General features: G+C 69.6%; 49 protein-coding genes and 2 pseudogenes (2 of these 51 cut by a window edge). 24 read left to right on the top strand and 27 right to left on the bottom strand.

The window, feature by feature from the left end:
* From chrA to ACIOSR_RS10880, 4 genes are all read left to right on the top strand, one after another.
* A protein-coding gene (chrA, locus tag ACIOSR_RS10895) for a chromate efflux transporter (protein WP_402752607.1) crosses the window boundary here: on the top strand, positions 1–215 show its end. 1054 nt of this gene lie to the left of the window's left edge; the window shows 215 of its 1269 coding nt (coding positions 1055–1269); its start codon lies off the left edge, out of view; it ends in the stop codon at positions 213–215.
* A gap of 131 nt (positions 216–346) precedes the next feature.
* Positions 347–1444 (top strand): nuclease-related domain-containing protein, encoded by a 1098-nt coding sequence (locus ACIOSR_RS10890; protein ID WP_402752606.1) that lies wholly within the window; start codon positions 347–349, stop codon positions 1442–1444.
* A 172-nt stretch (positions 1445–1616) separates the two neighbouring features.
* The gene (locus tag ACIOSR_RS10885; RefSeq protein ID WP_402752605.1) at positions 1617–2921 is read left to right on the top strand and encodes a PP2C family protein-serine/threonine phosphatase; all 1305 of its coding nucleotides are present in this window, start codon (positions 1617–1619) and stop codon (positions 2919–2921) included.
* A 26-nt stretch (positions 2922–2947) separates the two neighbouring features.
* The gene (locus ACIOSR_RS10880) at positions 2948–3493 is read left to right on the top strand and encodes a cysteine hydrolase family protein (RefSeq protein ID WP_402752604.1); all 546 of its coding nucleotides are present in this window, start codon (positions 2948–2950) and stop codon (positions 3491–3493) included.
* Positions 3494–3776: 283 nt separating this feature from the next.
* Here the strand turns inward: ACIOSR_RS10880 and ACIOSR_RS10875 are convergent, their stop codons facing one another.
* A complete protein-coding gene (locus ACIOSR_RS10875; RefSeq protein ID WP_043597691.1) occupies positions 3777–4157 on the bottom strand; it encodes a hypothetical protein in 381 nt (126 codons plus the stop codon).
* Between the two features lie 404 nt (positions 4158–4561).
* On the opposite strand from ACIOSR_RS10875, the gene ACIOSR_RS10870 reads away from it, so the two are divergent.
* From ACIOSR_RS10870 to ACIOSR_RS10850, 5 genes are all read left to right on the top strand, one after another.
* Complete coding sequence (locus ACIOSR_RS10870) at positions 4562–5497, top strand: NmrA family NAD(P)-binding protein (protein WP_402752603.1); 936 nt, start codon at positions 4562–4564, stop codon at positions 5495–5497.
* Positions 5498–5861: 364 nt separating this feature from the next.
* The gene (locus ACIOSR_RS10865) at positions 5862–6833 is read left to right on the top strand and encodes a helix-turn-helix domain-containing protein (RefSeq protein WP_402752602.1); all 972 of its coding nucleotides are present in this window, start codon (positions 5862–5864) and stop codon (positions 6831–6833) included.
* Positions 6834–7000: 167 nt separating this feature from the next.
* Positions 7001–7819, top strand: a complete 819-nt coding sequence (locus tag ACIOSR_RS10860; RefSeq protein ID WP_402752601.1) for a DUF4184 family protein — start codon at positions 7001–7003, stop codon at positions 7817–7819.
* 105 nt (positions 7820–7924) lie between these two features.
* A complete protein-coding gene (locus ACIOSR_RS10855) occupies positions 7925–8410 on the top strand; it encodes a tetratricopeptide repeat protein (protein ID WP_402752600.1) in 486 nt (161 codons plus the stop codon).
* Between the two features lie 102 nt (positions 8411–8512).
* Positions 8513–9268: a GntR family transcriptional regulator gene (locus ACIOSR_RS10850; protein ID WP_277959022.1), complete on the top strand. Its 756-nt coding sequence runs from the start codon at positions 8513–8515 to the stop codon at positions 9266–9268.
* Positions 9269–9330: 62 nt separating this feature from the next.
* On the opposite strand, the gene ACIOSR_RS10845 is transcribed toward ACIOSR_RS10850, so the two are convergent.
* The 10 genes from ACIOSR_RS10845 to ACIOSR_RS10800 form a co-directional block, all read right to left on the bottom strand.
* Entirely contained in the window at positions 9331–9750 is a 420-nt protein-coding gene (locus ACIOSR_RS10845; RefSeq protein WP_402752599.1) for a tautomerase family protein, read from the bottom strand.
* Positions 9751–9827: 77 nt separating this feature from the next.
* Positions 9828–10706 (bottom strand): sugar phosphate isomerase/epimerase family protein, encoded by an 879-nt coding sequence (locus ACIOSR_RS10840; RefSeq protein ID WP_402752687.1) that lies wholly within the window; start codon positions 10704–10706, stop codon positions 9828–9830.
* Positions 10707–10712: 6 nt separating this feature from the next.
* Entirely contained in the window at positions 10713–11765 is a 1053-nt protein-coding gene (locus ACIOSR_RS10835; RefSeq protein WP_371740426.1) for a Gfo/Idh/MocA family protein, read from the bottom strand.
* Between the two features lie 40 nt (positions 11766–11805).
* Positions 11806–12762 carry a sugar phosphate isomerase/epimerase gene (locus ACIOSR_RS10830; RefSeq protein ID WP_123571056.1) on the bottom strand — a complete coding sequence of 319 codons (957 nt, stop codon included), beginning with the start codon at positions 12760–12762 and terminating at the stop codon, positions 11806–11808.
* A 44-nt stretch (positions 12763–12806) separates the two neighbouring features.
* Positions 12807–14705 carry a 3D-(3,5/4)-trihydroxycyclohexane-1,2-dione acylhydrolase (decyclizing) gene (gene iolD / locus ACIOSR_RS10825; RefSeq protein WP_402752598.1) on the bottom strand — a complete coding sequence of 633 codons (1899 nt, stop codon included), beginning with the start codon at positions 14703–14705 and terminating at the stop codon, positions 12807–12809.
* Entirely contained in the window at positions 14702–15628 is a 927-nt protein-coding gene (gene iolB, locus ACIOSR_RS10820) for a 5-deoxy-glucuronate isomerase (RefSeq protein ID WP_402752597.1), read from the bottom strand. Before iolB ends, iolD begins: the two co-directional genes overlap by 4 nt.
* Before the next feature lie 74 nt (positions 15629–15702).
* Positions 15703–17235 (bottom strand): CoA-acylating methylmalonate-semialdehyde dehydrogenase, encoded by a 1533-nt coding sequence (locus ACIOSR_RS10815; protein WP_402752596.1) that lies wholly within the window; start codon positions 17233–17235, stop codon positions 15703–15705.
* Positions 17232–18155 carry a deoxyribose-phosphate aldolase gene (locus tag ACIOSR_RS10810; protein WP_402752595.1) on the bottom strand — a complete coding sequence of 308 codons (924 nt, stop codon included), beginning with the start codon at positions 18153–18155 and terminating at the stop codon, positions 17232–17234. Before ACIOSR_RS10810 ends, ACIOSR_RS10815 begins: the two co-directional genes overlap by 4 nt.
* The gene (iolC, locus tag ACIOSR_RS10805) at positions 18148–19122 is read right to left on the bottom strand and encodes a 5-dehydro-2-deoxygluconokinase (protein ID WP_123571060.1); all 975 of its coding nucleotides are present in this window, start codon (positions 19120–19122) and stop codon (positions 18148–18150) included. Before iolC ends, ACIOSR_RS10810 begins: the two co-directional genes overlap by 8 nt.
* Positions 19123–19162: 40 nt before the next feature.
* Positions 19163–20611, bottom strand: a complete 1449-nt coding sequence (locus tag ACIOSR_RS10800) for a sugar porter family MFS transporter (RefSeq protein ID WP_402752594.1) — start codon at positions 20609–20611, stop codon at positions 19163–19165.
* 168 nt (positions 20612–20779) lie between these two features.
* Here ACIOSR_RS10800 and ACIOSR_RS10795 point away from each other — a divergent pair, with 168 nt between their 5' ends.
* Positions 20780–21433, top strand: coding sequence for a hypothetical protein (locus ACIOSR_RS10795; RefSeq protein WP_402752593.1), 654 nt, complete (start codon positions 20780–20782; stop codon positions 21431–21433).
* 52 nt (positions 21434–21485) lie between these two features.
* Here ACIOSR_RS10795 and ACIOSR_RS10790 read toward each other — a convergent pair whose 3' ends face one another.
* Positions 21486–22010 (bottom strand): hypothetical protein, encoded by a 525-nt coding sequence (locus ACIOSR_RS10790; protein WP_056044288.1) that lies wholly within the window; start codon positions 22008–22010, stop codon positions 21486–21488.
* Between the two features lie 306 nt (positions 22011–22316).
* On the opposite strand from ACIOSR_RS10790, the pseudogene ACIOSR_RS10785 reads away from it, so the two are divergent.
* Positions 22317–22532: pseudogene (locus ACIOSR_RS10785) on the top strand (aquaporin); the annotation flags it as partial.
* 141 nt (positions 22533–22673) lie between these two features.
* On the opposite strand, the gene ACIOSR_RS10780 reads toward ACIOSR_RS10785, so the two are convergent.
* Positions 22674–23411, bottom strand: a complete 738-nt coding sequence (locus tag ACIOSR_RS10780; protein ID WP_267659096.1) for a FadR/GntR family transcriptional regulator — start codon at positions 23409–23411, stop codon at positions 22674–22676.
* A gap of 206 nt (positions 23412–23617) precedes the next feature.
* Between ACIOSR_RS10780 and ACIOSR_RS10775 the strand changes: the two genes are divergently transcribed.
* The 7 genes from ACIOSR_RS10775 to ACIOSR_RS10745 all read left to right on the top strand — a co-directional run bounded on the left by ACIOSR_RS10775 (position 23618) and on the right by ACIOSR_RS10745 (position 30467).
* Complete coding sequence (locus ACIOSR_RS10775; protein WP_056044281.1) at positions 23618–25012, top strand: MFS transporter; 1395 nt, start codon at positions 23618–23620, stop codon at positions 25010–25012.
* Positions 25013–25133: 121 nt separating this feature from the next.
* Positions 25134–26870 carry a dihydroxyacetone kinase family protein gene (locus tag ACIOSR_RS10770; protein ID WP_192125197.1) on the top strand — a complete coding sequence of 579 codons (1737 nt, stop codon included), beginning with the start codon at positions 25134–25136 and terminating at the stop codon, positions 26868–26870.
* 35 nt (positions 26871–26905) lie between these two features.
* Positions 26906–27394 (top strand): ribose-5-phosphate isomerase, encoded by a 489-nt coding sequence (locus ACIOSR_RS10765; RefSeq protein WP_056260280.1) that lies wholly within the window; start codon positions 26906–26908, stop codon positions 27392–27394.
* Complete coding sequence (locus ACIOSR_RS10760) at positions 27391–28278, top strand: triose-phosphate isomerase family protein (protein ID WP_342211869.1); 888 nt, start codon at positions 27391–27393, stop codon at positions 28276–28278. Before ACIOSR_RS10765 ends, ACIOSR_RS10760 begins: the two co-directional genes overlap by 4 nt.
* Complete coding sequence (locus tag ACIOSR_RS10755) at positions 28275–29084, top strand: sugar phosphate isomerase/epimerase family protein (RefSeq protein ID WP_342211868.1); 810 nt, start codon at positions 28275–28277, stop codon at positions 29082–29084. Before ACIOSR_RS10760 ends, ACIOSR_RS10755 begins: the two co-directional genes overlap by 4 nt.
* Entirely contained in the window at positions 29077–29997 is a 921-nt protein-coding gene (locus ACIOSR_RS10750) for a phosphogluconate dehydrogenase C-terminal domain-containing protein (protein WP_082060228.1), read from the top strand. The genes ACIOSR_RS10755 and ACIOSR_RS10750 overlap by 8 nt, the downstream gene beginning before the upstream one ends.
* 158 nt (positions 29998–30155) lie before the next feature.
* Entirely contained in the window at positions 30156–30467 is a 312-nt protein-coding gene (locus ACIOSR_RS10745; protein WP_159825557.1) for a Dabb family protein, read from the top strand.
* Positions 30468–30509: 42 nt separating this feature from the next.
* On the opposite strand, the gene ACIOSR_RS10740 is transcribed toward ACIOSR_RS10745, so the two are convergent.
* The 5 genes and pseudogenes from ACIOSR_RS10740 to ACIOSR_RS10720 all read right to left on the bottom strand — a co-directional run bounded on the left by ACIOSR_RS10740 (position 30510) and on the right by ACIOSR_RS10720 (position 33791).
* Complete coding sequence (locus tag ACIOSR_RS10740; protein ID WP_402752689.1) at positions 30510–31352, bottom strand: hypothetical protein; 843 nt, start codon at positions 31350–31352, stop codon at positions 30510–30512.
* A 63-nt stretch (positions 31353–31415) separates the two neighbouring features.
* A pseudogene (locus ACIOSR_RS10735) lies at positions 31416–31562 on the bottom strand (DUF4236 domain-containing protein); the annotation flags it as partial.
* 4 nt (positions 31563–31566) lie between these two features.
* Positions 31567–32460 carry an exonuclease domain-containing protein gene (locus tag ACIOSR_RS10730; RefSeq protein ID WP_192125192.1) on the bottom strand — a complete coding sequence of 298 codons (894 nt, stop codon included), beginning with the start codon at positions 32458–32460 and terminating at the stop codon, positions 31567–31569.
* A 166-nt stretch (positions 32461–32626) separates the two neighbouring features.
* Complete coding sequence (locus ACIOSR_RS10725) at positions 32627–33451, bottom strand: M23 family metallopeptidase (RefSeq protein ID WP_192125190.1); 825 nt, start codon at positions 33449–33451, stop codon at positions 32627–32629.
* Positions 33452–33521: 70 nt separating this feature from the next.
* On the bottom strand, positions 33522–33791 hold the full coding sequence (locus ACIOSR_RS10720; protein ID WP_192125188.1) for a hypothetical protein: 270 nt from the start codon (positions 33789–33791) through the stop codon (positions 33522–33524).
* Positions 33792–33939: 148 nt separating this feature from the next.
* On the opposite strand from ACIOSR_RS10720, the gene ACIOSR_RS10715 reads away from it, so the two are divergent.
* Both ACIOSR_RS10715 and ACIOSR_RS10710 read left to right on the top strand, forming a co-directional pair.
* Complete coding sequence (locus tag ACIOSR_RS10715; protein ID WP_402752592.1) at positions 33940–34371, top strand: hypothetical protein; 432 nt, start codon at positions 33940–33942, stop codon at positions 34369–34371.
* A 161-nt stretch (positions 34372–34532) separates the two neighbouring features.
* A complete protein-coding gene (locus tag ACIOSR_RS10710) occupies positions 34533–41294 on the top strand; it encodes a hypothetical protein (RefSeq protein ID WP_402752591.1) in 6762 nt (2253 codons plus the stop codon).
* Between the two features lie 76 nt (positions 41295–41370).
* Here the strand turns inward: ACIOSR_RS10710 and ACIOSR_RS10705 are convergent, their stop codons facing one another.
* Both ACIOSR_RS10705 and ACIOSR_RS10700 read right to left on the bottom strand, forming a co-directional pair.
* Positions 41371–42129: a zinc-binding dehydrogenase gene (locus ACIOSR_RS10705; RefSeq protein WP_402752590.1), complete on the bottom strand. Its 759-nt coding sequence runs from the start codon at positions 42127–42129 to the stop codon at positions 41371–41373.
* Positions 42130–42460: 331 nt separating this feature from the next.
* The gene (locus tag ACIOSR_RS10700) at positions 42461–44146 is read right to left on the bottom strand and encodes a hypothetical protein (protein ID WP_402752589.1); all 1686 of its coding nucleotides are present in this window, start codon (positions 44144–44146) and stop codon (positions 42461–42463) included.
* Between the two features lie 414 nt (positions 44147–44560).
* Here ACIOSR_RS10700 and ACIOSR_RS10695 point away from each other — a divergent pair, with 414 nt between their 5' ends.
* The 4 genes from ACIOSR_RS10695 (at position 44561) to ACIOSR_RS10680 (ending at position 49609) form a co-directional block, all read left to right on the top strand.
* Complete coding sequence (locus tag ACIOSR_RS10695; protein ID WP_402752588.1) at positions 44561–45808, top strand: hypothetical protein; 1248 nt, start codon at positions 44561–44563, stop codon at positions 45806–45808.
* 308 nt (positions 45809–46116) lie between these two features.
* Positions 46117–47235, top strand: a complete 1119-nt coding sequence (locus ACIOSR_RS10690) for a DUF4041 domain-containing protein (protein ID WP_402752587.1) — start codon at positions 46117–46119, stop codon at positions 47233–47235.
* Between the two features lie 151 nt (positions 47236–47386).
* Positions 47387–48547 carry a CBS domain-containing protein gene (locus tag ACIOSR_RS10685; protein ID WP_402752586.1) on the top strand — a complete coding sequence of 387 codons (1161 nt, stop codon included), beginning with the start codon at positions 47387–47389 and terminating at the stop codon, positions 48545–48547.
* 354 nt (positions 48548–48901) lie between these two features.
* Entirely contained in the window at positions 48902–49609 is a 708-nt protein-coding gene (locus tag ACIOSR_RS10680; RefSeq protein WP_402752585.1) for a hypothetical protein, read from the top strand.
* Between the two features lie 475 nt (positions 49610–50084).
* Here the strand turns inward: ACIOSR_RS10680 and ACIOSR_RS10675 are convergent, their stop codons facing one another.
* The 7 genes from ACIOSR_RS10675 to ACIOSR_RS10645 all read right to left on the bottom strand — a co-directional run.
* Positions 50085–51686, bottom strand: a complete 1602-nt coding sequence (locus ACIOSR_RS10675) for an ATP-binding protein (protein ID WP_402752584.1) — start codon at positions 51684–51686, stop codon at positions 50085–50087.
* 62 nt (positions 51687–51748) lie between these two features.
* Positions 51749–53137, bottom strand: a complete 1389-nt coding sequence (gene dnaB / locus ACIOSR_RS10670) for a replicative DNA helicase (RefSeq protein ID WP_043595340.1) — start codon at positions 53135–53137, stop codon at positions 51749–51751.
* 630 nt (positions 53138–53767) lie between these two features.
* The gene (gene rbsD / locus ACIOSR_RS10665; protein ID WP_056227974.1) at positions 53768–54151 is read right to left on the bottom strand and encodes a D-ribose pyranase; all 384 of its coding nucleotides are present in this window, start codon (positions 54149–54151) and stop codon (positions 53768–53770) included.
* Positions 54148–55227 carry a ribokinase gene (locus tag ACIOSR_RS10660; protein WP_402752583.1) on the bottom strand — a complete coding sequence of 360 codons (1080 nt, stop codon included), beginning with the start codon at positions 55225–55227 and terminating at the stop codon, positions 54148–54150. Before ACIOSR_RS10660 ends, rbsD begins: the two co-directional genes overlap by 4 nt.
* Entirely contained in the window at positions 55224–56183 is a 960-nt protein-coding gene (locus tag ACIOSR_RS10655; RefSeq protein WP_402752582.1) for a substrate-binding domain-containing protein, read from the bottom strand. Before ACIOSR_RS10655 ends, ACIOSR_RS10660 begins: the two co-directional genes overlap by 4 nt.
* A 34-nt stretch (positions 56184–56217) precedes the next feature.
* Positions 56218–57189, bottom strand: coding sequence for an ABC transporter permease (locus tag ACIOSR_RS10650; RefSeq protein ID WP_402752581.1), 972 nt, complete (start codon positions 57187–57189; stop codon positions 56218–56220).
* Between the two features lie 31 nt (positions 57190–57220).
* On the bottom strand, positions 57221–57548 hold the 3' portion of the coding sequence (locus ACIOSR_RS10645) for a sugar ABC transporter ATP-binding protein (protein ID WP_402752580.1). The gene runs 1190 nt beyond the window's last position; only the last 328 of its 1518 coding nucleotides appear in the window; its start codon lies off the right edge, out of view; its stop codon occupies positions 57221–57223.

Genomic DNA, 57548 nt, shown 5'->3' with positions numbered 1-57548 from the left:
TCCGGGCCCTGATGCGCGGGGCCAACGCGGCGGTCGTGGGCCTCCTGGTCGCCGCCCTCTACGACCCCGTCGTCACGACCGCGATCACCGGGGTGGCGCCGTTCTGCCTGGCGCTCGTCTGCTTCGTGCTGCTGGTGGTGTGGCGGACCCCGCCGTGGGCCGTCGTCGCGGTGGCGGCGGCCGGCGGACTGCTGCTCGGGGCCCTGCCCGCCTGACCCCCCGACCGGGCGGGACCCTGCCCGCCTGACCCCCCGACCGGGCGGGACCCTGCCCGCCTGACCCCCCGACCGGGCGGGACCCGGCGAGGCACCCTCGCGCCGCCCGCACCCCGTGTTCTGCTGGAGGCATGCCGTTCGACCAGAGCCTCGTCCCGTGGATCATCGCCGCCGTTCTGCTCGTCGCCCTGATCGTCGTCGCCGTCGTGCTGCGGGCGCGGGCGAAGCGGGCCCTGGCCGCCGCGAAGGCGGCCGCCGACGAGCAGGCCCGGGCCGCCCGCGAGCAGCACGAGGCCCTCGCCGCGGCCCACGACGACGCCCTGGCCCAGGCCGCCGCCGACCACGCCCGCGAGCGCGACGCCCTGGGCGCCGAGCGTCAGGCCGCCCTCACCGAGGCGAAGCAGGCCCGCGACCTCGTGGCGTCCGGCCTCAAGTGGGAGGCCACCTCGCGCGACGACATCGCCGACGCCTGCCGCCAGCTGGGCGTGGACGCGGTGTTGCTGACCAACGTGGTCTTCGTTCCCGTGGCGACCGGCGCCTCCTCGCGGTTCGTCGCGCAGGTCGACCACGTCCTGCTCGCCGAGACCGGCGTGATGGTGATCGAGAACAAGGGCTGGAACGGCATCGTCTTCGACGGCCTGACCCCGAGCAGCGTGTTCCCGGCCTTCGCGGGCCTGTTCGACGAGAGCACCATGACGCCGCCGTTCGCGCTGCAGGTCGTCAAGGACTCGCCCACCGTGCTGACCGTGCGCACCCACCTCGGCCGCGAGGCCCCCGCGTCGCAGGTGCGGCGCCAGGCGCAGCGGCTGTCCGACCGGGTGCAGGCCGAGACCGGCGTCCGGCTCTGGTTCGACACCTGCGTCTTCTACTCGCACCGCGACGCGACGGTCTTCGCGACCGAGCGCGACGCCACCGACGGAGGCGCCGCCACGGCGATCGTGTCACACCGGTCCCAGCTGGCAGGCGTCGTCCGCGAACTGACCTCGCGTCCGACGAAGAAGCTGTCCCGGGCCCGGGTCGACGACCTCGCCCGGCTGTTCGCGTCGTACGGCGCCGACGTGCTGCGCTTCGGCGCCCACGCCCAGGAGGCGCGAGTCGCGTCGGCGCCGGAGGCCACGGCCCCCGAGGCGGCGGCCCCGGACCCCGAGTCGGAGGGCGCGGCCACCACCGCCGCCGCCACCGCCACCGCCACCGCCCAGGATGCCCGGGGGTCCGACCCGACCGAGTGAGTCAGGCGTCGCCTGTGGACGACGCCTCGCCCCCAGGAGGCACGGTGCCGGTTCCGCCCACACCGCGCCTCCCCGGGTCCGCGGCCCGTCGGCGGCACCCTGTAGCGTCGTCGGGAGACGAGACAAGACGACACCTGTGGTCGACGGGCGATCCAGGGGCGAGGGGACCGGCATGGGACGCGTGACGGAGGGCGCCGACGCGATCGGGCGGGCACTCAACACGGCCCTGCGACGCGTGCCCGTCGAGAAGGTGCCGCTGTTCCGGCAGTCGTTCATCGCCCTGCTGATCGCGCTGGCCGCGGTGCTCAGCGCCACCCTGCCCTGGCTGATCGTCACCGACGCGGTCACGATGTGGCTCGGCGTGGCGGTCGCCGTCGCGGCCCTGGCGTTCGCCGCCGCGATGGCCCGCCACACCCGGCTCCGCCGGTGGGAGCTGCTGGTGCCCGCGGCCGACTTCGTCGCCGTGGGGCTGCTGCGGTACGGCACGGGTGACCAGCGATCGGTCTTCCTGCCGATCGTGCTGCTCGCGGTCGTCTGGGTCGCGTCCTGGCCCGGTCGGCGCAACGTCCTGCTGCCCCTGGTCGGAACGTGCGTCACCCTGCTGCTGCCGTACCTGTTCACCGCGGACGGTCGGGGCCCGAGCGAGTTGATCCGGCTGGCGTTCGCCCTGGTCGTCTACGCGACCGTCGCCGCGGCGGTCAACGAACTCGCCCGGCAGGCGAAGGCCCGACTCGAGCGGGCGCGGGCCCAGCAGCACGCCCTCGAGCGCGAGCTCAACCGGGCCGCCGTGGTGCAGCAGTCGCTGCTGCCGCCGGACGCCTCGACCCTGCCCGACGCCTTCGCGGTGTTCGGGGCCTGCGTGCCGGCCCGCGAGGTCGGCGGCGACTTCTTCGACTGGTACCCGACCTCGACCGGCATCGCCGTGACCGTCGGCGACGTCATGGGCAAGGGCGTCGGCGCGGGCATGATCGCGGCGGCGGTGCGCTCGGTGATCCGCAGCAGCGTCGACGACGGCGATCCGGCCGAGGCCTTCCACCGCGCCTCCGTGGGGTTGACGACGAGCGCGTACGACACCGAGACGCAGTTCACGACGTCGTTCCACGCGCGCATCGACGCCGACGGCGGCGTGCTCTGGGCCGACGCGGGGCACGGCCTGGCCTTCATCCGTCGAGCCTCGGGGGCCGTCGACCGCCTGAACTCCGCCGACCTGCCCATCGGGGTGGGCACCGGCTGGCACCGGCACCGCTCGCAGCTCGACGAGGGCGACGTGTTCGTGTGTGTCAGCGACGGCGTGCTCGACCTGTTCCCCGTCGAACTCGAGGCGATGCACGACCTCGAGCGACTGCTCGCCGCGACGCCCGAGCCGGCACGCATCGTCGAGGTCGTCGAGCGGCTCGCCCGCGAGCGCGACCGGAGCGACGACGTGACCGTGGTCGCGACGACGCTCGTGCCGACGTCGGTGCCGGCGCGTCCCTGAGCCCCGCGGCCTGGCATGCTGGCCCGATGACCCGCGCCCTGCTCATCGTCGACATCCAGCTGGACTACTTCCCCGGGGGCGCGTTCCCGCTCGTCGAGCCCGAGGCGGCGGCCGCTGCCGCCGGTGACGTGCTCGAGGCGTTCCGGGCGTCGGGTGAGCCCGTCGTTCACGTCTTCCACGTCTCGACCGGCGAGGGCGCGACGTTCTTCCGGCCCGGGACCGACGGCCTCGCGTTCCACCCGGCCGTCGAACCCCGCGACGGCGAGCTGGTCGTCGAGAAGCACGTGCCGAACAGCTTCGTGGGCACAGGACTCGAGGCCAGCCTCCGCGAGCGCGACGTGACCGAACTCGTGATCGTCGGGATGATGAGCAGCATGTGCGTCGACTCGACCACGCGGGCCGCGCACGAGCTCGGTTTCGCCTGCACCGTCGTCACCGACGCCTGCGCGGCCCCGGACCTCGTGCACGGCGGGAGGACCGTCGCCGGCCGCGACGTGCACGCCGCCTTCATGGCCGCCCTCGACGGCAGCTTCGCGACCGTCGTCACGAGCGAGGCGCTGCTCGCCGCCTGAGCGCCCTGGGTGACGCGGGACACCGCGTGACGCTCCTGGCCGCCCCGCCCGCCGTCCGGGCGCCGGGCGCCGAGCGCCGGGCGCCAGACGCCGGACGCCGAGCGCCGTTCCGTGCCGCTCCGGGTCTTCCCGCCACGAAGTGAACACCCCGCCATCTTTTTGCGTGGCGGGGTGTTCACTTCGTGGCGGGGTGGCGGGGTGGCGGGCCGGCCGGACGGCGGGACGGCAGGCCAGCGGTGTCGGCGGGCTGGCCGCTCGGTGGCGGCGCCGGTGCCGACGCCTGCTATCCCCGACGCCTGCTCGCCACCAGTGCGACCACGAGCCCGGTGATGACGGTGGCGCCGACGGCGTTGGTGACGCGGGCGCGGCGGCGGTAGCGCTGGTGGGCCTGGTCGGTGGCCTCCATCGCGGCGATCGTGACGGTCTCGGCGACGTCGCGCACGGTCTTCTCGGCCCGGTCGGCGATCACCTCGGCGCGGTCGACCAGGTCGTGGGCCGACGACCCGGCCCGGTCGGTGACGTCGCGCACCACGGTCTCGGCCCGGCCCGCGAGGTCGTGCAGGGCACCGCGGGCCACGGGCGGCACGACGTCGGAGGTGTCGATGAGTTCACGGGCCCGTCGTGCGGCGCGGGTGACGAAGTCGTCGGGGTCGGTGGTGCTCATGCGGCTCTCTCCGTTCGCCCGTGCACGGGTGCCACGGGTCCCCGCCATCGTGCTCCCCTCCGGATGATGAGGGTGCGCACGGCCAGCACCGCCGGACCGCAGGAGGCGCGGGTCGCGTCCCCGAGGACGTCCCCACGCACCACGCACCACGCACCACGCCAGGATGTGAGCACAGCGCCAGCCCTTGTCCTGGCGTCGTGTCCACATCCTGGCGTCCTGCCCACTTCCCAGCCACCGTGCCCACATCCTGGCGTCGTGCCCACATCCTGGCGTCGTGTCCACATCCTGGCGTCCTGCCATCCGCAGCACCCGACCCCGCCAGCCGCACCGCACCGCACCGCACCGCACCGCCGTCGAGCGCGCAGACTGGCCTCTGACCCTCCGACGGAACGAGCCACTCCCCCATGACCACCACCGTCCTCCTCGCCGGCGCGACCGGCGACCTCGGCCAGCGCATCGCCCGCGAACTGCTCCGCGACACCACGGACGACGTGCGCCTGCGCGTCCTGACCCGCCCCGGCAGCACCGGCGCGACCACGCTGTTCGCTGACGACGACCGGGTCGAGGTGACCCGCGCCTCCTACACGGACGTGCCCGCCCTGACCGACGCCGCCCGCGGCGCCGACGTCGTCGTGTCCGCCGTCAGCGGCACCCGCCCCGTGATCGTCGACGCGCAGCGCGCCCTCCTCAAGGCCGCCGTCGCGGCGGGCGTGCCCCGGTTCATGCCCTCGGACTACTCGGCCGACTTCCGCAGCATCCCGCCGGGCAGCAACCGCAACTTCGAGCTGCGTCGCGAGTTCGCGGCCGACGTCGACGCGGCCCCGATCCGGGCGACGTCGGTGCTGAACGGCATGTTCACCGACCTGCTGACCGGGGACGCGCCCCTGGTCCTGTTCGACCGCAAGCGGGTGCTGTTCTGGTCGTCGGCCGACCAGGTGCTCGACTTCACGACCAAGGACGACGTCGCCCACGTCGTCGCCCGGGTCGCGCTCGACCCCGAGGCACCGCGCGTCGTGGAGGTCGCCGGCGACCGGGTCACGGCCCGCCAGGTAGCCCGCACGATGAGCGAGCTCACCGGCACGTCCTTCAAGCCGCAGTGGGCCGGCACGACCGGCACCCTGTCGGCGATGGCGGCCGTCATGCGTCGCACGTCGAAGGGCGACGACACCTTCCCCGCCTGGCAGGGCATGCAGTACTTCGTCAACATGTTCAGCGGCGACGCGAAGCTGCGGCACGTCGACGGCGACCGCTACGGTCCCGCACACTGGACGACCGTCCGCGACGTCCTCGCGACACGGACCGGTGACGCGCCGCGTTCTTCGGTGTCGGCTCCCGCCTGACCAGAGGACGACGAGGCGCGGGTCGCCGACCCGGGACGCCGCCCGCGCCTGCCCCGCCGCGCCTCCCCGCGCGCCTGTCCTCCTGCGCGCCCGCTTGCCCGCCCGCGCGCCCGCCCTGCCCGCGCGAGCCTGCCTGCCTGCCCGCCCGCGCCTGCCCGCCTGCCCGCGCCGAGAAAACGGTGGCCCTTCCCCCCGACGGGTAGGGCCACCGTTCATCGCCGAGTGGTGAGCAACGGCGGACCTCCACGGTAGGCAGCGACCGAGCCGGGCCACCATCCACCGGACGCGGGGTCTCGGCCGATTCGCGCGAGGGGGTGTTCTGCCCGCCCCCGAGGGTCGAAAGATGCTCGCGGAGGGTCCAGAGGTGTTCGCCGGACACCGCGTGGCCACGTGTCACGGCGTCGACGAGGCACGACGCGTCCTCGGCGAGGCCTTCCTCCCCGTCGAGTTCCCGACGGCGAGCCCCTCCGGCCACCTCGGGCTCGAACTGAACGCCGTGAGCACGGGCCGGTTGACCCTCGGCTACATGAGGTTCGACCGGGCCGTCCGCCTCCGGACGGCGGAGCCGGACAATTACCACGTCGACATCCCCACCGCGGGTCGGGCCGTCCTGCGCGCAGCCGGCGGGCGGCGGGTCGACGCGACACCCCGGTCCGGGGGCGTCTTCATGCCCGGCCGACCGGTCGACCTCGACTGCGGGGACGGCTTCGCGCAGATCGCCCTGATGATCCCCCGCGCCGAACTGCAGCGCGAGCTCGAGGACCTGCTCGAGTCGACGTCCGTCGCCCCGCTCGAATTCGAGGCGGAACTCGACCTGGCGACGGACGGACAGGTCGTGCTGCAGGCGGTACGGGTCGTCGACGAGGCGTCCCGGCGGGAGGACGGCGTCCTCCAGCACCCGCTCGCCGTCCGCAACCTCGAACGATCGCTCGTCCACGCCCTGCTCCTCTCGCAGGGTCACAACCACTCCGAGGCGTTGCGGGCTCCCGTGCCGCAGTCGGGCGGCCGGGCGGTCGCCCGCGCGATCGAGCTGCTGCGCGCCGATCCGGCCCACGACTGGAGCGTGGCCGACCTGGCGGCGACGACCGCCACGAGCGTCCGCAGCCTGCAGGAAGGCTTCCGCCGGGCCCTCGACACGACCCCGACGGCCTACCTCCGACGGCTGCGGCTCGAACGCGTGCGCACGGACCTGGTCGCCGCAGGGCCCGGGGACTCGAGCGTCACCGACGTCTCGGCCCGCTGGGGGTTCACGCACCACGGCCGCTTCGCCGCGGCCTACGCGGAACGGTTCGGCGAGCGCCCCTCCGACACGCTCCGCGCCTCGTCCGGTCGCTGAGCGGGGACGAGGAGGCGCGGGTCGCCACCGAGGGCTGCGTGCCGGCTCGACGACCGTGAGAGACACGGGATCGACCAACCCGTCGCCGGGCCGGGTCACCCCTCGGGTCCGACGTTCTCAACCCCCGGGTGGATGCCGACCCCGGCCCCCGGTCGCCACGATGGCGTGTGCCGTTCACCCCCAGCCATGCCGTCGTCGCCCTGCCGTTCGTCCGCACGCCCCTGCCGTTCGGGGCGGTCGCGGTCGGCTCCATGGCGCCGGACGTGCCGCTGTTCTTCCCCGTCGGCGTGACCTACGAGCAGACCCACGGGTTCCCGAGCCTGCTGCTGTTCTCGGTGCCCGTCGCGGTGCTGCTGTACCTCGTCTGGCGCGTGCTGCTGCGGCCGGCGGCGCGGGCCCTGCTGCCGACGTCGATCGGATCGCGCCTGCCGACGTCGTGGGACTCGCACGGTCCCGTGCCCGGCGACGGGAGCGACCCCGGCACCGGCTCGGGGGCCGGCCTCGCCCGCACCGCCCCGTGGGCCCTCCTCGCCCTCGTCCTCGGCGTGGTCACCCACGTGCTCTGGGACGCGTTCACGCACCCGGACCGGTTCGGCAGCACGCTGGTCCCGGCCCTGGCCGAACGGTGGGGGCCACTGGTCGGGACGCAGTGGGCGCAGTACGCCTCGTCGCTCGGCGGGCTCGTCGTGCTCGCGATCGCCGCCGCCCGGTACCTCCGGCGCACTCCGCCGGCGCCGGCGAGCAGCAGACCGGCCACCGTCTCGACCCGGCGGATCCGCCTCGCCTTCTGGGGCTCGCTCATCGCGGCCCTCGTCGCCGGCGTCGTGGTCGTCGCCTCGACCCGGGGACTGCCGACCGACGTCCACACGGCCAAGTCGTTCACGTTCTTCGCCGGCACCCTCGCGGGCGCTCTCGTCCTGGTCGCGACGGCCGTCGCGGCGGTGGCCGTGCAGCTGGCGCGGTCCGGCCGCGCACGGCGGGCCTGAGGCCCGGGGCCGGGGCCCGGCGCCCGCGGCTCCGACCCCGGAGCCCGCGCTCCGACACCAGGAGGCGCGGGTCGCCTCGATCGGGGAGCCCGCTACCGTGGGCGCATGAGCACCGAGGCCTGGGAAGACCGCGTCGCCGCCCTCTGGGCCGACGAGACCGTCGACGACGAGCAGCGCATCGAGCGCATGACGGCCCTCGCCGCCGACGCTCCGCACCCTGCGCTGGGCGAGTTCGAACTCGGGGGTGCGCACGACTCCGGGGGCCGTGAGGCCGAGGCCCACGGGCACTACGCGGCGGCGACCGAGGCCGGCCTCGACACCGTCGACCCGGCCCGGGCTGCGCAGATGGTCGTGCAGCACGCCTCGACCCTGCGCAACCTCGGCCGGGTCGACGAGGCCATCGCCATGCTGCGCGACGCTCCCGAGCACCCCGCCACCGGAGCCGCACCGAAGGTCTTCCTCGCGCTCGCCCTGCACAGCGCCGGCCGCTCCGACGAGGCCCTGCGGGTCGCGATCGAGGCCGTCGAGCCGACCCTCCCCCGCTACCACCGCTCGGTCCGCGCCTACGCGGCCGCGCTCACCGGGGACTGACCCGTCCACGGACCGGCCGAGGCACCGACCCGGCGCCGAGATGGCCACCGGCCCCTGCCGCCCGTAAGGTTGTCACGACATACGTTCGGCTGAGGGGACCACATGACCGACGCGAAGCTTCCGGCCGACCTCTTCGCCGACCTCGACCGCAGCAGCCCCATCCCGTTGTGGTTCCAGATGTCCACGCGGCTCGAGGCGGCGATCCTCGGGGGCCAGCTGCCGGCGGGCGCTCGACTCGAGAACGAGGTCGGACTCGGCGAACGTCTCGGCCTGTCGAGGCCCACCGTCCGGCGAGCCATCCAGGAGCTGGTCGACAAGGGGCTCGTCGTCCGGAGGCGCGGGATCGGCACCCAGGTCGTCCACGGACCCGTGACCCGCAACGTCGAGCTGACCAGCCTGTTCGAAGACCTGACCGACAGCGGCAAGGCCCCGACGACACGCCTGCTCGCCCACCAGGTCGTCACGGCCGACGAGAAGACCGCTCTGGCTCTCGGCATCGAGGTCGGCGACCGGGTCAGCCACGTACGGCGCCTCCGCCTGGCGGACGGTGTCCCCGTCGCGGTGCTCGAGAACTACCTGCCCCTCGACCTCGCTCCGTTCTCGGACGCCGACCTCGCCGCCCAGGGCCTGTACCAACTGCTCCGGGCCCTCGGCGTCACGATCCGGGTGGCGAAGCAGCGGATCGGGGCCCGGGCCGCCCACGCCGACGAGGCCCAGCTGCTCGAGATCGAACCGCGCGGGGCCGTGCTGACCATGACCCGCACGGCTTACGACGCGTCGGGTCGGGCCGTCGAGGTCGGGCACCACTGCTACCGCCCCGACCTCTACTCGTTCTCGATCACCCTCGTCGACAAGTAGCCGCCGGGCACCACGCACCCGACGGCGGGCATCATCGGGTGCGCGGTCCGGGACCCTGCCGCTCAGCCGGCCTGTCCCGCGGCCGAGGGCACCGTCAGTTCACCCGTCACGTACTGGGCCACCCCGAAGCCGAACGACCAGTCCTGCGGGCCGTTCTCGACGTAGCCGATGAAGACGTCCTCGCCGGCCACGCCCACGGCCTCGAGGCCTGAGGCGATGCGGGCGTACAGGGCCTGTTTCGCGTCGTCGGTGCGTCCCCGCTGGGTGAAGATCTGGATCATCACGACTCCACCGGAGCGTTCGAAGCCGAGCCCGGCGTCCTGGGCGATGATGCGACCGGCCGGCAGTTCGTTGATCACGTGGAAGCGGTCGCGAGGCGGGATGCCGTAGACGTCGACGATCGCGTCGTGGACGGCGTCGGCGATCGCGGTGATCTGATCGGGGCTGCGACCGGGCAGGAGGTCGATGCGGACGAGGGGCATGGGTTCTTCTTTCGTCGGGTGTGGTCGGGGATGGTGAGGTGCCGCGGGGTGCCGCAGGGGCCGGACGGGTCGACTGCTCAGACGCGTGACGCGGCGTCGATGCGCGCCAGGATCTGCTCTCGTTGGTAGCGACTGACGCCGTCGACGGCTTCGTCCTCGGCGAAGACGCTCGAGACGGCGATCGTGTCGTCGCGATCGAAGAAGCCCAGCCCCTGCAGGCCGCCGAAGAAGCCGTCCCAGTCGACGTCACCGTCCCCGATCTTCAGGTGCTGGTGGACGCGGGCCGCGTTGCCGGGCGGATTGCTGATGTACCTCAGCCCGTGCGAGCGGCGGTGGTCGAAAGTGTCGGCGATGTGGACGAGGCCGAGTGAGTGCCCGGCGGCGGCCATGATCCCGGCCATGTCGCCGCCGTAGTGGAAGGTGTGGCACGCGACGTAGGCGAGACCGACCTGCTTCGTGTTGAGGCCGCGGATGACCCGCAGGGCTTCGAGTCCGTCCTCGACGAAGTCGTCCGGGTGCGGGTCGATGAACACGCGGATGCCCTCGCGTTCGAGGACGGGCAGCAACTCTTCCATCGACCAGTAGAACTGACGCTCGGATTCTTCGGACAGCTCGGGACGACCACTGAACTCGGTGTTGATCACCTCGACGCCGAGGCGGGCGGTGATCTCGATCACGCGCTTCCAGTGCTTGACGGCGGCCCGACGGGACTCCTCGTCGGGACCGGACCACCGCAGGACGGGCAGGACGGACGCGATCTCGACCCGCGCCTCCTTGCAGGCCGCCGCGAAGGCGTCGACGAGGTCGTCGTCGGCCTTCGGGTGCCGGAAGAACGGGATGAAGTCGCGGTGCGGGGTCAGCTGCAGATGGTCGTACCCCAGCTCGGCGACCTTGGCGGGCAGTTCGAGCAACGAGTGGCTGTGGTGCAGCGGGGTGGGGTCGAGGGCGATCTTCACCACCGGTCACTCCCCCGTCGCGGCGGCACGGGGCAGGTCGTAGAACGACGGCTTGGCCATCGCGTAGTCGACCTCGACGCGGCGGCCGGTCTTCTGCGCCTCGACGCCGGCGGTGGCGACGACGCTCGCCAGGTAACCGTCCCAGGCGCTCGGACCGTCGATGGTGCCGTGGTGCGCGGCGTCGACCCAGCGCTGCACCTGCGTGTCGTAGGCGGCGCCGAAACGCTCCTTGAACGTCGGTGGCACGGCCACGGCCGACCGGGCGGCCGTGGTGAGCTGGAGCCCGGTCTCGCGCCCGATGGAGGCGACGCCGCTCTCGAAGACGGCGTCCGTGGTGACCTGGTAGCCGAACTGGATGTTGACGTTGATCTCGACGATCGCCATCGTGCCCGACTCGGTCTCGAGGATCACGAACTGCGGCTCTCGGAGCCCCTCGGGCGCGAGCGAGTTGCGGCGGGGCTTTTTCACCTCCACCGCGACGATCGGCTCACCGGCGATGAAGGGGACGGCATCGATCTCGTGGATGACGGAGTCGAGGATGAGCATCTCTTCTGAGTAGCTCGGCGGGGTCGTGGCGTTGCGGTGGGCGCAGTGCAGCGCGAGCAGGGCGCCGTGCTCGCCGGACGCGACGAGGGCCCGGAGGTCTCGGTACCCCTGGTCGAAGCGACGCATGAAGCCGACCTGGATGTGCGGCCGGTCGAGCTTCTGCTCGGCCTCGAGCACGCGGAGCGAGGCGGCCTCGTCGGTGGTGAGGGGCTTCTCGCAGAGGATCGCCAGCCCGCGGTCGAGTGCGGGCAGGAGGACGGCCTCGTGGAGGAAGCCCGGGGTGGCGATGATGACGGCGTCGATCTCGGTGGCGGCGAGCGCCTCGTCGAAGTCGGCCGCGGTGATCGCGCCGGGGGCGGTCGCCGCCGCGGCGTCGGCACGAGCGGTGTCGGGGTCGACGACGGCGACGACGGTGGCCCCGCTGATGGTGGACGTGATGCGGGCGACGTGGTCGGCGCCCATCATGCCGGCACCGACGACGGCGACGCGGAGGTCGGGGGTTGTGGTGGTCACGGGTGTTCTCCTTCGGGGCGGGGGTGTCAGCGGCGGGACGTCAGACGAGACGGGAGCGAGGCGAGCAGCTCATGATGTGCTCACGCGTGCGGGTCGCGATCCCGAGGGGCAGGTCGATCGATTCGACCGGGAACATGTCCTGCTCGACGATGGCGAAGATCTCGGGGTCGATGCGGCTGACCGCGTCGAGCACCGGGGCCAGCTCGGGCACGCCTCGGGGCGGTTCGACCATGACCCCCTGCGCGACCGCGTCCCCGAAGGGCACGTCGTTCTTGAGCACGGTGAACCGCAGGTCGGAATCGACCTGCTTGAGGTGCAGGTAACCGATGCGGTCGGGGTACTCCTCGACGAGGCGCACGGAGTCACCGCCGTAGTAGGCGAAGTGCCCGGTGTCGAGGCACAGGTTCGTGTAGCGCACGTCGGTCTCGGCCAGGAACCGCTCGGTCTCTCGGTAGGTGCCGACGTGGCTGTCCGCGTGGGTGTGGAACTGCTGCTTGACGCCGAATTCTTCGAGGAGCGCCTTGCCGAGCTTGTCGTGGCCGGCGCCGAGCGCCGCCCACTGCTCGTCGGTGAGGGTACGGGCTTCGAGGACCTCGCTCGTGGCGTCGCTGCGCCAGAGGTCGGGGATGACGACGAGGTGCTCGGCACCGAGCTCCGAGGCGAGGCCGGCGACGGCGAGCGCTTGGTCCCACGCGCGTCGCCACTGGTCGTCGCCCTTGTGGAACCCGGTGAAGACCGTCCCGGCGGAGAGCTTGAGGTCGCGCCGACCGAGCTCGTCCTCGAGCTGGTGGGGGTCGGTCGGCAGGTACCCGTAGGGGCCCAGTTCGATCCAGTGGTAGCCCGCCTGCTGCACCTCGTCGAGGAACCGCGGCCAAGGGATCTGACCGGGGTGCTCGGGGAACCAGACGCCCCACGAGTCGGGTGCGGTCCCGATGCGGAGCCCGCGCCCGCCCGGACCGGTGGGCGTGGCGTCGGGGTCGGTGACGGTGTCGGTCATGGCGGCGGTGCCTTTCGAGAGGGTGCGGGTGAGGTGTGGCGGTGTCAGCCGAGCAGCGGGCGCTGCGCGGCCTGCTGCTCGCGGTAGTCGGCCAGGGCGGCCGTGGTGCTGTCGAGGGTCGAGACCTGCGCGACTGGGACGTCCCACCAGCCCTCGCCGTCCGGGGCGTAGACGAGAGGATCGCTGTTCACGTGGATGAGCGTGCTCGTCGACGACGCCTTGGCCGCGGCGAGGGCTGCGGAGAGGTCGGCGACCGCGTTCGGCGTCGGTTCCACCTCGACGACGTCGAGCCCGTAGCTGCGGGCGTTCATCGCGAGGTCGACGGGTAGCACCTCGGTGCCCTGGAAGTCGAGGGAGTCGGGATCGAGCTTGCGGTAGAGCGTGCCGAAGCGTTCGGCCCCGACGGTCTCGGAGAGGTGGCCGATCGAGGCGTAGCCGTGGTTCTGGACGAGCACCACGATGATCTTGATGCCCTCGGCGACGGCGGTGACCAGTTCGGTGTGCAGCATGAGGTACGAGCCGTCACCGACCATGACGATGACGTCGCGGTCGGGTGCTCCCCTCTTGACTCCGAGACCACCGGCGATCTCGTAGCCCATGCACGAGAACGCGTACTCGACGTGGTAGCCGAGCGCGTCGCGCACCCGCCACAGCTTGTGCAGGTCGCCGGGCAACGACCCGGCCGCCTGGACCACGACGTCGGTGGGGTCGCTGGCCGCCTGGACGGCGCCGATGATCTCGGGCTGGCCGGGCAGGGCCAGCCCGGACGGCTGGAAGGCCTCGTCGACGAGGACGTCCCACCTCGCCTTCTCGGTGGCCACGCGAGCGGAGTGCTCGTCGGGTACCCGGTGCACGGCGAGCGCCTCGGCGAGGGCGTCGAGCGTCTCGCGGGCGTCGGCGACGACGGGCAGTTGCGAGCCGTGCTTGTAGGCGTCGAACGACGTGACGTTGACGTTGACGAACCGCACGTCGGAGTCCTGGAAGGCCGTCCGGGAGGCGGTGGTGAAGTCGCTGTACCGGGTGCCGATGCCGATGACGAGGTCCGCCTCGGCGGCGATGCGGTTCGCGGCCGTCGTGCCGGTGGCACCGATGCCCCCGAGGTACTGCGGGTGGTCCCAGGGGAGGGCCCCTCCGCCGGCCTGCGTCGTGCCGACGGGGATGCCGGTCGCCCGGGCGAAGGCGTCGAGCTGTTGCTCGGCGCCCGAGTAGAGGACTCCGCCGCCGGCGACGACGACGGGGCGCTTCGCGGCCTTGATCGCGGCGACGGCGCGTTCGAGCGGTCCCCGCTCGGGGACGGGGCGCCTGACGTGCCACTCGCGGGGTTGCAGGAACTCGTCGGGCACGTCGAGCCACTCGGCCTGGACGTCCTCGGGCAGGGCGATCGTGACGGCGCCGGTCTCGGCCGGGTCGGTCAGCACGCGCATCGCGGCGAGCGCGATCGAGAAGAGCTGCTCGGGCCGGTCGACGCGGTCGAAGAACCGCGACAGCGGCCGGAACGCGTCGGTCACCTGCAGGGACGTGTCGTGGGGCAGCTCGATCTGCTGCAGCACCGGGTCGCTGACCCGGGTGGCGAAGGTGTCGCTCGGCAACAGCAGGGCGGGCAGCCGGTTCGTCGTCGCGAGCGCGGCCGCGGTGAGCATGTTGGCGGCACCGGGACCGACGGAGGCGGTGCTGGCGTAGGTCGCGCGCCTCCGGTGCATGCGGGCGTAGCCCACGGCCTGGTGCACCATCGCCTGTTCGTTGCGGGCCTGCAGGTACGGCATGAGCCCCGGGCGGTCCACGTGGTACTGCTTGAGCGCCTGGCCGACCCCGGCCACGTTGCCGTGGCCGAAGATGCCGAACATGCCCGGGATCGTGCGCTCTCGCACGTCGCCGTCGACGGTCCACTGGTTGGCGAGGAACTCGACGAGTGCCTGGCCGACGGTGAGTCTCTTCGTCGTCATCGACGCGGTCCTTTCGAGGGAGCGGTGGGGAGGTAGGGCAGCCGGGGGTCGGGGGCCTGGGACTCCCAGCCGGCACGGACCCACCCGTGGGCGGGGTCGTCGGTGATCAGCCAGGCGCGCTCGGGGTCGGGCCCCGCCATGACGTTGAGGTAGTAGAGGTCGTAGCCCGGGGCGGCGACGGCGGGGCCGTGGTACCCGTACGGGACGAGGGCGACGTCGCCGGTGCGGACCAGCTCGTTCACGTCGATCGGCCCCGCAGGTGAGCCGTACGTGGCGAACATGCCGAACGGGTCGGCCTGCTCGGGGGCGTCGAGGCCGCGACCGACGGCGGATTCGAAGTAGTAGATCTCTTCGAGGTGGGACTCGGTACCGGGCACGGCCTCGTCGTGCTTGTGCGGAGGGTAGGACGACCAGTTCTCGGCGGGGGTCACGACCTCGCAGACGATGAGCTTCTGGGCGTGCAGCCCGTCCGGGGTGCCGAAGTTGTGCACCTGGCGGGTCGACCGGCCGGCACCGCGGATCTCGACGGGGATGTCGTCGCGACGGAGCACCTGCACGTCGAGCACCTGGTCGGCCGGTGCCTCGGCGACCGCGACCCGACCGTGCCCGGTGACCACCGCCTCCGTCCGGACGCCCAGGTAGGCGACGTCGGCCGGCCCGTCGAAGACGGACGCCCGCCCGGCGAGCTCGACGGTGCCCGACCCACCTCGGTCGTCACTCCACTCGATCACGACGTCACCGGCCAACGGCACCACCATGCGCTCGACCCCGTCGGCGGCGAGGGTCGACGAGACGCCGTCTCGGAGCTCGCCGATGCGCAGGCCGGTGTGCTGCCAGCCGGCGAGGTCGCCGTCGACGACGGTCTGCCAGCCGTCGCGGGTCAGGTCGCCGCGGGGGAAGAACCAGCGGGGTTCGTCGTTCATGTCGTCCACCTCATCATCGAGCGGAGCGGCCCGGGGGCCGCGGGGTACTGCCTGGGGACAGATCGGGTGTGCCGTCAGTTCTGGGGGAAGCCCAGGTCGACGCCGCCGTGGCTGGGGTCGAGCCACCGGGACGTGATCGCCTTCTCGCGGGTGAAGAACTCGAAGCCCTGCAGGCCGTAGGCCTTGTCCGAACCGAAGATGCTGTCCTTGAAGCCGCCGAACGAGTAGTAGGCGACGGGCACCGGGATGGGCACGTTGATGCCGATCATCCCGACCTCGATCTCGGCCTGGAAACGCCGCGCCGCGCCTCCGTCGTTGGTGAAGATCGCCGTTCCGTTGCCGTAGGCACCGGCGTTGATGAGGGCGACGCCCTCGTCGTAGGACGCGACGCGCACGATCGACAGCACCGGCCCGAAGATCTCTTCGGTGTAGACGCGGCTCGTGAGCGGCACCTTGTCGATCAGGGTGGGCCCGAGCCAGAAGCCGTCGGCCTCGCCGTCGACCTCGACGCCCCGACCGTCGACGACGACGTCGGCTCCGTCGTCGAGGGCGATGTCGATGTAGCTCGCGACCTTGTCACGGTGCTGTTCGGTGACGAGGGGACCCATGTCGCAGCTGCGGCGACCGTCTCCGACGGTGAGGCCGGCCATGCGCGAGGTGATCTTCTCGATCAGCTCGTCGGCCACGGGTTCGACCGCGACCACCACGCTGATGGCCATGCAGCGCTCACCAGCCGAGCCGAACCCGGCGTTGATCGCACTGTCGGCGACGAGGTCGAGGTCGGCGTCGGGCAGGACGAGCATGTGGTTCTTGGCTCCGCCGAGGGCCTGGACGCGCTTGCCGTGCTTGGCGGCGGTCTCGTAGATGTACTGGGCGATGGGCGTCGACCCGACGAACGAGATGCTCTTGACGTCGGGGTGCTCGAGCAGACCGTCGACGGCCTCCTTGTCGCCGTGGAGGACGTTGAAGACGCCCTCGGGCAGGCCGGCCTCGGCGAAGAGGCGGGCGAGGAACATGGCGCTCGACGGGTCTTTCTCGGACGGCTTCAGGACGACGGTGTTGCCGACGGCGATGGCGATCGGGAAGAACCACATCGGCACCATGGCCGGGAAGTTGAAGGGGCTGATGATGCCGACCACGCCGAGCGGCGCCTTGGTCGAGTAGACGTCGACCCCGGTGGACACCTGCTGCGAGAACTCGCCCTTGATCAGGTGGGGGAACCCGGTCGCCAGCTCGACGACCTCGAGGCCGCGGGTGATCTCGCCGAGGGCGTCGCTCAACACCTTGCCGTGCTCGCTCGTGAGGATCTCGGCGAGCTCGCCCTTGCGCTCGTTGAGCAGCTCACGGAAACGGAACACGATCTGCTGACGCTTCGTGATCGAGAGGTCGCGCCAGGCGGGGAACGCGCGGTGGGCCGAGGCGACGGCGGCCTCGATCTCGGAGGCGTCGGCGAGCGAGACGTCCTTCGTCGCGACGCCGAGGGCCGGGTCGTAGACGGGCGCGGTGCGGCCGCTCGTGCCGGGCACCTCGACGTTGTCGATCCAGTGCGCGACCAGGGGGCGATCGGTGGCGGTGGTGCCGGTGTGCGTGCTGGTGGAGCTGGTCATCGTTCTGCCGATCCGTTCGTGGTCGAGGGTGGGTGGACGAGCCCGGCCGCGTGGTCCACGGCTGCGGCGACGTCGTCGTCGCTCGGGTAGAGCAGGGTGCGCCCGACGACGAGCCCACGGACGCCCGGGAGCGCGAGGGCCGCGGCCCAGCGGGCGTAGGTGTCGGCCGGGTCGACGGCGGGGTCACCGCCCAGCAGCAGGGTGGGCAGGGTCGTCGCCGCCATGACGCGTTCCATGTCGTCGACGACGGGCAGCTTGAGCCAGCTGTAGGCGGAGGATTCGCCCAGGCCCGACGCGATGGCGACCGACTTGATGACGGCGTCGGCCGTCAGGTCGTTCGTCACCCGTCCGTCGACCCACGAACTCATGAAGGGCTCGAGCATGATCGGGAGGCGCAGCCTGGCCGACTCGGTCACCGCGCGTGCCGTCGCGGCCAGCGTGGAGGCCGTGCCGGGGTCGTCGAGGGCGACGCGCACGAGCAGCTTGGCGAAGTCGAATCGGGAGTCGGCGATCGACGCGGCCGAGTACGCGGTGAACCGGTCGTCCAGTTCGAACGTGGCGCCCTGGAGACCACCGCGGTTCATGCTGCCGACGACGACCTTGCCGTCGAGCGCGCCGAGCAGGGCGAGGTCCTCGAGGACGTCGGGCGTCCCGAGCACCCCGTCGACGCCGGGTCGGCCGAGGGCGACGACCAGGCGACGGAGGAGGTCGTACCGGTCGGCCATGGCACTCGAGTCGCCTCGGACGCCGAGGGCACCCCGGGCGGGGTGGTCCGCCGCGACGATGAAGAGGCGTCCGTCCGCACCCAGCGGTGCGGGTCGCGTCCGGGCGGCGAGGATCTCGGCCACCCGGTGCGGCTCGGCGGCCCGGAGGGTTCGGAGGCGCTCGAAGTCGAGGACCGGGGCGATGCGATCAGACATGGTGCGCCTCCTGGAGGACGGCCTCGACCTCGGCGGTGGTGGGCATGGCGGTGGAGCACTCGAACCGGGTGGCGACGATGCCGCCGGCCGCGTTGGCGAAGCGCAGGGTGCGATCGAGCGACCACCCCTCGATCAGGCCGTGGCAGAGGGCGCCCCCGAACCCGTCGCCCGACCCCAGGCCGTTGATGACCTGGACGAGGTGCGCCGGCACCTCGATCCGCTCGTCACGCGTCTTGGCGAGGACGCCCTTGGGGCCCTGCTTGACGACGGCGAGTTCGACGCCCCGGTCGAGGAGGGCGTCGGCCGCCCGCTCGGGCTCGGTCTCGCCGACGGCGATCTCGCACTCTTCGCGGTTGCCGACGGCGACGGTGACGTGCTCGAGTGCGCGCCCGACCTCTCGGGTGGCGACCTCCGGGCTCTTCCAGAACATGGGGCGGTAGTCCAGGTCGAGGATGGTCAGGGGCCGACGACCCCGGGCCTGCCAGGCCACGTGGTGCGCTTGTCTGCTCGGTTCTTCGCTGAGGCCGGTGACCGTGGCCCAGAAGACCGTGGCCTTCTCGACGGCGGCGAGGTCGAGCGAGCCCGCGGTGATCATGAGGTCGGGTGCCTTCGGCTGCCGGTAGAAGTACAGCGGGAAGTCGTCGGGCGGGAAGATCTCGCAGAACGTGACGGGGGTGTTGAGCCCGTCGACGGTCGAGACGAGTCGGGTCGAGACGCCGAGCCGCTCGAGCTCGCGGACGATGTAGCGACCGAAGGGGTCGTCGCCGGTGCGGGTGACCACCGCGGACCGGCGGCCGTGACGGGCGGCGGCGATGGCGACGTTGGTCGCGCTGCCGCCGACGGATTTGCTGAAGGTCTCGACCTCTTCGAGCGGGACGCCGGACTGCTGCGGGTAGATGTCGACGCCCACGCGGCCCATGGTGAGGACGTCGTACGGAGCGGTGTCGTTGTCGGTGTGGTCGGTCATGACGTGGTCGTCCTCTCGAGAGCGTGGCGTGCGGTCGCGGTCACTTCTTGCCGTTCTTCACGACGTAGATGGCACCGGTGCTGAAGTCCTCTTCGAGCTGCTCGAGCGACCGCCCGTTCGTCTCGGGCACCTTCTTCACGGCGAAGAGGAACGACCCGGCGTTGAGCACCGCGAAGATGAAGAACGTCGTCGAGATGCCGATGCCGGCGACGAGGATCGGGAAGAGCAGGCTGACGGCGAAGTTGGTCAACCAGAGGATGAGCACCGTGAGCCCCATCCCGACGCCGCGCAGCTTGAGGGGGAAGATCTCGCTGAGCATCAGCCAGACGAGAGGGCCGATGGTGCCCTGCATGGTCCCGACGAAGCCGATGACGAAGATCAGGACGACGATCGCGCGGCCGAGCCCCTCGGGGATCAACAGCGACGACAGGCCGATCAGCAGGTGGAAGATCGTGACGCCGGCGAAGCCGGCCATGAGCATGGTGCGCCGTCCGACCTTGTTGATGATGCGAAGGGCGACGAGCATCGCGACGACGGCGATGACGCCTGCCCCGACGTTGGCGATCAGGGCCCCGCTCTGCGAGAAACCGGACTGCTGCAGCACCTGGGTGCCGTAGTACATGATCGAGTTGATGCCGGTCAGCTGCTGAGCGACGGCCAGGCCGATGCCGATGAACAGGATCTTGCGGAGCCAGGGCTCGGCGATGAGGTCGGCGAGGCGGGCGCTCTTGGCCTCTTTCTCCTCGTCGGCCAGGAGGCGCACCTCGGCCATCTCGGCCACCGCGCGGTCGTCGGCACGGATCTGCTTGAGCACGGCGAGCGCGTCGTCGTCGCGGCCCTTGGCGATGAGCCAGCGAGGGCTCTCGGGGACACGGAACATCCCGATGAAGAGGGCGATGGCGGGCAACACCGCGACGGAGAGCATGTAGCGCCACACGTTGTCGTGCTCGCCCCAGACGCTGCCGATGACGGCGTTGATGGTGAAGGCGGCGAGCTGCCCCGAGACGATCATGAGCTCGTTGCGACTGACGAGTCCGCCGCGTTGCTCGGTGGGGGCGAGTTCGGCGAGGAACACCGGAACGGTGACCGAGGCCCCGCCGACCGCGATGCCGAGCAAGAACCGCGCCCCGGTGAGGAACTCCCACGTGGGGGCGAGCACGCAGGCGAGCGCGGCGAAGAAGAACAGGATGGCCAGGGTGTTGATGGTCGGCTTCCGCCCGAAGGCGTCCGAGATGCGCCCGATGAAGAACGCCCCGACCGCGGCCCCGATGAGGATGGCCGAGACCATGATGCCCTCGCTGGCCGGCGTGAGCCCGAGGCTCTCTTCCATCGAGTCGAGCGCGCCGTTGATCACGCCCGTGTCGTACCCGAAGAGCAGGCCACCGAAGGTGGCGATGACCGCGACGGTGCCGAGACGCTTGGTGTGCGGGCCCGAGACCAGGGCGGGAAGAGCTACTCGGGGCGAACTGCCCGATGTGTCGGTGACCACGATTCCTCCATTGGTTGTGGTTACAGCTTCCCGCGTCGGTGCGGGTCGTCGCCCTGCAACGGCGACAGGACGAGGCTAGCCATGTCCGTATGTCCTGTCAATCGGTCATGCGTGGACTACTCCTGGAGTCGGACGGGAGAGGGACTCGCGCGTCCCTAGACTCGGAGCATGCCTTTCGACGAGTGGTACGACGACGAGACACGAGAGGCCGCGACGGCCCGCGTGCTGCAGCGGCGGATGACGAACCCCACCGACCGCAACGTCCTCACCGTCGTCGCGGAGGAGTTCAACGTCCCGCGGCAGACCCTCAGCGACTGGGTCGACGAGGCCTCGCCCGAGTCCGCCAAGCCGAAGCGCAAGCCCCGCCCGAAGTTCTCGCAGGTCGTCAAGACCACCAAGGAGGCGCGGGTCGAGTCCCCCGAAGACGACGAAGCGATCGACGCTCCGCAGCCCGCCGCACCTCCGGAGCCCGCGAGCGAGCCCGAGTCCGACGCACAGACAGGGTCCGTGCCGCAGGCCGAGATCGTTCCGCAGACCGAGGTCGCGTCCGACCCGGAGGCCGACCCGCAGTCCGACCCGCAGCCTGAGCCGGAGGCCGAGCAGGACCCCTGGGCGGCGTCCGATCCTGCCGCCGAGCCCGAGCCCGAGCCGACGCCCGCGAGCCAACCCGGCCTGCAGCCCGAGCCCGCATCCGTGCCCGCACCCACACCCGCACCCGCCGTACCCGCCGACAGCCGCCTCACCGCCCTCGAAGCCGAGGTCGCGGCTCTCCGCGCCGGCAACCGCGCACTCGTCGAAGCCCTCCGCATCCTGGTCGACTGACGACGCCGGTCGGCGCCTGGCCGACCCGGGCGACGACCACGGGGCCGCCCGGTCACCGTCGTCGTGGTGACGGCCTCGACCTCGTGAACCGGGCCTGGCGCCGGTCGGCCGCGCGCGCCTCCCGGGGGAGGCGGTAGCCGTCGCGGTAGACGCCGACGACGTCGAGGGCGACGCCCACGAGGGAGCGGACGGCGGTGCGCCGCTCGCGCGAGCCGTACCAGTTGCGGTGGAGACGCCACAGCTCGACGATCCCCCGCACGAGCAGTCCCCCGCCGAAGAAGACGGCGGCGATCCAGGCGATGCCGGTCGAGCCGAAGGCGACGACCGCACCGATGCAGACGACCAGCGTCACCACGAGGGTGATCATCAGCGTGCGCGGGCTCGGCAGCTGTCGGCCGTGCTCGCCGGTCCAGTAGGACGACAGCAGGTAGAGGGCGTCCTCGCGGGAGCGTCCCCCCTCGCGCAGCCGGTCGACGGCGGCGTCGGTGCGCGCGAGTCGGTCGGGCCCGTCGGCCTGGCGCACCGCGGCGCTGGTCGACGCGACGATGCGGATGACGGGAGGTTCGCGTCGAGCCACCAGGCCATCTTGCCGCACGCCGCACGCCGCACGCCGGACGCCCGCCGCACGACGCCGGACGCCCGACGCCGCCCGCCGCCCGACGCCGTCCGCCGGACGGGCCCGCGCTGTCCCCCGCCTGGCCGCTTCGCGAGTGCCTGCCGACCTGAGTCTGCAAGCTCGCTGGAGGTCGATGACGGGTGGGCTGCCGCTCGCGTCCGAATGGTGTGTCACCGAGACACAGCGCGTCCGCACCGCGGCACCGCGATCCCCGGCCACCGACGAGTGGCCGCGCCTCTGTCGGTAACCGCCAAGGGTGAGTACAAGGCCCTGGCACCCTTGGCGATCGGCCTGACCCTGACGCTGATCCACCTGATCAGCATCCCCGTGAGCAACACGTCGGTGAACCCCGCCCGCTCGCTCGCGGCCGCCCTCTACGGCGGCCCGGACGCCCTGGCGCAGGTCTGGGTCTTCGTCGTGGCGCCCCTGGTCGGCGCCGCCCTGGCGGGTCTCGCCCACCGCGTCCTGCGCCGTCGCGCCTGACGGGCGACCCGAGCGGCAGGGAACGCAGGAGGCGCGGGTCGCGTGACCCGCGCCTCCTGCGTCCTCGTGCGGTGACGCCGGTGCCGACCGACGCTCGAGCGGAGGCGACGACGACGTCGCCCGCCCGTCGAGGGCGACGACCTAGACGACCGTGGCGCTCCGGACCCGGTCGGCGGCCGTGGCCATGTGGTCGCGCATCGCGGCGAGCGCGGCGTCGGGATCGCGTGCCTCGATCGCGCGGAAGACGGCCCGGTGTTCGCGGTACGCGGCCTCGGCCTGGTCCTTCTCGGTGAGCCCGCGTTCGACCCAGAGGCGCAGCAGCGACCGGGTGCTCTGCAGGAGGTCCTTGAGCACGACGTTGTCGGCGCTGACGGCGATCTGCAGGTGGAACCGGATGTCGGCCTGGAGGAACGCGTCGAGGTCCTCGAGCGAGTCGGCCATCACCTCGATGTACCCCCGCAGGGCGTCGACGTCGGCGTCCGTGGCCCGCTCGGCGGCGTAGGCGGCAGCCTGGATCTCGAGCCCGCCCCGGACCTCGATGAGCTCGCGCGTGCGTGCCGCGTTCAGCATGAGACCCCAGCTGAGGGTGGTCGGCAGCAACTCCGAGGTCTGGTCGCGCAGGTAGGTGCCCGAGCCCGGACGCACCGTGACGATGCCGAGGATCTCGAGGGCGGCCAGGGCCTCGCGGACGGCCGATCGCCCGACGCCGAGGCGTTCGGCGAGCTGCCGCTCGGGGGGGAGGCGCGACCCGGGGGTCAGTTCGCCGGCCGTCAGGAGGGCCACGAGCTGCTTGACGACCTCGCTGACCGCGGTGCCGCGCGGGACCATCTCGAGCTCGAGATCGAGGCTCGTGGGGTCGCTCTCTGGGTATGCCGGCACGGTGCGAGCTTAGTCAGCGGGGCCCACCGGTCCAGCTCGCGGGGCCCACGGGTCCACCTCTCGGGGCACTCGCTCCGCCTCGTCCCGTCGCTCAATTGGTCAACCGGTTGACAGATATCGGCGAAAAAGGCACGATGGTCCCTGCGCGCCACCGGCACCGGTCGAAGGCGTCATCCAACAACGTCGTTAGATCCGAAGGAGTCGATGTGGACACCACCACCCGAACGAGCGCGCCACAGAGCGCGGTCGAGAAGTCCGCGATCAAGAAAGTCGCCGTCCGGCTCGTCCCGTTCGTGGCGTTGATGTTCTTCATCAACTACCTCGACCGCACCGCCATCGGCTTCGCGGCGCCGAACGGCATGGAGTCCGACCTCGCCCTGTCGGCCGCCCAGTTCGGCTTCGCCTCCGGCGTGTTCTTCATCGGCTACATCCTGTTGGAGGTGCCGTCGAACCTCGCCCTGCACAAGTTCGGTGCCCGCAAGTGGCTCGCCCGCATCATGGTGACCTGGGGCATCGTGGCGTTGCTCTTCACCTGGGTGCAGAACTTCGAGCAGCTCGTCGCGCTGCGCTTCCTGCTCGGCGTCATGGAGGCCGGCTTCTTCCCCGGCGCGATCCTCTTCCTGAGCCTGTGGGTGCCGGCCGCCCACCGCAGCAAGATCCTCGCCCTCTTCTACCTGGCGCAGCCCCTCACCACCGTCATCGGTGCCCCGCTCGCCGGCTGGTTGATCAGCCACGACGGCGTCTTCTTCGGCCTCGAGGGCTGGCGCTTCATGTTCATGGGCGTCGCCATCCCCGCGATCGTCGTCGGGATCGTCGCCTGGTTCTACCTCAAGGACAAGCCCGCCGACGCCAAGTGGCTCACGAAGGAAGAGCAGGTCTGGCTGACCCAGGCCCTGGTGAAGGAGGCCTCGACGAAGACGGGTGCCGTCTCGACCACCGGCAAGCACCCGGGCCTCGGCGTCGTCTTCAAGAACGGCCGCGTCTGGATGCTCTCGTTCATCTACTTCGGCTTCATCTACGGCCTGTACGCGCTCGCGTTCTTCCTGCCCACCATCATCGGCGGCTTCCAGGAGCAGTTCGGCACCGAGTTCACCGTCACCCAGCGCGGCTTCATCACGGCCATCCCCTACGTCCCCGCGGCCATCGCCCTGTACTTCTGGTCGCGTGACGCCTCGCGTCGCGGCCTCAAGACCTGGCACATCGTCATCCCCGCCGTCGTGGGCGGTCTGAGCATCCCGCTGGCGCTCTACGCACAGTCCCCCGCCCTCACCATCGCGGTGATCGCGGTCACCGCCATGGCGATCTTCGCGGCCCTGCCCAACTTCTGGACCCTGCCCACGCAGTTCCTGACCGGGGCCGCGGCGGCCGCGGGCATCGCGCTGATCAACACGGTCGGCAACCTCGCCGGCTTCAGCGCTCCGTACATCACGGGCCTGGTCACCGACGTCACCGGCGACTACCGGGTGCCGATGTTCATCGTCGGGTTCTTCATGCTGCTATCGGCCGCGCTGATGATCGCGCTCAGCCGGATGAAGAAGCCCGAGGGCACCCTCAGCCCCCGCGAGCAGGCCGACCTGGCGGCGACCGCCGGGCTCGACTGACCGACGCTCACCCCCCTCCCCCCGCGGGGCCCGGACGATCACCGACCCGGGCCCCGCCCCCTCCGCACCCCGTCGCCGTGCCGTCGCGCCGTCGACCGGACCACCGCCTCCTGGAGTTCTCATGACACGCCTCTTCAACGATCCGGGCGACTTCGCCGACGAGATGATCGACGGCTTCGTGGCCGCCAACCAGCGCTGGGTGCGACGGGTGCACGGCGGCGTGGTCCGGGCGACCCGCTCGACCCCCGGCAGCGTCGCGCTCGTCGTCGGCGGTGGCTCGGGTCACTACCCGGCCTTCGGCGGACTCGTCGGGCAAGGGCTCGCCCACGGCGCCGCCCTCGGCAACCTCTTCGCCTCGCCCTCGTGGCAGCAGGTCAGGTCGGTCGCGAAGTCGGCCCAGAACGGCGGGGGCGTCCTGCTGAGCTACGGCAACTACGCCGGCGACGTCCTCAACTTCGACAAGGCCCAGCAGAAGCTGATCGACGAGGGCATCGAGACCCGGACGGTCGCCGTCACCGACGACATCTCGAGCGCGTCGATCGCCGACAAGCACAAGCGTCGCGGCATCGCCGGCGACCTCACCGTCTTCAAGTCCGCCGCGGCCGCCGCCGAGGAGGGCGCCGACCTCGACGACGTCGTCCGCGTCGCCGTCAAGGCGAACGAACGCACCCGCAGCGTCGGCGTGGCGTTCTCGGGCTGCTCGCTGCCCGGGGCCGACGAACCGCTCTTCACCGTGCCCGAGGGCCGCATGGCCGTCGGCATGGGCATCCACGGCGAGCCCGGCATCGGCGAGACCGACGTCCCCACGGCGGACGGCCTCGCCGAGCTGCTCGTCGAGGCGTTGCTCGCGAGCGACGAACTGCCCGACGGGGTCGACGAGGCACGCGGACGCAAGGTGGCCGTCCTGCTCAACGGACTCGGCTCGGTCAAGTACGAAGAACTCTTCGTCGTCTACGCCCGGGTCGACGCCCTGCTGCGCGAGGCGGGCGTCGAGGTCGTCGAGCCCGAGGTCGGCGAGCTCGTCACGAGCTTCGACATGGCCGGCGTCTCGCTGACCCTGTTCTGGCTCGACGACGAGCTCGAGCGCCTCTGGGCGGCACCGGTCGACGCACCCGCCTACAAGAAGGGCTCCGTCGACGTCGCGTCGCGGGCGGACGACGCCGAGCAGGAGGCGCGGGTCGCCATCGCGATCCCGCCCGCGACCCCGGCGTCCCGGCAGGCCGCCCAGCTGGTGCTGAGCGCCCTCGAGGCGGTGCAGGCCACGGTCGAGGAGAACGTCGACGAGCTCGGACGCATCGACGCCGTCGCCGGGGACGGCGACCACGGCATCGGCATGCAGCGCGGGGTCCACGCCGCCGTCGCCGCCGCCCGCGAGGCCGTGCTCGCCGGCGCGGGGGCGGGCACCGTCCTCGACCTCGCCGGCGACGCCTGGTCCGACCGGGCCGGGGGCACCTCCGGGGCCCTCTGGGGTGCCGCCCTCGCGAGCCTCGGTGCGGCCGTCGGCGACGAGGTGGCCCCGGACCGCGCCTCCGTGTCCCGCGGCGTCTCCGCCGCGACCGAGGCGATCCTCGAGTTCGGCGCCACGGTCGGCGACAAGACCATGGTCGACGTGCTCGTCCCCTTCGACGCGGCCCTCAGCGCGGCGGTCGACGACGGGGCCGACCTCGCCACGGCCTGGGCCACCGCGGCCGAGGTCGCCGTGACGGCGGCCGCGGCGACGGCCGACCTCCTGCCCAAGATGGGCCGCGCCCGGCCGCACGCCGAGAAGAGCCTCGGCACGCCCGACGCCGGCGCCACCTCGCTCGGGCTCATCACGAGGGCCGTCGGACGCGTCCTCGCGCCGCAGCCCGCCGCGTGACCCCTCCCCCCAGACCCTCCACGAAAGGCACCACCATGGCTGACCAGCTGCGCATCGTCGTCGGATCGGACGACGCCGGGTACGACTACAAAGAGGTCCTCAAGAAGGACCTCGAGGCGAACGACGGCGTGGCGAGCGTCGCCGACGTCGGGGTCGCCGCCGACGGCCACACCGCCTACCCGCACGTCGCCGTCGAGGCGGCCCGCATGGTCGCCGACGGCCGCGCCGACCGCGCGATCCTGATCTGCGGCACCGGGCTCGGCGTCGCCATCGCGGCCAACAAGGTGCCCGGCATCCGGGCGGTGACCGCGCACGACACGTTCTCGGTCGAACGCGCCGTCCTCTCGAACGACGCCCAGGTGCTCTGCATGGGCCAGCGCGTGATCGGCGTCGAGCTCATGCGCCGCCTGGCGAAGGAGTTCCTCACCTACCGCTTCGACACCTCGAGCGCCTCGGCCGAGAAGGTCGCGGCCATCTGCGGCTACGACGGGTCGGGCGAGCCCGTCGGCATCGACGCGGCGTGAGCGATCCGGTGACCGCCCCCGTCCGGCCCTCCTCGGCCCGCTTCACGATCGGGGTGAGCCTCAAGATGTACTTCTCGCACGCGAGGACCCTCGCGTGGAGCACCGAGGTGGCCGAGATCGCGCGGCGCCACCCGGCCGTCCGGCGGGGCGTCGTCGACCTGTTCGTCGTGCCGACGTTCCCGTCGCTCGTCCCCGTGCAGGAGGCGCTGGCCGGCACCTCGGTCCGCCTCGGTGCCCAGGACCTCGCGACCGACGACTCGGGCGCCTTCACGGGTGAAGTCAGCGGCGCCGAGCTGGCCGAGATCGGCTGCACCCTCGCCGAGATCGGCCACGCCGAACGGCGGACGCTCTTCCACGAGGACGACGCGGTCGTCGCGGCCAAGACGGCGGCGGCGCTGCGCCACGGCATCACCCCGCTGCTCTGCGTGGGCGAGGCCGACGAGACGTCGCCCGCCCTCGCCGCGCTCGAGGTGACGCAGCAGATCGACCTCGCCCTCGCGGCGGCCGACGAGGCCGGCCTCCCGGGCGCCCTCGTCGTCGCGTACGAGCCGCTCTGGGCGATCGGCGCACCGGTGCCGGCGTCCGCGGGCCACATCACCGCGGTGGTCGCGGCCGTCGAGGACCACCTCGCCGGGCTGCCCGATCGCGCCGGCAGCCGGGTGATCTACGGCGGCAGCGCCGGTCCGGGGCTGCTGACCGGTCTGGGCGGCCAGGTCCGTGGGCTGTTCCTCGGTCGCTTCGCCCACGACGCCTCCGCGGTGGAGCGCATCCTCGACGAGGCGCTCGCGCTCGACGAGGCGCTCGCACTCGCGCTCGATGAGGCAGCCGCACTCCACGAGACGCCGGCCCCCGACGCCGCACGCCGGGACGGGGTGGCCTCGTGATCGGCCTCAGCACCTACGCGTACTTCTGGCGGGGCAGCGACCTCGTCCCGCAGCCGATGACGCTCGACGACATGCTGCGCGACACGGCCGCGCAGGGCGTCCGGCTGTTCCAGATCTGCGACCACGAGGCCCTGACCGGCTACACCGACGAGCGGCTCGCCGCGCTGCGCGACCTCGCCGACGAGCTCGGGCTGACGCTCGAACTCGGCACCCGGGGCACCAGGCCGACCGTCCTGCGGACGTGGCTGCGCCTCGCCGTCGCGTTGCGCGCCTCCTTGGTCCGCAGCATGTGGACGGCGGGCGACGACCGTCCCGACGCGGCCGAGACCGAGCGTCGGCTGCGCGAGGTGCTACCCGAGTACGAGGAGGCGGGGGTCACCCTCGCCCTCGAGACCTACGAGCAGGTCGGTTCGACCGAGCTCGTGGCCGTCGTGCGGGCGGTCGCCAGCCCGCGGCTCGGCATCGTGCTCGACCCGGCCAACACCGTCGCGAACCTGGAGCACCCGGCCGACGTGACCGCGCGCTGCCTACCGTTCGTCGCCAACTGGCACGTGAAGGACTTCGCCTTCTCGCGGAAGGACGGCTGGGTGGGTTTCGCCCTGACCAGCACGCCGCTCGGCGAGGGCCGGCTCGACTACGACGGCATCCGTGCCGCGCTCGACGCCCGCGACGGAGGCGCCACGCGCGTCAACCAGGTCGTCGAGCACTGGCTGCCCTGGCAGGGCGACCCCGAGACCACCACCCGGCTCGAAGCCGAGTGGACGACACGAACCATCTCTGAACTAAGGAGCAAGAACAATGACTGACACCCTCGACACGACCGCCCCCGAGAGCACCGTCACGTACGCCGACGGCCAGGGCTCGTCCGACGTCACCGTCGCCGTCATCGGCGCCGGCGGCAAGATGGGCCAGCGCGTCTCGAACAACCTCGCCAAGAGCGCGTACACGACCCTCTACAGCGAGGCGTCGCCCGCCGGCGTCGAGCTGATCGAGTCGCTCGGCCGCACGGTCACCGCGACCGACGTGGCCGTGGCGGACGCCGACGTGGTCATCCTGGCCGTGCCCGACGTCGTGCTCGGCAAGGTCTCCGAGCAGGTCGTCCCGGCGATGAAGACCGGCGCCGTCATCCTCACCCTCGACCCGGCCGCCGCCTACGCCGGCCTGCTCGCCGTGCGCGAGGACATCCACTACGCGGTGGCGCACCCCTGCCACCCCAGCGTGTTCCTCGAGCGCACCACGAAGGAGGAGTGGGCCGACACCTTCGGTGGCGTGGCCGCCCCGCAGGAGGTCGTCGCCGCGCTCGAGGGCGTGGCCGAGGACTCCCCCGTCCGTGAGCTCATGACGCAGGTCATCTCGACGATCTACGCACCCGTCATCGCCGTGCACTACGTGACGGTCAAGCAGCTGGCCGTGCTCGAGCCGACCCTGGTCGAGACGATGGCCTGCATGATCGGGGCGTTCCTCAAGGAGGCGCTCGAGGAGACCGTCGACGGAGTCGGGGTCCCCTACGAGGCCGCTCGCGCCATGCTCTACGGCCACACCTGGATCGCGCTGACGAACGGCCTGCGCGGCTCGAACCCGTTCAGCGACGCCTGCCACATCGCCATGGACTACGGCCGCGAGTCGATCGTCCGTGACGACTGGAAGAAGATCTTCGACGACAGCCAGCTCGACTCGGTCATCGCGCGCATGCTGAAGATCGACGCCGTCCGCCGCTAGGCCGCGACGACGGGAACGCAGGAGGCGCGGGTCGCGTGACCCGCGCCTCCTGCGTTCCCGCGTGGTGCGGTGGTCGCCCGGGCCGACCGCCGGGGCGATGCCCGTGTCAGGATCGGGTGACCTGCCGCGGCGAGCGGCGACGACGAGGGGATGCGCGGATGGCGGACATGGACGAGATCGTGCACGTGGTGTTGGTGGAGTGGGCCGAGGGGGCCCCGGCCGACGTGGCCGATCAGGCGACGCGGCTGTCGACCGAGCACCTGACCGGCATCGACGGCGTGCTGTCGGTGTCGAGTGGCGAGAGCGTCAGCCCCGAGCAGCTCGAGGCCGGCTTCGACTGGATGCTCGTGGTGCGCTTCCGTGACGCCGCGGCCCGCGACGGCTACCTGCCGCACCCCTCGCACCAGCCGGTCGCGAGCTACCTCGGCGACGCGTCCGCCCGGGTCGTCGTCTTCGACGTCGAGGCGTAACGCCTGGCGCGGGAGGCGCGGGCCGGCTGGCCGGCACCCGTGTCAGTACCGGGGTGCAGCCATCAGTGACTCGTGCAACCGGTTCGTCGCCGACACGGCCGACGTCTGCACTTTCCAGTAGAGGCCCCCGGGTGACGAGATCTCCCACTGGCCGTAGAGCATCACCGCCCGTTCCGGGTTGTCCCGATACCGCCGGTCCGGCCCGCCTTTGACGTTGACGTACTGCCACGTCCGGTCGACCTTCTGGGCGTCCGTCGGCACCGACGACAGGGCTTCGATGAAGCGGGTGCTCGTGGCTCCGCTCATGAGACCCCCGTAGGCGACGTCGGCGTAGTGACGCCCCTCCTTCACGAGGATGCGGTCCGGCAAGAAGTGCAGGCTCGTGTCGCCCGCCGTGATGGTCGGCACGACGATGTTGGTGGCCAGGTGCCGAGGCGCCTCGAACGTGACGGTCGCCGGGAGGCGACTCACCAGGTTCCCCGCCCCGGCGTTGGTCTTGTGTTGACGGGTGGTGACGACCTGGCCCGACTCCACGACCCGCCACACCTTCTGGGAGGCAGCAGCGACGTTCGCCGAGTCGAGCAACGAGTCGAACCATCGTTCATCCGGCCCCTCGACGTCGTAGAAGACGACGACCTTCCGCTTCGCCGCGTCGCGGAGCAGCAGCCAGACGAGCAGCACGACGGCGGCAGCGGAGAGCAGCAGGCCCCACGGAGCGATCACGATCCCCACGGCGAAGAGCACGACGAAGGCGGGCCACGTCCACGACCGATACCCGGCCGCGCCATTGAGCTGCTCGACGATGTCGCCGCGGTTCGTCGGCTCGAGCTCGTGGATGGTGGCCCCGGTGACGTCCTGCATCTCGACGTCATGTCCCGTGGCCAAGACGGAAGGAGGCGCGGCCCGCGTGGCACCGTGCGGCCGGGAACGCGTGGTCCGGTAAGTCAGACCAGCGGCATTGATCGAGACGTAGTTACCCCGCGGCCCGGTCCCTGCCCTGAACCCCGGCATACCGGCGCTGACGCCCACCCCGGATCTGCTGGCGGTGACGCGGAACGGGCCCGCCTTGACGGTCTTGCGAAGGTAGAACCCCACGACCTCAGGCCGCCAGGATCTCGAGGAAGGTCTGTTCGGTGACGATCTCGATGGCTTGACCGTTTGCAGCGAGCTCTCTGGCGCGCTCGATCTTGGAACTGAGGGTGGCCCCGGCCCGCAGGGTTGTCGGGTCGAAGCCTCCCATGACCACGAGGGTGACTTTCTTGGTGACGTTGCCGGCCACGGTCGCTCCGAACGAGGCGACGATCTCCTGCGCTTTGCTGCGTGTGTAGCTGTCGAGGTCACCGGAGAAACAGACCACCTCGCCGAACAGAGGATGACCGGGGTCGGCCTCCAGGCTGGGCTGCGGAAGCTCGGCCTTCTTGCTGTACGTGCGAATGCGTGTCGATCGCGCTTTGTCCTTGGTGGGGACCGACGCCCACAACTCCTCGATGCTGCTCGCACCCCGTTCTTCGGCCACGCGGAGGGTGATCAGGGCACAAGCCAGAGAGTCGGCACCGGCTTCGTGATGGTTGAAGTCAGGAAGGCCGAAATGCTCCACGACGAGAGGAAGGCGGTGGCTGGGCAACTGGCAGTGACGACGGACGATGGCCAGCGCGTCGAGGAACTGGAACCCACCGGGTACGACACCGGTGAGGTTGTTGGCGGCGTTGTAGACACCCTTGTCGAACGGGCTGTAAGCGACCAGCGGGACGTCCGCCGTCATGCGACCGATTCTGGCGAGCGTCTCTTCCCACGAGGGTGCGCCGTCGACGTGAGACGGGCCGATGCCGTGCAGGTACGTGTTCGTGAAGTCCAGCCCGGTCGGCGGGTCGACGAACCAGGAGTCGGTGTCGGCGACCACCCCGTCGACGACTTTCGTTAAGCCGACGGCACAAACGGACGCTCGATCGAAGTTCGCGGTCTCGAAGTCGATGGCGACAAAATTCAGGGGCACAGGCTGAGCCTAAGAGTAAATCTCACTTTGACGAGTGATCCGGCGTCGAGACGGCGTCGGGGTCGTGCCGGCGGGCGGGGTGCCGACACCGACGGAGGCGCTGGTCACGTGACCAGCGCCTCCTTGGCTCACTGCCCGGCGTCCGCACGCGGGCGATGTCGGTGGGTCAGGCGGCCCAGAGACCTCCGCCGCCCGCGGGCACGTTGGCGGAGGGGATGCCGAGGCCGTCGGTGATCTGCTTGAAGGCAGCATCGCTCGTCGGGCGGACCACGCCGCCCCAGAGCTTGACGTTATTGTCGACCTCGGACGAAGTCTGCAGGTGCTTGATGAAGCGGGCACCGACCACGTAGGTGTTGCCGTCGGAGGGGCGTCGGAGAATGCGCATGGAGTCGTTCCTGTCGTCGAGGGGGATTTCGGAGGTCACGGGGGCGCCGGGGTTCGGTCGAGTGGCGTCCACGTACAAGGAAGGATCGACGAACTGGCCGCCGGACATGATCTCGAAGTGGAGGTGGGCACCCGTGGAGTCGCCGGTGCTGCCGACGCGACCGACCAAGGTGCCGGCGCTGACCGACTGCCCGACTGCCACCCTGATGCTGTCGTCCTGCATGTGGGCGTAGGCCGAGGTGTAGCCATCGGCGTGACTGATCTGAACCTGGTTGCCGTACCCACCGTTGCGGCCCGCGGCCACCACGGTGCCGGCGGCGACCGAATAGATGGCTGCTCCGGCTCCCGGCTGGAAGTCGATGCCATTGTGCATGCGTTGGGTGCCGTAGATCGGATGGGTCCGCATGCCGAACCCGTCACCTTCTTGGACAGCAGCCGTGAAGGGGTAGTACCAGGTCACGGCCGCGTGGGCGGGTGCGGCTCCGCCCAGCCCTCCCGCCTCGAGGGCGGCAAGGCCAACCGTCGCGGCACCGCCGAACACGAGCAGATTGCGCCTGCTCAGGTCGCCCGGACCGGGACGCGCCTTTGGTTCATGAGAATGCGTCATGCATCGAGCTTGGCGGCCGAGTGCTGTCGGCGCAGTCCACATTATTGAGGACTCATCATGTAATTGATGGTCAGCGTCGAGCAGGGCCCCCGACGGCGCTGACGGCATCGCTGATGGTGCTGCCCGGGTGGGCTTCGCGGTAGGCGCGGACCTCGGCGGGGTCGACGTCACGCTCGGGGCGCCTGGACGGGCGGCCGCGGATGCTTTTGCCGGCGAGGAACGCCGAGGCGAGGGCGGCCACGATCATCAGCATCCCGACGGTGCGGTCGGCCGTGAAGAAGACGACCAGGGCGATCGCCGTCAGGGCGAGCGGGGCGAGGGCGCGGAGCCAGTTCGTCATGAGAAGCACTGCTCCTTCATCTCGGTACTGATCGGTCGGGAAAACGCTAGGACGCTCGCGCCGGTCGATGCCAGTCGATTGACGTGATGCCCAGGAACACCGCTCCATTCGCGATCGCACGACGTCGATCCGGCGGTAGGTTCACCTCATGAAGGTCCTGGCCGGCATCGTGACCGCGCTGCTCGTGGTGTCGGTGCTGCTGGTGCTCGCGGTGCGGGCCGACCCGGACGTGCCGCTCGTGCTGTCGGGGTCCGACGCGCGCCTCCCGTACTGCACGACCTACGAGCCGGTGATCGTGGCCGACCTCACGACAGAGACCCTCCCGGCCTGTGCACCGCACGGGGTCGAGCTGCGCTTCCCCGACGGCTTCGTCATCGACCTGCCCGACGAGCCCGGCGCCGGCGGACGCCCCTCGGATCGCTACGACTACGGCTACGTCGACGTCGGGGCGTTCGGCATGTACGCGTCCCGGGCCGACCACGCCTGCGAGGACGTCGAGCAGTGGGGCACCCCCGAAGCCATCCGCCGCGTCACCGAGGCCTACGGCGACGACTACGCCTGCGTGCCCGACAACGGCTGACCCCCTCCTTACTGGGGGTACCGGGCCGATTGTCGCGCCCTCGACCATCTCGATACTGTTCGGTATCCAGATGAACCACCGTGTGGAGGTGGTGCCGGGCTCACCCGTCGTCTCCGTCTGGCGCGCTCCCGAAGCGCTCGACCGTCGAGGACACCCCCGCCATGGCTTCATCCTTCCCTGCCCGCCTGCGCCCGCTCGGCACCCGTGCCCGCGCGGTCCTCCGCCCCCGCCTCCTGCTCCGGGCAGTCGTCCTCGCCCTGGTCGTCGTCACCGCGGCCGTCGTGCTCGAACTGCTCGCCCTGCTCGTCGTCGGTCTGATCACCGGCGACGTCACCCAGGCCTCGGGTTCGGTCCTGGTCACGACGTCGTTCGTGGTGCGGGCCGTCCAGTACGGCGTCGCCGCACTCACCGTCGTCACGGCCGTCCTGGCGGTCTCGTCGACGATCTCGCAGTCGACCGCCGGGGGTCGACGCACCCTCCGTCGGGGCCTGACGCACGCGCTCCGGTCGCTGCCGCGCCTCCTCGCGGTCGAGCTGCTGCTCGTGCTCGCCGTCCTGGTCGGGACGCTCGTCGCCCTGCCCCTCAGCCTGGGCGCCCTGGTCACGGCGGGGGTGCTGCGACTGCGGTCCGCCCCGCGTCGGACGATCCGCCGCACGCTGCTCCTCGCGATCCCCTTCGCGCCGGTGCTCGTCGCCGTGGGCCTGACGATCACGGCCCTGCCGGCGTCCCTGTCGCACCCGGGCTCGCTGCGATCGCTGCTCCGCCGGGCGGTCACCACGCTCCGGACCCGCACCGCAGCCGTGGTGGGACTCGTCGTCGCGGTCGGCGCGGTGTCGACCGCCCTGACCGCCCTCGGGGAGGTGGTCCTCGCGGCCCCCACCGCCACGACGGCGCAGACCTCACTCGGCACGCTCGCCCTCGTCGGCCTCGTCGCCCTGTTCCTCGTCGTCGTCGGCAGCGTCTTCGCCGTCCTGCTCCCCCTTGACGACGTGCGCGTCGACCGACGCGGCGGTCCTCGGGTCCCCGGGCGCCTGACCGGTGTCCTGCGTCACCCGTGGACGAAGGCGAGCCCGATCGCCGTCGTCACGATCGTCGCCCTGATGGTGCCGTTCATGCCCGCCGTCAGCGCCTCCGCGGCCGAGGCCCCCGTCACCTCGTCGACCGGTCCGGCCGACCTGCCGACCACGGCTCCCGCCGTCACCCCGCAGCCGACGTCGGCACCCGCCGCCGCTGCGACGAGCCCCACCGACGCCGCCGCACCCGCCCCCGCGCCTGCTGCCGCACCGACGGTCCCCACCCCGGCCGCGCCTCCTGCACCGGCCGCCGAGCCGGCACCGGCACCCGCGCCGGCCCCGTCGGTCGCCCGGGCCGCCCCGGCCCCGATCGCCACCACCGTCGACGTGCTGCAGCTGGGCGTGGCCACGCTCGGCGAGGACCAGGAGTTCGCGATCGACGTCGCGGCCGAGGGCACGACCGACGAACCCACCGGCACCGTCGAGGTCTTCCGCGACGACCACGACCCCGCGACCGAGGACGTGGAGGTCACGGACTTCGACCTGGCCGACTCGGCCTTCCCCTTCTTCCTCCCGACCAAGGCGCTCGGGAGCACCTCGGTCGACCTGCGCTTCGTGTACGTCCCGGCCGACGCGACCTACGCCGGCAGCGAGCAGACCGTCACCGCCGACTTCCAGCGCGCCCGTCTCGACTACGACTACCGGGCGGTCCACTCGCCGTCGGACTCGATCACGTTCGGTGACGAGCACACCGTGACCTTCTCGTTCACCAGCGACGCCGACGGCGACGGCTTCGTGCTCGAGATGATCGACCAGCGCTCCGGCCCCGTCGCGTCGACCCCGTTCTCGGTCGTCGACGGGAAGGCGACCGTCGTCGTCGACCTCACGGGCAAGCTCAAGGCGGGCCACCACGACTTCATCTTCGAGGTGCCCGACACCGACAGCCACTACGGCACCGGCTCCGAGTTCTCGGGCGTCGACGTCGCCCTCGCCGACACCGTCACCGACCTGACGCTGCAGACACCCTCGCCCGTGGTCGGCGACGCCGTCGGACTCGTCGCCGACGTGCGCACCGCCGACGGCTCGAAGGTCACCGGAGGCGCGGTGACCTTCTCCCTCGACGGGCGCGTCGTCCGCAGCGTCGACGTCACGAACGGGCAGGCGTACCTGAACTACACCGGGGCCACGGTCGCCGGGACGTACGACTGGCGGGCCGAGTACAGCGGCCTCGCGGGCTCGGCCCGCTCGTCGAAGGACTCCGACTCGCAGGTCGTCGCGAAGCGCTGGCCGCAACACCAGCCCTGGACCTGGTCGGGTGACCCCGCCGCCGGGACGGCCCACCTCGACTCCTCCTACGTGCCCGTCCGCGGTCTGCCCGCGCCGACCGGTGCGATCACGGTGACGAGCGAGAACCAGGTCGTCGGGCGCGGCACCGTCGCCGCCGACGGCAGTGCCCACGTCCCGGTGGCCGTGCTCGAGGGCATCCACTCGTACCGGATCGAGTACGCCGGCGACCAGACCTGGCTCGGCGTGACCTACGTGGTCGCGCAGCCCACCGCCCCCGTCCTCGACCCGACGGTGACCCTCACGGCACCGACGACCGCCACCCTGGACTCGACCATCCGGCTCACCGCGACCATCGGCGGCGCCCCCGCCTACGCGGTGGACAGCCTCTCGGTCTACCGTGCCCTGCCCGGTGGCACGGCCGAGCTCGTCGACCGGGTCGACCTCGCCGGCGGCCTGACGGGCACCCTCGACGTCGTCGAGCGGCAGCCCGGCGCGTGGCGGTACACGGCCGTCGCACGCTTCGCCTCGGTGGTGGGCGTCGAGCCGATCACGTCCGCGCCGGCCGTCACGACCTGGTCGGCACCGCCCGCCCCGCAGCTCGCCCTGACCGTCGGCGACGGCCCCCACGTCGCCGGGGTCGCCGTCCCGGTGACCGTCACCGCGAGCGCCCTTCCCGGCGGTGGCTTCGGCATCCCGGCCGGGACCGAGGCCACGGTGGCCGTGGTCGCCGGTGACAGCCGGACCCGGCTCGGCACCGTGACGCTGTCCCCCGTGGGTACGGTCCTGTCGGGCACGCTCGACGTCACCCGCCCGTTCGGCGGACGGGTCGACCTGGTCGCGTCGGTCTCGTACGGCTCGCGCCCCTGGACCGCCTCGAGCGCTCCGGTCACGCTGACGACGGCGCCCGCCCCCGCGGCGCTCGAGATCGCCGCGACCGGTCGCATGCAGGTCGGCACCCGCGCGACCTTCGAGGTGCGCCTCCGTCCGGCCGACCGCTCTCTGACCCCGCTGATGCTCGCCCCGGCCACCGTCACCATCGGCGGCGTGGAGTCGACGCTGCTGCTCGAGCGGGCCACCTTCCCGGCCACGTCGCCCTACCTGACCGGACGCGTGACGACCGAGGTGCTCAGCGCCGCGGACCTCACCGCCAGCGTCTCGGTGGCCGGTGACGGCGTGCTCTACGGGCCCACCTCGGCCTCGACGACCGTCTCGGTGCTGAAGGCCCGCACGACCGTCCGGCTCGACCTTCCCGGCACGGTCTTCGCGAGCGGGCGACCGCTGACGGTGTCGCCGTCGGTGTCGAACGTCACCCCGGACGTCGCCCCGAACCCGTCGGGCACCATCACCGTCACGGCCTCGCCGTCCGGCCTCAGCTGCACCGTTCCGGCCGCGGGTGGCCTCTGTGCCCTGCCCGCCGAGACGATCGTCACGGGGCGCAACACGCTCGACGTCCGATACTCGGGCGACGCGGACCACGAGGGCGCCGTCGACGGCGTGACCGTCACGGGTTCGGCCCGTCAGACGACGCTCGACTGGTCGAGCTCCCCCGACCTGTCGGCCGTCGTCTCGGGCACCCCCGTCACGTTCGGCTGGAAGGTCGGCACCGGCAGCTCGCTGGCGCCGAAGGGGTCGGTCGAGGTGCGCCTCGGCTCCGCGACCTGCTCGGCCGACGTGTCGGTGGGTCGCTGCACCCTGACCGTCCCGCTGCCCACCAGCTCGTCGCTGTCGACGAAGCTCGACGTGTCGGTGCGCTTCACCTCCGCGGACGACGCGCCCAGCGCCTCCGTGGTCTCGTCGGTCACGCCGAAGGACTGCATCGTGATCACGGCCTACCAGAGCACGGTGACGGGCGACCCGTCGACCGCCTGCCGACGGGGCGACCGTGCCGGGTTCGTCACGGGTGCGTCGGTGACGGCGCGTCACGAGCCCGTCGCCGCCCCGTATCGGTTCGCCGGGTGGTACCTCGACGGCCAGGGGGTCGCGACCAGCGACGAGTACCGCTTCACGGTGACGGCGTTCCAGTCCCTCTCGTTCACGACCCGGTACGCACCGGTCTGCCACACGCTCCAGGTCACGCCGCGGGGCGACATCGTGGCGAAGACCGACCCGGCCTTCGCCTACACCGAGCAGTACTACGCCAAGGGCACGGTCAAGGCCCTGACGAAGCCCAACTGCACCGACCCCCGCACGCCGAGCGCCGACGAGCTCGAGCAGCTCGCGAACGGCGAACCGCGCTACGCGGTGGGCACGGTCGTCGACCTGGCCATCACGCCCGTGACGACGGTCGGCCAGGCCCGCCGCAACGGCGGCACGCCCTACGTCGTCGACACGGTCGACGGGGCGACGGCGGACGAGCTCGGTCGTGGCTTCTACACGACCACCGTCACCGGCGACCAGAAGGTCAGTGCCAAGTTCAAGGCGGCCGAGTGCAGCGTCGTCGACATCCGTCCCGGCGACGGTGGCATGCAGGCGATCATCGCGTCGGAGCGCCCCGGCGAGAGCCGCTACCTGAAGCCCTACGACGGCACCTGCACGACGGGCGACGGCACGGCGGGCTACGTGCCCGGCTCGACGGTGACGGTCAGGGCGACGCCCGACGACGGCACCTATCTCCTCGACTGGCGCACGAGCGACTTCGATCCGGTGAAGCGCACCGGTGAGGACCCGCTCGCGCTCACGACCCTGGGCGACGCCCCGGCCGGTGGACGGTCGGGTGCCGCGGGCACCGCGACGCGCACCTTCGTCGTGCCGACCCCCGCGGAGGCGCAGCTCGTCATCGGCGTGAACTACGGCGTCGTGCGCTGCGTCGCCGTCACGACGAGCACGGCGTTGCCGATCAGCGCCGACAAGACGGTGCCGGCCTACACGCCGACGACCTTCACCAACGTGGCCGACGGCGACTCGACCTCGATCGACGAGCTGCGCTGCGGCAGCCGTGGCCCGTCGGTGGACCGTGCGGTGACGAAGGGCTTCAAGTCCGTCGTCACCCAGACGGACTGGTTCATCGGGACCGCCATCGTCCGCGCCGAGCGGGCCGACAAGGTCGAGTACGGGTCGCTGCAGGTGAACCGCAACACGGACGACGTCTCGCCGGCGACCACGGTCGCCGAGATCCGGTGGTCACTGGTCGACGGCCTCGAGGCCGTCGCCGACGCGGGGACCGACGGCTCGTCGCGTGGCCCGGTCCTCTACATGGAGTTCGCCCCCGCCGACCGCGTGTCGATCGCCGCCGACTACTGGTCGGACACGTGCCGCCCGATCCAGTTCAGCTACCCGCAGGGTGGCACGACGCAGACGTCGTTCGACTACTCGGCCAAGTACTCGAGCCGGGTCGTCTGCCCGAACAACTCCGGGGTCTGGGGTGAGACGGTCGTCCTCCGATCGACGACGCCGACGCCGTCCTCCGTCCGGGCGATCGCCTCGGTCGGCCGGCCGACGTCCGAGGACACGGTGCGGTGGCCCCAGGGAGTCCGGGCAGCCGACGGCCGCCTCTACACGATGCTGAGCCGCGACGGATCGGTCATCGGGACCCCGATGTCCGACGTCCGGATCGAGTACTGCGTCCCCCTGGCCGTCTACGTCCACGTCCAGAAGCCCGACGGGCGGTACGACAACGTGCTCCGCACGGGCAACCGCTTCGGTGACCTCTCCGACCTCGACGACGGAGGTTGGGCCGACATCATCGCGCACGACGGCGGCTGCCCGCCGTTGTGGGGTCGCCCCGGCAGCACCGTCACGATCGGGTTGACCGACTACGGCTCGCTCGGGTACGACCTGCCGGTGGGCCCGCAGACGGTCACGATCCCCACCGACGGCTCCTCCCCCGTGGTCGGCATCTTCCTGCGGACCAAGTGCGCGACGCTCTCGCTGGGCGCCCGGGTGGCGGCGGCCAACGGCCCGAACTGCGACAACGACCCGTCGAAGTACGTCCTCGGAACGGTGGTGCAGATGCAGGCCGACGTGCCGGCGGGTGGCCACCTGAACAGCTGGTCGGGCACCGACCAGACCGAGAACGAGACGTCCTGGGTCGTCATGACGGGCGACCGGTCGGTCACGGCCGACGTCCACACGCCGAGCGTCGGCGAGAAGATCGTGAACGGCCTGTCGAGCGTCGCCCAGCGGACGATCGCCCTGGGGGCCGTGGTGCTCACCGGCATCATGTTGATGGAGGCGACGCTGCTCAAGGTGCTCGGGACGGCGATGTCGCTCGTGTCGACGGGCTTGAAGGCCGTCGGCGTCTCGGGCAAGGGTCTCGACGAGTACGACCGGGTGACCGCGATCGTCACGGCGACCACCGGGATTCCGGCCATGTACGCCGACTGCATCTCGAGCTGGGCGCACGGGCCGAAGCTGACCGAGAGCAACATCGCCGCGAAGTTCGGGACGAAGGGCGGGGCGGCCCTGGCGAACAAGGCCATCAACTTCGCCTACCCGAAGCTGAAGGCCGAGAAGAGCGTTGCCGGCAGTCAGGGCGTCCAGTGGGTGGTCGACTCGATCGACGCCTTCGGGTCGGGGTCGTACCTCAATAACGCCCGCGACCAGTGGTCGAGCATGGGCTCCACGCTCGGCACGTGCATGGTCGACGGCATGAAGAAGCAGGTGGACCCGATCATCAAGCGGTGACGCCGCGGGCGGAGCCCGGACCGACCGCAGGAGGCGCGGTGCGCGATCGTCGCGCACCGCGCCTCCTCGTGTCGGTCTAGCCGTTGGGGGCGACGAGGACCTTCGAGTGCTGCGTCTCGCCGCTGTCGAGCTCGGCGAGCAGGGCCGGCAGGTCGTCGAGGCCGGCCGTCCCCGTGATGAGCGGGCCGGCGTCGACCGAGCGGTCGGCGAGGGCGCGCATCGCGCCGACGAAGTCGGAGTGCGTGTAGGCGAGACTGCCGACGACGGTCAGCTCGCGGCTCTGCCAGTCGCCGTACGAGACCTCCGAGGTGGTCATCGGGTACCCGAGCAGGGCGAGCGTGCCGCCGCGGCGGACCAGCTCGGCGCTCGACTGGAACAGCGAGGAGGCGCCGGTGCACTCGTAGAGGACGTCCGCGCCGAGTCCGTCGGTCAGCTCGAGGACGCGGGCGCGGAAGGCGTCGCCGGGTTCGTGGACGTCGGTGAAGCCGAGGCGGCGGGCGGTCTCGCGCCGCGCCTCCATGGGTTCGACGATGACGACGGCTCCGGCGCCGGCGTGGCGGGCGTGCTGGGCGGTGAGCAGGCCGATGGGGCCAGCACCTTGCACCACGACGACCGAGCCGAGGCGCTGGCCCGCGCGGCGGACGGCGTGGAAGGTGACGGCGGTGGGTTCGACGAGGCCGAGCTGCTCGTCGGTGAGGCCGTCGAGGGCGCGCTGGACGCGGCGTTCGTGGACGGTGACGTGCTGGGCGAAGGCTCCGTGGGTGGGGGCGTCGGGCGAGATGCCGTTGGCCTCGGCGAAGGCGGTGTCGCAGTGGTCGGGTGTCCGGCGCGGCACATGGCGCAGGCGCCGCAGGGCGGGCCGACGCTGGCGACGACGCGGTCCCCCCACGGCGACGGCCGTCACGCGGTTGCCGGCGGCGAAACGGGTGCTGGCAGGCAGGCAGGTCGGTCATGGGGACCATGGGTCGACATGGGCGACGGGTGTCACCCGCCAGGTCATCAAGTTGGGCTGAAACCACATGCGGTGAAGCCGCACCTGGGTAGTGAACACAGGCATTGCGAGGCAACGACTTGAGGATTACCACCGCAGCGCCAACTAGAACAGGGGGCCACGCAAGTCCCATGCGACGGAAATTCTGCATCCGGCGCATAGGTGCTAGATCATGTTAGTTGCGGGCAGCATAATTTGCTAGCGAAAGGCGCAATTCCGCAACTGACATATATTGTTGTAGAAAGGGGGATCGATTAATTCGCCTGTTTACCGCTGCATGCGAGGAGTAGACGAATTGAGGCGTTACAAGCATGCCAACAACTCGCTTGCCACGAAAGTCGTAATTGTCACCCTCCGGATTATTCTTCAGTTCTTTAACCTTATTGTCCCAATCATTAAGTGCGTTCGAGACCCTGGTGTTCACAGACCTGACAGCGGTAAATAGGCCCTTCTGAGCCTCCGCGGTATTCTCAAAAGCCTTACAACTGATGAGAAGAATACTATTCCCAATATCAGCGACGGCATCTATGTCGGTGACCGGTCTGCCCATTCGCAATAGAGTACGTCCGCGAAGACTCCGGTATGGTGACGCAGAATTTCCGGGTAGTGCCGAGTCGATTATATCCTGTACATAAGGTTCGAATTCAAGACCCAGGACGTTGACGGCCCCGCCGCCCGATTTATCAATCAGGAGTCCGAAATGAAGCGCAGAGGTCATTGCTCGCAGATCGATCAACAGTCCGTGCTCCATACGTCTGGCGGCCACGCCTAGTCCTCGCCGCATCGTCAGACTCGAGTCGAAGAGTGCTCCAAGAGCCTCGTCAACAGATCGTGGAAGTGAAGCGGACATCACGGACGATGGTTTCTCGAGTTCTGCCGCGATTTGCTCAGCCAAGCGTTCCATAAAAGGGGCTATCTCAAGGCGAACAAAACCAGAACGTTCGACCTGAGCTAGCGCATCGTAAGTCACAATCGAGGCAAGCACACGTGATAAAAGGTAAACAGAGGCCACGTAGGAACCTGTATTCGACGAAAGCCCAGCCGCAACAACGAGAGGATGTCGGGCGCGATCCGTAAGCGTGGCCGAGCCACTATTCCAACGGTTCAATGTTGTATCGATGGCGCCCCGACTTTTAGTTTGACCGACCGTTTCTGAAATGCCCCTTGAGTTTGCAAAAAGAACCACATGGTCGCGAGACCGGTCGAGGCGAGGCAGTCCGTATTGTACAAAAGGGTGCCAGTCAGTGCCAATTCGTTGGGCTCGTTTGTCGTAGGACTTTACAGAGTTATCAATGCTCGGGTCGGGGAATGGTTTCGGAATAGGTGAGTTTGCTTCCCAAAAAAGCGACTGCCCCTTCGATACGCGCCTTCTCAATACATCGACGTATCCCAACGCGTCGCCCGCGGCGAGGACAGCACCCAGAGCGTGCAACCGCGAAGGCGTGGGTCGAACGACAGTCTCAAACTCGAAGCCGGTCGACGGAGCCGCCCGCGACAGAGCCGTCAGGGATTCCACCTCATCCATTTTATTGAGAACGGATATGCCAAACAGCCCCGACATGACACCAGGGTTCACGCCGCGCAATACACAAATCCACGCGGCCGGGCTTAGCAACTGGAGAAACCGGTCAGCGAATGCGGTTATCTCGCCAGTGAGTTCATCGATTACAGCGGATGCCGCAATGGCGCTGACTGTCACACCCGGGCGGCGAGCGGGACGTGTCCATAGCTGCTCGTACAGACGAGTTCTCGAGAAGTCCATGGCTGGGGCGATAGCTGTCCCGACGGTTTCCCAACTCGGGATGTCTTGAGCACCCCCGGGGTTTGTTTCTAAGGATGACGCTGGCTCGACCATGCCCATTTCTCTCCTCGTATGTGGCTAGTTGCCGTATGCGACTTCTCCCTTCGGCCCATCGAAACTAAATACTTTTCGAGTTCGCCCAATTCCGAACGAGATTGCACCCCGCTTCTTCTCTAACGGCCTCTGCGACTGAGGTCGCGAGACTCGACGCCTTCCGGGGCGCCGGACGTGGTCGCGCAACGAGGGCAACCGAGTCCTGAGATCGCGCCACACCCGAGGGGCTCCGTTATGCCCTTGGGACCAGAGAGGAAGGGTGCAGGGGGAAGCTTGTCCTTCATGTCCGGACTCTACGGCTGATCACGACCAAGACTTGATTGCACCTCAGTCTCACCCGCCTTCGCCCACCGATTCACTCTCGACGACCACTCACGTTCACTACAGTGAGATTCGTTCAATTAGCGATAGGGAAAGAACATGGCGAGCCGACGCGGATTCCTGGCAGAAGTGCAGCACCAACAACGTCTGGCGCAGGCTCGTGCCAACGCGGCCGCTCGAGCACAGACGCAGGCTCGGGCGCAAGCAGTCCGGGCGCGGGCCCAGCAAGAGCGGGCGAATGCCGCGATGGCGCGGGCCGACGAGGCCGAACGCAAGCGGTATGAGCGCGAGGCGAAGGCCGCGTACGTCGAGATGCGACAAGCCGAGGTCGACGAGCTCAACGAGGACTTGGCCCTCGAGTACGGCGAGATCGACGGATTGCTCGCCCTGACCCTCGACCTGGACGACTACGTCGACCTGGAAGGCCTCAAGGTTCGAGCGGTGCACCCGCCCTTCCCTCGCTGGGACCTCGAGACCCCTCGCCCGACGCCGCTCCCGACCCCGGTCCCCGAGGCCCCGGTGTTCATCGAACCGCCGGCACCCACAGGCCTCTTCGGCAAGAAGAAGAAATTCGAGGAGGCGCAGCAGCGGGCTCGGGCGGAGTACGAACAGGCCTGGGGTCAGTGGGCTGCTTACCGCGACTGGATTCCCACTCAGGACGCTCAACAGGCTCAGGAACACGCCACCCTCGAAGAGGGACGCATCAAGCTCCTGGCAGCAGAGCGGGAACGCTACGACGCGGCCTGTGCGGTCCGAGAGGCCGAGGTTGCTGAGCAGAACTCTTCGATCGACACCCTGATCGCCGGCCTCGGCTACGGCGCAGTTGACGCAGTGCAGGAGTACGTCGGCATCGTGCTGGCGAACTCGCTCTACCCGGATGCTTTCCCCGTCGAGCACGAGGCCGAGTTCGATCCCGCGACCGCCGAGTTGACGCTGCGTGTGACCGTGCCCGCCCCGGACGCCCTGCGGACCATCAAGGGATTCCGCTACGTCAAGGCCAGTGACGAGGTCGTCGAGACCCAGCTCTCCAAGACGGCCGCCAACGAGCGTTACGCAAGCGCGTTGCACCAAGTGGCCCTCCGATCCCTTCACGAGATCTTCGAGGCTGACCGGAGGGGGCTGATCAAGGCCATCTCCGCCCAGATCGGCCCTGAAGCGAACGACCCGGCCACCGGCCGCCAGAAGTTCATCCCGCTGGTCGCTGTCGCTGCACCCCGTGACACGTTCATGGAGATCGACCTCAGCGGCGTCGTCCCTCTCGCCACTTTGCAGCACCTGGGTGCCGCTGTGGCGAAGAACCCGTCGGCGCTCACCGCCATCGACACGGCGGGCGTGCGTCGGTCGTGAGCGGCGACGAGAGTCGGTTCAACCCTCCCCCGGGCTGGCCGCCCGTACCGTCAGGTTGGAAGCCCCCCGCCGGATGGGTGCCTCCTGTTGACTGGCCTCCGGTCCCGGACGGCTGGCAACTCTGGCTCGACGGGGTGACACCAGCGTCAGAACCCGTCGGTGAGGCCCCGGTCGCGTCCAGCCCGATCTTCGAGAGTCTCGCGCCTGAACGGCTGAGTGCACCCGAGACACCCAACGACCCGCCTGCCCCAAGTGACCCAGCCCCACCGGACCTACTCGCGACGTTGCTCGCCGAAAAGACTGATCTGGTGCGGCAGCTGGCCGAAAGCAGGCAGACCGCCGACCTGCGAGTGGCCGAACAAGCCGCAGCAAAGTCCGTCACTTCAGCCACTGTTGAGCTCGACGACGAGCAGGTGCTGCAAGAAGTCGGCATCTACAGGTACCACCACCCGCTTGAGGATGCGACGGCCTACCTGCCGAGATTAAAGGACGTCGAAGCAAGGTCGGCAGCCCTCGTCCGCGACGGGCATGCCATCGAGAAGTCGAACCTCTTCACCTTCGACAACTCCCTCGCCAAGGGTCGCAAGATGAGCGACGACCTTGCCAAGCTCATGCTGCGTGCGTACAACGCCGAGGCGGAGAACAGCATCCGTACCCTCAAGTTGGGCAACGTGCACACCGCTAAGAAGCGGCTGGAGGCATCGCGAGCAGCGATCGCCAAGCTCGGCAGCATGATGGCTATGCACATCAGCGACGCGTATCACGGCCTCAGGATCGAGGAGATCGAGCTGACGGCCGACTGGCTGATGAAGAAGCAGGAAGAGAAAGAGGAGCAGCGCGAAGAGCGGGCACGCCTCCGTGAGGAGGCGCGGGTCGAGCGAGAACTGAAAGAGCAGCGTGCCCAGCTCGATAAGGAGCGCACCCTGCTCATGCAGACGATCGGTCAGCTGCAGGCCAGTGGCACGCCCGACGCCGACCTCGAGCTACGGCTCGCCGCCATCGACCAGGCCATCGTCGACAACGACTACCGAGCAGCGAACATCCGAGCCGGCTACGTCTACGTCATTTCGAACCGAGGGGCCTTCGGCGAAGGTGTCGTCAAGATCGGCCTCACACGCCGCCTCGAACCCGCCGATCGAGTGCACGAGCTCGGCGGAGCCTCAGTCCCCTTCCGTTTCGACATCCACACGATCTACTTCTCAGAGGACGCAGTTACTCTCGAGATGGAACTCCACCGACACTTCGCGACGCGCGCCCTGAACCAGGCCAACAGCCGCAAAGAGTTCTTCTTCGCGACGCCAGCCGAGGTGCGAGACGTCCTCGCCAGCAAGGTTGGGAACCTGCTCGAGTTCAAAGAGACGGCCGACGCCACGGAGTTCTTCCAGTCCGTCGGCCGGTGGCCCTCCTCTCACCCCGTGTCGAGCTAGACCGCGCGCAGTTTCGTTGCCAGCTGTCGACGGTCGACCTGGGACCATTGCTACCCAATCGGGTCGCATAGTGCGGACAGCCGCCCGCAGATGAGCTTCCATCACATACAATCCTGTTGGCTATTTCGGCTACCTATTGGGGGGAAGCATTATGACGAATCAAGAAGAAGACGCAGCAGTTGAGGCCGATGAGTCGGCGCAGGGGTTCCGAGACGACGAATTGGATCGATTCGCCCGCTCTGACGAGGAGAGCCGAAGTTTTTCGACCCGGTTCGTCCTCGACTGCTTCGGCCGCACACGGCGTGGTGCGGCGGTGAACGCTCGGATCGGTAACTGGCTTCGTGAGAACAAGCTCGAGATGCGGCCTGACATCGATGAGGCCGACTACTACGGTGACGTTGTCCTCCGGCGTGCGGAGTCCGCAGGAGCTATTCCAGGAGCGGATGAGGCCACGGCGGCCGTCTCCCTACCCGCATTGGCGCCGCCTGGGGTGAATAGCTGGGTGCTCTCCTCCCTTAAGGACGACGCCGAGGAGCTCGACTTTCTCGAATACGGCGCCAGTGTGGACGATGCCGTGAACCTCATGAAGGAGAAGAACAGGACAAAGCTCCCACTTTTCTTCTCAGCCACGGACAAGGCAACACTCATCGGGACGGTAACGCTTGCCGATCTCACGTTCGACGTCGCCGACGGAAAGTCGAAACTCGTCGAGAAAGCCGTCACGCAGGTACCCGTCATCGGGACCAATGAAAAGCTCTTCGACTGGATTCCGGCGATTATGAGCTACGGCTTCGTCTACGGAAAAGACCAAGATGGTCAGATCGTTCAGATCTACACGACGCACGATGTTGCTACACACCTGAACGCCATCGCCGCGATGTTCTTGCGAGCCAACGAGATCGAGGAGCTCGTCCGCACCGTCCTCACAGGAGTCAAGGACGCCGACCTCACAAGGGCCAAGAACCGCACGGGCTCATTGCGAGACATCGACCTCGACGGGAAGGGCCGCCGACTCGAACAACGCGAGATATCCGCGAATGGAGGGGTCGATGCGGAGCAGCGTGTAGTCGACACGTTGACCTTCGCCGACTACATGAAGTGCATCGCCGACGCAGGCATCTGGGAGAAGCACTTCGAGTCGCTGGACATCGCGATCATGGACAAGGAACGCTGCCTGCGAAGCCTTAATGATGCACGACTTGCTCGGAACGAGGTCATGCACTTCGGTCGGAGCAACTCGCTCAGCACCTTGATTCCTTCTTTCGAGGCCCTGGCCGTGTGGCTTCGCCGACTCGTCGCGGCGCAGCAGTAGCTCTTCAGGGTCGGCGCACTCCAGAACGTCTTTACTTTGTGGTTTGCCGAGCGTTCCGTGCGGCCATGCTCAGCCTGGCCTGCACGGTAGGCACCACAAGGGAAAGAACATTACCGATATACGGGCACCAGCACCGAGGGTGAACGCTCCATGGGTTGGGGGCGTCGGGCTAGATGCAGTTGGCCTCGGTGAAGGCGGTGTCGCAGTGGTCGGGGTGCCCGTCGCGCACACGCCTGTGTAGCTGATCCGCCTCAGACCCGACCCTCTTCAGAGCCTCGAGGTCGGCCCTGTCCATCGCTTGCTCTGCACATTAGCCCCGACATAGGCATCGTTCGTCTCCTCTAAAATCGCAGAATGCCTTCGAGCCCGCCCACGGTCCCCCTGACGTCTGTGCCAACGCCGTCCCACATCGTGGTTGACCTGATGACGCACGGTAGTCAGGCAGCAACTGCTCCGTGGTGGGGCGTTCCCGCCATCGCCGGCGGATTCTTGATTGTCGGTGGATTTCTCACGTTTATTTTCACGCAAGTCAGCGAGAAGAAAAAGTACGTTCGGGAGCGCACGGACCGGGAAACGAAGGAAGTGGTAGGTCAAGGGGCAGAGCTGCTGACCGCCGGCAACAAGGTGCGCGACATCGCACTATTAGGACTTAAGGGCACGGTAACGGACTTTGCTCGCAGGCTTGCGAAGGACGGCAAACCAGCTTTGGAGTCTTTCGTCTTGGCAAGCAACCGGTTTCGCCTCGTGGTACCCCTAGAGCTGCGCGGGGTTTTCGAGAAGTACCTCGCGACAACAATGACTCTGTTCGTCCCGCCGTTCACCGCGACCAGCCAAGAAATAGCTATTCGGAACGCGGCTCAGGCTTCGAACGACATGCTTGACGCCCTTCGCACCCATGAGGGACGAAAGCCGTTCAACATTGCCGTGGGCAAGTTCGACGTCAGGGAAAAAGCTGCCGCGTCGACGTCGATCTTAATAGAGGAAATGATTCGGGAAACAAACGACCAAGATCAGTCGAAAGAGCAAACACCTCAGGACAGCGGAGGCACCGCGCCACATTAAGAGCGTGCCCAGTAGAGGGAAGGGCTGCGGCATCTCGATCAGCGCCAAAACCCCACTGCCTGCGCAACAGAACCACCCCTTATCAAAATCAGCAACCAGCACAAGAAGAACGTCAAGCCGACCATCACATCGAGCCCGGAGAAGCTCTCGTTCGACGAGATGGAGGCCATCATCTGGGCATGGTCCAAGAACGCCGCCCACTGCTTGACGCCACAGCCACAACGCCTTGCTTCTCAGCCACAGCTGAGCCTGCGACACGAGGCCGAGCCATTGTCACTCTTCAGGTTGCGGCTGATCACCTAGGGCTTTACGACGTAGGTAATGAAGCGCGACTGAGTCCCTTCAGTCCGGTAAACGCTGGCTCTTTCCACGTCAGACCCCCGGCTTCGTCACTCCGCCCCCGCCATCCATGAGTTATTGGGGGCTTTACAGCTGCTTAGGAATTGCAAGCCGTCTGAAACAACAGCGTTGTAATTCAGTGGGCGGAGTAACGACTCCCCCGCCGACTTCCCGTGCGAGAGAGGCGCCCCTCGCGCACGAGACGACTTAGAAGGTTCGAGGCAGCGGGCGTTTCTAGCCCAGTGATCTTCCGCACGTCTGAGTTGACAATGTCCCTCTGGGTAGCCTCGTGAACGACCAACTCGGCTAGTTCATCCTGGGACATTCTGTAGGCGGCGGGGGCCGACAGATCGGGGTGAAGAAGATAGCGTGCGCTACTCCTAGCTCCCTTCTGAAGGAGTAATCCCTCGTCTCGCAAATGTTGCAGCACGCGGCGAGCCTCGGTCGGGTCGGGCACACCCAGGAGATCCCGGGCTGTCGCATTCGTAAGCGCCTCTCCTCTCGCCGCATGAATCATCAGGAGCCGTTCTGACGGCGCCAGCCCTCGGGACTGTTCAAGCTCAGACACCCAGCCTCGCTCGCGATCAGTAATGGGCCCGCGAAGGGGCAACACGACGCTAACGAACGATCCGTCGTCAAAGAATTGGGGTGCATCCAACAACGCGTCGCGCATGGAATCCTGCATGACATCAACGCCACGCCCCGCATCCTCCGCTAAACTCAGGGCACGCAGAATCTCAATAACAATAGGGTTTCGAGCCGATTGCGCTGCCCGCATTGTTTCAATCGTGACGGGCTCCGGAAGCCCCCCGGGGGATCGGACAACCACCCGATCATCACGAAGATCGACAACCGTGGCCGAGCGATCAATCTCATAATTTCGATGCGCAACTGCATTAGCTACAGCTTCGCGTACGACCACCTCGGGGAGCTTGGGGAGATCAAAGCGGTAGACACCGCTGACAATGATGTCGCTGCCGATTTCGGTACTTATGAATTTGGATGCGTCCCTTACTTGATGATGCAGAGGACCGTCGAACACTTCACGTCGGTCGTAGTTGACGCCCTCACCTCTATACCGCCGAACCTCAATCACACATTTCTTCAAGGACAGAGTTTGTCCCGGCCGCGTGAGGGTTAGAGCACCAGCAATGGTGAGAAAACCATCGCGGGCCAACCCGCGCTCAGCAAGTCTCGACGAAAGGAATGGCGACTCGGTATCCCATCCTCGCGCTTGTCCCAGCTCCTCCAAGAGATCACGGTCCGCCTTCTCTATAGGTATGGAGGAGGGTACGCTTTCGAATCTCTGCAGTGCCCGGTTGCTAATAAACTGGTGAAGCTCGGTACCCATCAGGGAATGGTTCCGGGGGCCCCTGCGCACGAGAACTCGTCCATCGCTAGTTTGAGAAAAGCCCTCAGAACGACGAGCGACAATCAACGCAACGACCGGAATGCCGCCAACATTGATTTGGCGTATGTCGTATCGACCCAGGTCATGTGTGGCGACAAGAACTTGATTGATTTTCTCGAGACTGCCTTGGTCGAGATTCTTACCGAGAATTTTTCCTTCGTCGTCTATACCGATGAATACAATTCCACCGTCCGTATTGCTAAGCGCGACAGCGGCTTCAGGAATGGCACTGCTACTGATTCCCGACTTGAACTCGATCGCCGTGGCTTCTCCCCCGAAGGAATGGCGGAATTCTGCTTGCGAGTAGTCACTTTTCAGCTCAGGCATAACCCAATCTTAGTTTATTCGCTCGTTCTTTTTCAAGACGCGAAGAAAACAAGAAAAGGAAATTAGCTGGGCATGTCGACGAAGCGGGAGAACATGCCGTGGAACGCCACGGTGATGGTGTCGGTGGGGCCGTTGCGGTGCTTGGCGACGATGAAGTCGGCCTCGCCCTGACGGGGGTTGTCTTTCTCGTAGGCGGACTCGCGGTGCAACAGGATGACCATGTCGGCGTCCTGCTCGAGCGAACCGGACTCTCGCAGGTCGCTGATCGCGGGCTTCTTGTCGGCACGCTGCTCGGGACCACGGTTCAGCTGCGACAGCGCGATCACCGGCACCTGCAGCTCTTTCGCCATCAGCTTCAGGGCACGCGAGAACTCCGACACCTCTTGCTGACGGCTCTCGACCCGCTTGCCCGACGTCATCAGCTGCAGGTAGTCGATCACCACGAGCTTGAGGTTGTGCTGCTGCTTCAGGCGACGGCACTTCGCCCGGATCTCGACCAACGTCATGTTGGGCGAGTCGTCGATGAAGAGCGGCGCGTCGTTGATCCGGCCGCGCACCTGCGCGATGTTCGTCCAGTCCCGCGCGTCGACCGTTCCTTTGCGCATGTTCTGCAGCGGCACGCTCGACTCGGCCGACATCAGACGCATCGCGATCTCGCTGCGCCCCATCTCGAGTGAGAAGAACACCGACGCCTGCCCGTGCTTGATCGACGCCGCCCGCGCCAGGTCGAGCGCCAACGTCGACTTACCCAGCGCCGGTCGCGCCGCCACGATGATCAGCTGACCCGGGTGGAACCCGTTCGTCAGCGCGTCGAGCTGCGCGAACCCCGTCGGCACGCCCGTCATCTGACCGTCGCGACCCTTGGCCGCCTCGATCTCGTCGATCGCGACCGTCACCGCCTCGTTCAGCGGCACGTAGTCCTCGGTCTGCACCCCACCGGCCACGTTGTAGACCTCGGCCTGCGCGTTGTTGACCAGGTCGACGACCTCGCCCTCGCTCGCGTACCCCATCTGCACGATGCGCGTGCCGGCCTCGACCAGACGGCGCAGCACCGCCTTCTCGGCGACGATCGACGCGTAGTAGCCCGCGTTCGCCGCGGTGGGCACGACGCCGGTGAGGGTGTGGAGGTACTCCGCTCCCCCGGCCCGCGACAGGTCGGCGGACTTCATCAGCTCGTCGCTGACCGTGATGACGTCGGTGGGCTCGCCGTGCGAGTACAGCCCCAGGATCGCGTCGTAGATGACCTCGTGCTTGGGCACGTAGAAGTCCATGCCGCGGACCGTCTCGATGACGTCGGCCACGGCGTCCTTGCTGAGCAGCATGCCGCCGAGCGCGCTCTGCTCGGCGAGCAGGTCGTGCGGCGGGACGCGGTCCATGTTGACGGGGCCACCACGGTCGCGATCGCGGGCGTTCGACGCATCGGGAGCGAGACCGAGATGGGCGATCGACATGGGTCCTCCAGCGAGAATCGGGTGGGTGCGGGGCAGCACCGAAGACGCTTGGGGCAGTTCTACGACAGACCCCCGACATCCCCCTGCCGAACCGCCGTGACCCACCCCTGACGAGCGCGGGTACACCTTATGGACACCGAGTTCTCCACAGCAAATGCACCTGTGGATAACTCTGGGGAAAACAGGTGAGCAACGCCGGACAACCCTGGGGAGAACTGTGGATCACGCTGTGGACAACGAGATACTTCAGTTCGATTACCTGCCTTTGACCAGGGATTTCTCGATTCCACAGTCGTGTGGAGAAAATTGTCTAAACCGGGGGTTGAGACATCCGATTTGACTTCTGCCTGTGCACAAGGGATTTGACTTTCGGCCCATTCGACCGATAGCGACGCAGCCTGCGTTCAGCTTCCCGTAACCCCCGAAGGGGGGCCTGCGAAGAGCCTGGTCAGGACGGTATCGGAGACCGGCGCCGCGCCTCCCGGGCTCGATCACGGCCGGTGAGAGGGCGGCCGGGAGGTCGCACCACGCGCGGGTCGGCCCGGAAGCCGAAGAACCCCGTTTCCGAAGAAGAACCACCAGGGATCGGGGTTCGTCTTCGGAAACGGGGTTCGAGGGGGAGCAGGTGCCTCAGAAGGGGACGCCGCAGCGCAGCACGACGTTGGCGTACGGGGTCGCCTCGCCCGTCCGGACGAGGAGGCGCGCCCCACCCGACAGCCGCTTGAGCTCGTCGTGCGAGACGTAGGCGACGTCGTCGAACCGGGACGTGATCTGCGCACCCGCGGGGGAGTCGTGGCTCTCGTCCGCGGCCGTGCAGGCCTCGAAGACCACGTCGGTGGTGAGGGCGTCCAGCACGTCGGCGAAGGCCGGCAGGCCGTGGACGACGGCGAGGTCGACCACGGGGACTCCGGCAGGCAGGGGGAGTCCGCAGTCGGCGACGACCACGAGGTCGCCGTGGCCGAGTCCGCTCACCGCGTGGTTCAGCTGGGCGTTGAGCAGGCCACCGCGCTTCACGAGGTCACTCCGTCCGCTGAGTCGGCATCCGCCGACCCCTCCGTCGGGGCGGCATCGGCCGCTGCCGGCAGCTCGTCCTCGAGCGTCGGGTACGACGCCTGCGTGCCGACGCCCGTCACCGAGAACGCCCCGACGCGCACGGCGTCCCGAGCGGCCTCGAGGAGCGACGCACCAGCGGCCAGTCCGGCGGCGAGGGCGCCGACGAAGGCGTCCCCGGCTCCGGAGGAGTCGACCGCCGCGACGCGAGGCGAGGCCACCAGCACGGTGCCCGACGCGTCGGAGACGATCGCGCCGGCGGCACCGCGGGTCATGACGACCGAGGTGACTCCCTGGGCGCGCAGGGAGGCGACGACCGACTCGTCGTCGACCCGCGCCTCCTCGTCCGACGCCGAGGCAGAACCAGAACCAGCCCACGCGGCCAGCAGCAGCCGACCCTCGTGCTCGTTGACGACCAGCGGATCCGCGGCCTTGACCACGTCCGCCGACACGTCGATCACCGGGGCGAGGTTGAAGACCACCCGCCCTCCGGCGTGCTGCACGGCGGCGGCGATGCCGTCCACGGGGATCTCTCCCTGGAGGACGACCACGGCGGCATCGGCCAACACCTCCGCGTGCCCGCCGACGAACGACGCCGAGACGGCACCGTTCGCCCCGGGGACGACGACGATCGTGTTCTCGCTGTCGCCTCCGACGCTGACGATCGCCAGGCCGGTGGGTCCGGGGACGGTGTCGACGCCGCTGACGTCGACACCGCTCGAGCGGAGGTGGGGCAGGGCGTCGTCGGCCCGTCCGTCGTCGCCGACCGCGCCGATCATCACGGTGCGGGCGCCGCGACGAGCAGCCGCGACGGCTTGGTTCGCGCCCTTGCCGCCGGGGGAGAGGGTCATCGACGAGCCGATCAGCGTCTCGCCGGGCAGGGGCAGGCGGTCGACGGTCACGACCTGGTCGACGTTGATCGACCCGACCACGACGACCGTGCCGGCCGACCCGGCCGGAACCGGACCGTCCGCGCCGACCGCACCCGCGCCTCCTGCAGTGCCGACGACGCCTGCACCGCTCACATCAGGACCACTCATTCGGTGAAGTCACCCACGTTCTCCTTCGTGACGGTGATGACCTCGACGGCCTGGTCCGAGGGGCCCTCGTCGCCGCTGCCACCGTTGACGGCCTTGACGGCCTTGACGGCCTGGTCGACCGCGAGGGCGCCGAGCTCGGCGGGCTGCTGCGCGATCGTGCTCGAGAGCGTACCGGCCTCGATGGCCTTGAGGCCGTCCTCGGTGCCGTCGAACGCTGCCACCTGGACGTCGCTGCCGGCGCGCGAGCCGAGCGCCTGGATCGCTCCGAGGCCCATCTCGTCGTTCTCGGCGAAGACGCCCACGGCGTTCGGGTGCGCCTGCAGCAGGTTGGTGGTCACGTCGAGCGCGGTGGCGCGGTCGAAGTTCGCGGTCTGCTGCGCGACGACGGTCATGTCGGGGTAGGCCGAGATGCCCTTGGTGAAGCCCTCGCCGCGGTCGCGGCTGGCCGAGGTGCCCGCGACGCCCTGGAGCACGATGACCTCGCCCTTCTCGCCGATCGCCTCGGCGAGGGCCTTGGCGGCCTGCTCGCCACCGGCGACGTTGTCGCTCGCCACGAACGAGGCGACGTCGGCACCGTTCACCGCGCGGTCGACGGCGACGATGGGCACGTCGGCCTCGTTGAGCGCCTTGGCGGCGGGGCCCGCGGCGTCGCTGTCGACGGCGTTCAGGATGACGGCGTCGGCGGTCGAGGCCGCGGTCGCCAGCTGGTTGGCCTGGGTGGCCGAGTCGTTCTGGGCGTCGACGATCTCGAGGTCGACGTTCTGCTTCTTCGCCTCGGCGGTGGCGCCGTCGCGCAGCTCGACGAAGAACGGGTTGTTCAGGGTGCTGAGCGACAGGACCACCGTGGGGCGGTCCGCCTCTCCGGCGGGGGTGCGGTTGCAGCCGGCGGTGCCGGTCGCGACCAGGGCGGCGATCGCCGTGACGGTGGCGGCCTTGCGGAACGAGGTCAACTTCATCGTGTGTCCTTCGGGTTGGGTTGGGTGGAGGGATTCAGCTGCTGCGCGTCTTGCGCCGCAGCACGTCGACGCCCACGGCGAGGGCGATGACGAGGCCGATGACGACCTGCTGCCAGAACGAGGTGACGTTCAGCAGGTTGAGGCCGTTGCGGATGACGACGAGCACGAGGGCGCCGATGATGGTGCCCGAGATGCGGCCGACGCCGCCGGCCAGGCTGGCGCCGCCGATGACGACCGCGGCGATGGCGTCGAGCTCGTAGCCCGAGGCCGCCTGCGGCTGGGCCGAGTCGAGGCGTCCGGCGAGCAGGAGGCCGGCGAGGGCCGCGAACAGCCCGGCCAGGCCGAAGACGGTGACGACGATGCGCTTGACCGGCAGGCCCGAGAGGCGAGCGGCCTCGGCGTTGCCACCGACGGCGTACATCGACCGGCCGATGACGGTGCGGTTGAGGATGAACGACGCGACGATCGCGGCCAGCACGAGCACGATGATCGGCACGGGCACCGCCCCGATGTTGCCCCCGAGGAACGACACGGCCGGGGGAGTCGCGATCGGGCGACCGTCCGACACGACGAGGGTCAGGCCGCGCGCCACGCTGAGCATCGCGAGGGTCGCGATGAACGACGGCAGCTTGCCGTACGCGCTGGCGAAGCCGTTGACCAGGCCGGCCACGAGCCCGGTGCCGAGCCCGAGGGCCAGCGCCAGGCCGCCGGGCAGCCCCGCCGTGGCGAAGAACCAGCCCGAGACCATCGCCGACAGCGCGGCGACCGAGCCGACCGAGAGGTCGATGCCGCCCGCGACGATGACGAAGGTCATGCCGAACGCCAGCACGGCGACGGTCGACACCTGGATGCCGATGTTGAGCAGGTTGCGCCCGGTCAGGAAGTCCGGCGTCGCGATGAAGAGGGCCAGGCACAGCACGACGAGCCCGACGAGGGCTCCGTTGGCGGCCAGGAAGGTCTTGATGTCGAAGGAGCGTCGCTGCGCCTTCACGGTGGTGGTGGTCATGGGTGTCGTCCTCGGGTCCGTGCTTCTCGGGTCAGTTCGTCGGGGGGACGTCGCGTGCCGCGAGCGTCATCAAGGTGTCCTGGGTGGCGTCGGCCGCGGCGACCTCGCCGGCGACGACTCCGTCGCGCATCACGAGGATGCGGTCGCTCATGCCCATCACCTCGGGCAGTTCGCTGCTGACCATCACGACCGCGCCTCCTGCGTCGGTGATGCGGTTCACCAGCTCGTAGATCTCGACCTTCGCGCCGACGTCGACGCCGCGGGTCGGCTCGTCGAGCAGCAGCACCGTCGAGCCGGCGATGATCCAGCGGCCGAACACGGCCTTCTGCTGGTTGCCGCCCGACAGCGAGCCGATCTCC

Source organism: Frigoribacterium sp. NPDC087798 (assembly GCF_044742985.1).
In the GTDB taxonomy this organism is placed as follows: Bacteria; Actinomycetota; Actinomycetes; order Actinomycetales; family Microbacteriaceae; genus Frigoribacterium.
This window is presented reverse-complemented; position numbering and strand designations above follow the sequence as displayed.

Coding starts and splice junctions, on each gene's coding strand:
- ACIOSR_RS10695 (WP_402752588.1), top strand. CDS start 44,561: ATGGCGAGCCGACGCGGATTCCTGGCAGAAGTGCAGCACCAACAACGT.
- iolC (WP_123571060.1), bottom strand. CDS start 19,122: ATGACCGACCACACCGACAACGACACCGCTCCGTACGACGTCCTCACC.
- ACIOSR_RS10810 (WP_402752595.1), bottom strand. CDS start 18,155: ATGTCTGATCGCATCGCCCCGGTCCTCGACTTCGAGCGCCTCCGAACC.
- ACIOSR_RS10795 (WP_402752593.1), top strand. CDS start 20,780: ATGCCTTTCGACGAGTGGTACGACGACGAGACACGAGAGGCCGCGACG.
- ACIOSR_RS10815 (WP_402752596.1), bottom strand. CDS start 17,235: ATGACCAGCTCCACCAGCACGCACACCGGCACCACCGCCACCGATCGC.
- ACIOSR_RS10855 (WP_402752600.1), top strand. CDS start 7,925: ATGAGCACCGAGGCCTGGGAAGACCGCGTCGCCGCCCTCTGGGCCGAC.
- ACIOSR_RS10720 (WP_192125188.1), bottom strand. CDS start 33,791: ATGACGAACTGGCTCCGCGCCCTCGCCCCGCTCGCCCTGACGGCGATC.
- ACIOSR_RS10770 (WP_192125197.1), top strand. CDS start 25,134: ATGACACGCCTCTTCAACGATCCGGGCGACTTCGCCGACGAGATGATC.
- ACIOSR_RS10880 (WP_402752604.1), top strand. CDS start 2,948: ATGACCCGCGCCCTGCTCATCGTCGACATCCAGCTGGACTACTTCCCC.
- iolB (WP_402752597.1), bottom strand. CDS start 15,628: ATGAACGACGAACCCCGCTGGTTCTTCCCCCGCGGCGACCTGACCCGC.
- ACIOSR_RS10660 (WP_402752583.1), bottom strand. CDS start 55,227: ATGAGTGGTCCTGATGTGAGCGGTGCAGGCGTCGTCGGCACTGCAGGA.
- ACIOSR_RS10765 (WP_056260280.1), top strand. CDS start 26,906: ATGGCTGACCAGCTGCGCATCGTCGTCGGATCGGACGACGCCGGGTAC.
- ACIOSR_RS10710 (WP_402752591.1), top strand. CDS start 34,533: ATGGCTTCATCCTTCCCTGCCCGCCTGCGCCCGCTCGGCACCCGTGCC.
- ACIOSR_RS10680 (WP_402752585.1), top strand. CDS start 48,902: ATGCCTTCGAGCCCGCCCACGGTCCCCCTGACGTCTGTGCCAACGCCG.
- ACIOSR_RS10875 (WP_043597691.1), bottom strand. CDS start 4,157: ATGAGCACCACCGACCCCGACGACTTCGTCACCCGCGCCGCACGACGG.
- ACIOSR_RS10845 (WP_402752599.1), bottom strand. CDS start 9,750: ATGCCCCTCGTCCGCATCGACCTCCTGCCCGGTCGCAGCCCCGATCAG.
- ACIOSR_RS10885 (WP_402752605.1), top strand. CDS start 1,617: ATGGGACGCGTGACGGAGGGCGCCGACGCGATCGGGCGGGCACTCAAC.
- ACIOSR_RS10725 (WP_192125190.1), bottom strand. CDS start 33,451: ATGACGCATTCTCATGAACCAAAGGCGCGTCCCGGTCCGGGCGACCTG.
- ACIOSR_RS10870 (WP_402752603.1), top strand. CDS start 4,562: ATGACCACCACCGTCCTCCTCGCCGGCGCGACCGGCGACCTCGGCCAG.
- ACIOSR_RS10830 (WP_123571056.1), bottom strand. CDS start 12,762: ATGACCGACACCGTCACCGACCCCGACGCCACGCCCACCGGTCCGGGC.
- iolD (WP_402752598.1), bottom strand. CDS start 14,705: ATGACGACGAAGAGACTCACCGTCGGCCAGGCACTCGTCGAGTTCCTC.
- ACIOSR_RS10745 (WP_159825557.1), top strand. CDS start 30,156: ATGGCGGACATGGACGAGATCGTGCACGTGGTGTTGGTGGAGTGGGCC.
- ACIOSR_RS10685 (WP_402752586.1), top strand. CDS start 47,387: ATGACGAATCAAGAAGAAGACGCAGCAGTTGAGGCCGATGAGTCGGCG.
- ACIOSR_RS10650 (WP_402752581.1), bottom strand. CDS start 57,189: ATGACCACCACCACCGTGAAGGCGCAGCGACGCTCCTTCGACATCAAG.
- ACIOSR_RS10715 (WP_402752592.1), top strand. CDS start 33,940: ATGAAGGTCCTGGCCGGCATCGTGACCGCGCTGCTCGTGGTGTCGGTG.
- ACIOSR_RS10890 (WP_402752606.1), top strand. CDS start 347: ATGCCGTTCGACCAGAGCCTCGTCCCGTGGATCATCGCCGCCGTTCTG.
- ACIOSR_RS10850 (WP_277959022.1), top strand. CDS start 8,513: ATGACCGACGCGAAGCTTCCGGCCGACCTCTTCGCCGACCTCGACCGC.
- ACIOSR_RS10655 (WP_402752582.1), bottom strand. CDS start 56,183: ATGAAGTTGACCTCGTTCCGCAAGGCCGCCACCGTCACGGCGATCGCC.
- ACIOSR_RS10700 (WP_402752589.1), bottom strand. CDS start 44,146: ATGGGCATGGTCGAGCCAGCGTCATCCTTAGAAACAAACCCCGGGGGT.
- dnaB (WP_043595340.1), bottom strand. CDS start 53,137: ATGTCGATCGCCCATCTCGGTCTCGCTCCCGATGCGTCGAACGCCCGC.
- ACIOSR_RS10675 (WP_402752584.1), bottom strand. CDS start 51,686: ATGCCTGAGCTGAAAAGTGACTACTCGCAAGCAGAATTCCGCCATTCC.
- ACIOSR_RS10750 (WP_082060228.1), top strand. CDS start 29,077: ATGACTGACACCCTCGACACGACCGCCCCCGAGAGCACCGTCACGTAC.